Origin of the sequence: Huaxiibacter chinensis, assembly GCF_022171985.1 — a bacterium.
GTDB lineage: Bacteria > Pseudomonadota > Gammaproteobacteria > Enterobacterales > Enterobacteriaceae > Enterobacter > Enterobacter chinensis_A.
In genome coordinates, this window is the sequence record NZ_JAJVHF010000010.1 from 1 (window position 1) to 57671 (window position 57671).

Here is a 57671-nt window from a genome sequence, read left to right on the forward strand (position 1 = left end):
TCGCTTTTCTCTGCCGGCGTTCATCGCTGAACCCCGCTGACCCGGCGGCTTGTGTTCCGTTGTTCCGTGTCAGTGGAGGCGCATTATAGGGAGTTATTCTGAGTCTGCAACATTAAAGTGAAAAATATTTACCGACCGCTCAATTTCCAGGCAGATCGAGGGTTTTTCATCCATCAATGCCTGGTTTATAAACAAAAACGAGCTCCGGAGAGCTCGTTTTATGTTTTTGATGCTTACTGGACGGCCACGATATGGTCTTCGTTCACTTCCAGGCGTATCACTTTGCCCGGAATCAGCTCGCCAGAAAGAATCTGCTGCGCCAGCGGGTTTTCTATCTGTTGCTGAATAGCACGTTTCAATGGCCGCGCACCGTAGACCGGGTCGTAACCATTTGCGCTCAGCAGCTTCAGCGCATCGTCAGAGATGTGGATTTCATAACCACGATCTTCCAGACGTTTATAAAGACGCTGCAGCTGAATCTGCGCAATAGAGGCAATATGCTGTTCACCCAACGGATGGAACACCACAACTTCATCTATACGGTTAATGAACTCCGGACGGAAACTATGGCTCACCACGCCGAGAACCAAATCCTTCATGTGCCCGTAATCCAGTTCACCGAAACGTTCCTGAATCAAATCAGAACCCAGGTTCGAGGTCATGATAATAACCGTATTACGGAAGTCGACCGTTCTCCCCTGCCCATCCGTCAGACGACCATCATCCAGAACCTGCAACAGGATGTTGAAAACATCCGGGTGCGCCTTTTCCACTTCATCTAACAAGATGACAGAATAAGGACGACGGCGAACCGCTTCGGTCAGGTAACCGCCTTCTTCATAACCTACATATCCCGGAGGTGCCCCGACCAGTCGTGAGACGGAGTGTTTCTCCATAAACTCGGACATATCGATACGCACCATCGCGTCATCGCTATCGAACATAAAGTCCGCCAGCGCTTTACAAAGCTCCGTCTTACCGACCCCGGTAGGCCCCAGGAACAGGAACGAACCAATTGGGCGATTAGGATCGGCCAGGCCTGCGCGGCTACGACGAATAGCATTCGATACCGCTTCAACAGCCTCGTTCTGACCAATTACGCGCTGATGCAGATCGCTTTCCATACGCAAGAGTTTGTCGCGCTCACCTTCAAGCATGCGGGCGACAGGAATCCCCGTCCAGCGGGCCAGCACGTCGGCAATTTCTACATCTGTTACTTTATTACGCAACAGACGCATCGTTTTACCTTCCGACTGCGTGGCCATCTCCAGCTGTTTTTCCAGCTCAGGAATTTTGCCGTATTGCAGTTCCGACATGCGCGCCAAATCGCCTACGCGGCGGGCCTGCTCAATGGCAATCTTCGCCTGCTCAAGTTCAGCTTTAATCGTCTGGGTTCCGGAAAGCGACGCTTTCTCTGCCTTCCACTCTTCTTCTAACTCTGAGTACTGGCGTTCTTTATCATCCAGTTCCTCATTCAGCATCTCCAGGCGTTTCTTACTCGCTTCATCGGACTCTTTCTTCAGCGCCTGTTGTTCCAGCTTAAGCTGAATGATTCGCCTGTCGAGTCTGTCCAGCTCCTCAGGTTTCGAGTCAATCTGCATACGAATGCTGGATGCTGCTTCATCTATCAGATCGATGGCTTTGTCCGGAAGCTGTCTGTCGGCAATATAGCGATGGGACAGCGTAGCCGCCGCAACGATTGCCGGGTCAGTAATCTGCACATGGTGGTGCAGCTCATAGCGCTCTTTCAAACCACGCAGAATCGCAATGGTGTCTTCAACCGTTGGCTCAGCCACAAACACTTTCTGGAATCGACGTTCCAGAGCTGCGTCTTTTTCAATGTACTGGCGATATTCGTCAAGCGTTGTAGCACCCACACAGTGCAACTCACCACGCGCCAGCGCGGGTTTCAGCATGTTCCCCGCGTCCATTGCCCCGTCGGCTTTACCTGCGCCCACCATGGTGTGCAATTCATCAATAAACAGGATCACGTTCCCTTCCTGTTTCGATAGATCGTTCAGCACCCCTTTCAGGCGCTCTTCAAACTCACCACGGTATTTCGCCCCGGCCACCAGCGACCCCATATCCAGAGCCAGCACCCGACGCCCTTTCAAGCCTTCAGGCACTTCACCGTTGACGATTCGCTGGGCCAGGCCCTCGACAATAGCTGTTTTACCGACACCGGGCTCACCAATCAGGACCGGGTTATTTTTAGTGCGGCGTTGCAGGACCTGAATCGTTCGACGAATCTCTTCGTCACGGCCAATTACCGGGTCCAGCTTGCCCTGCTCGGCACGCTCGGTAAGATCAATAGTATATTTCTTCAAAGCCTGACGTTGGTCTTCGGCTCCCTGATCGTTCACGCTATCACCTCCACGCATTTGATCAATCGCCTGACTCACATTGGCAGTCGTGGCGCCGGCCGATTTCAACAGCTCGGTCAGGGTGCCGCGTGATTCAAGCGCTGCCAGAACGAAGAGTTCTGACGAAATAAAGTTATCCCCACGTTTTTGCGCCAGCTTGTCGCAAAGGTTAAGTACGCGCACTAAATCCTGCGACGGCTGAACGTCGCCGCCGGTGCCTTCCACCTGCGGCAAGCGGCTCAATGCCTGATCGATGGCGGTACGTAACTGGCCGGCATTGATGCCCGCGGACGTGAGTAAAGGACGTACCGAACCCCCTTCCTGATTCAGCAAGGCGCTCATTAAGTGAAGTGGTTCGATAAACTGGTTGTCGTGTCCCAGCGCGAGAGACTGGGCATCAGCGAGTGCAAGCTGGAATTTATTGGTAAGACGATCCAGACGCATAACTCCTCCCATAACAGGTCAAAATTGCTACTGGAGATTAAATGAGGTCATCCCTCAATTATTCAAGGTGAATGACCTGTTTTATGCGAAAAGAAAACGACACGTTCTGGATCGTCTTGATTACTTAGGTTATATCAGCCAAATGAAACTTGCCATACGCCCGGTGGTCTTGTCGCGTCGCCAGGAGAAAAAATCGTCTTTTTCAGTGACGGTACAGCGGTCACCGCCCGCAATCTGCGTAATACCGACCTTCATCAGGCGCTGACGGGCAAGCGTATAAATATCTGCAAGATACTTTTCACCTGTCGCGTGGAAGGCGCTTTCCGCCTGCGCATCTTTTGCAATAAAGGCTTCACGCACCTCTGGCCCAACCTCAAAGGCTTGTGGGCCAATGGCGGGCCCCAGCCAGGCGAGAATATTTTCAGGACGATCGGCAAAGCAGGCAGCGGTTTCTTCAAGCACACCTTCACACAATCCGCGCCATCCTGCGTGGGCTGCCGCCACCTCCGTACCCGCACGATTGCAGAACAGGACGGGCAGGCAATCCGCAGTCATCACTGCACAAACTGTTCCCGGAGTATTACTGTAAGAGGCATCCGCACGCTTCGAGGCATAAGGCCCCCCGGTCAGCTTCAGGACTTCCTTCCCGTGAACCTGTTCGAGCCAGACGGGATGGGAGGGAAAATTCCCCGCCGCAAAAACCCGCTGTCTATTCTCATCAACATGTTCAGGGTTATCACCGCAGTGGGCACCCAGATTAAGCGAATTCCACGCACCTTCGCTCACTCCCCCTACGCGCGTTGAACTACAGGCGGCCACACCTTCCGGTATAGCCCACTCCGGAACAATCAGTTTGGTCATAACCAGCTCACTTGATCCTTATGCTCTTCAAAGTCAGCGCGCATTGCCGCAATCAAATCCACCATGTCTTGAGGAATCGGTGCATGCCACTCCATCTCAATGCCGGTCACCGGGTGGTAAAGACGCAGCATGGTCGCGTGCAGCGCCTGGCGATCGAATTTACGCAGCTCCGTAATGAAAGCTTCAGAGGCGCCCTTCGGTGGACGCGGACGGCCACCATACACCTGATCTCCCACCAGCGGATGGGTAATGTGCGCCATATGAACACGGATCTGGTGGGTACGGCCTGTTTCCAGACGCAGACGCAAACGGGTGTGAATACGGAAATGCTCCATAATGCGATAGTGCGTCACGGCGGGTTTCCCCATCGGATGCACGGACATATGGGTACGTTTGGTAGGATGACGGCTGATAGGTTCATCCACCGTACCGCCTGAGGTCATATGACCGATGGCGACGGCTTCGTACTCGCGGGTAATCTCACGGCGCTGCAAAGAGTCCACCAGGTGGGTCTGTGCAGGAACGGTCTTGGCAACCACCATCAACCCCGTCGTGTCCTTATCCAGACGATGGACAATACCGGCACGCGGAACGTCAATGATCGGCGGATAGTAATGCAGCAGCGCATTCAAGACGGTGCCGTCAGGATTGCCTGCGCCAGGGTGGACAACCAGGCCACGAGGCTTGTTAATCACCAGGATATCGTCATCTTCATAGACAATATTCAGCGGGATGTCCTGAGGCTCAAAGCGGATTTCTTCATCTATTTCAGCATTGATGGCGACCGCTTCCCCGCCTAACACTTTCTCTTTTGGCTTATCCCATATTTTGCCGTTAACCAGCACGCGCTGGTCAAGGATCCATTCTTTTATGCGCGATCGTGAATAATCAGGGAACATTTCGGCCAAAGCTTGATCTAAGCGTTGACCGAGTTGATTTTCGGAGACTGTTGCGGTGAGTTCTACTCGTTGTGCCATAGACTGCTTCTTCGTTTAACGTTGGGTTTTACGGCTTTGCCGTATAATATAGTGTGCTATTGTAGCTGGTCTTAATCGGGAGCAGGAAAGAGATTCTCCCGGACAAACATTTGAGGAAAGTCAAAACGTCATGACGCGCATGAAATATCTGGTGGCAGCGGCCACGTTGAGCCTGGCTTTGGTGGGCTGCTCCGGTTCAAATGAACAGGTCCCTGACAATCCGCCGAATGAAATCTATGCGACTGCTCAGCAAAAACTGCAGGACGGTAACTGGAAACAGGCGATAACGCAACTGGAAGCACTGGATAATCGCTATCCATTCGGTCCGTACTCCCAGCAAGTACAGTTAGATCTGATCTACGCCTATTATAAAAATGCCGATCTGCCGCTGGCTCAGGCCACCATCGATCGCTTCATGCGTCTGAATCCAACTCATCCTAACATTGATTATGTCATGTACATGCGTGGCCTGACCAATATGGCGTTAGATGACAGTGCGCTGCAGGGCTTCTTTGGTGTCGATCGCTCTGACCGTGACCCGCAGCACGCCCGCGACGCGTTCAATGACTTCTCGAAGCTGGTGCGTGGCTACCCGAACAGTCAATACATTACCGATGCCACCAAACGACTGGTCTTCCTGAAAGATCGTCTGGCTAAATACGAATACTCCGTTGCCGAATATTATACCCGCCGTGGCGCATGGGTAGCGGTGGTAAACCGTGTTGAAGGCATGCTGCGCGATTACCCGGATACCCAGGCAACCCGCGATGGACTGAAACTGATGGAGAACGCTTACCGTCAGATGCAGATGAATGCCCAGGCTGAAAAAGTGGCGCAAATCATCGCTGCCAACAGCAGCAACACCTGACAGACCCGCAAAAGCAAAACGGCAGCCCTGGGGCTGCCGTTTTTTTATTCATTGTGATGCTTGTTTGAGGCGGTTTAACCGCAACACATCCTGTCAACTATGGCCGTTATTCACGGTTTCAACAAGGTAAATCTCACCTCTTCCTGTCTTGCCTCACAAAAAAGATTCCCTGACAAAAAGTGACAAAACATCGTGACTTAGATCACATATTTTGACATTAAGAACGGTATGCTGGGATCACCAAGACGGAAAGACAAGAGGTAACTTTTATGACAATGAACATTACCAGTAAACAAATGGAAATTACTCCGGCAATCCGCCAGCACGTCGCAGACCGTCTCGCTAAATTGGAAAAATGGCAAACCCATCTGATTAACCCGCATATCATTCTGTCTAAAGAACCACAGGGGTTTACCGCTGACGCAACTATCAATACTCCTAACGGCCATCTGGTCGCCAGCGCTAAACACGAAGACATGTATACGGCTATCAACGAATTGATCAACAAGCTGGAACGGCAGCTCAATAAAGTGCAGCACAAAGGTGAAGCCCGTCGCGCTGCAACATCGGTTAAAGACGCCAGCTTCGCGGAAGAAGTTGAAGAAGAGTAATCCTTTAAATTGAGTGTACTGCCAACGCGCCTTCGGGCGCGTTTTTTATTGACAGAACGAAAACAGTACGGGTACTTTAAGCTCTCAACCACAGGATGATTTCATGAAACACACACCGTTTTTCTTCGCATTCTTTTTTACCTTCCCCTGATTGGGAGGCGTTTCGTCGTGTGATAAAGAATGCGAAGACGAACAACAAGGCCTCCCAAAGCGGGAGGCCTTTTTTATTGATAACAAGAAAGAGAATAGGCAACGCTATGACACCGGAAAACCCGTTACTGGATCTGCGAGTAAAAATCAGCGCCCTGGATGAAAAGCTTCTGGCACTGCTGGCAGAACGCCGCACGCTCGCCGTTGAGGTGGGCAAAGCCAAACTGGACTCTCATCGTCCCGTACGCGATATCGATCGTGAGCGCGATCTGATGGAACGGCTGATTCAGCTTGGCAAAGCTCATCACCTTGACGCGCATTATATTACCCGCCTCTTTCAGCTCATCATCGAAGATTCAGTGCTGACGCAACAAGCGTTACTGCAACAACATCTGAACAAAACCAACCCGCATTCAGCCCGCATCGCCTTTCTGGGCCCGAAAGGTTCATACTCGCATCTGGCCGCACGTCAGTATGCAGCCCGCCATTTTGAAGAATTTATTGAGAGCGGCTGTGCCAAATTTGCGGATATTTTCAATCAGGTAGAAACCGGGCAGGCCGATTACGCCGTCGTCCCGATTGAGAACACCAGCTCAGGTGCTATTAACGACGTTTACGATCTGTTGCAACACACCACCCTCTCACTGGTAGGAGAACTGACCGTTCCAATCGATCACTGCGTGCTGGTTTCAGGCTCAACCGACCTCAGCAAAATCGAGACCGTCTACAGCCATCCGCAGCCTTTCCAGCAGTGCAGCCAGTTCCTGAATCGCTACCCTCACTGGAAAATCGAATATACCGAGAGCACGTCGGCCGCGATGGAGAAAGTCGCTCAAATGAACGCTCCAACCGTAGCTGCGCTGGGTAACGAAGCCGGCGGCACGCTCTACGGTTTGCAGGTGCTGGAGCGTAATCTTGCCAATCAGACGCAAAACATCACGCGCTTTATCGTCCTGGCGCGAAAAGCAATTAATGTCTCCGATCAAGTGCCTGCCAAAACCACACTGCTGATGGCGACGGGCCAACAGGCAGGTGCTCTGGTGGAAGCGCTGCTGGTCTTACGTAACCATAACCTGATCATGACAAAACTGGAGTCTCGTCCAATTCATGGGAATCCATGGGAAGAGATGTTTTATCTGGATATCCAGGCCAACCTGGAATCGGCTTCCATGCAGAACGCCCTGCGTGAACTGGGACAAATCACCCGTTCAATGAAAGTGCTGGGCTGCTATCCTGGCGAAAATGTGGTTCCGGTCGATCCGGTTTAACGTTCGATAAATGGCTTTTTCTTCATCCCTGCCACGTCCACCGGCAGGGTGAAGATAGCGCCAGACAACGGGTATTTCGCCACCTCTTCCGCATCCATATTCTCCCGGGTGGTGGTAATGAACAGCGTTTTCATCTCTTCACCGCCAAAACAGACCATCGTCGGACAGCGCACCGTTAATCGGTACTCTTCAAGTTGTTCGCCCTGCGGTGAGAATCGTGCGATGCGCCAGCCATCGAACATCGCGCTCCAGTAGCAGCCTTCTGTATCCATAGCGGCACCGTCAGGGATCCCTTCACCTTCCTCAAACTGACGGAAAATTTCACGTCCCCCGGGTTCTCCCTGGGCATCGAGCGGCGCACGATAAATCACCCCGTTCGGCGTATCGGACGTGAACATCCATTTGTCATCCGGACTAAAAGCCAGGCCATTATGTCCTTGTATATCGCACTGAATGACCTTCGGCGTCAGATCGTTGTTGATACGCATAAGCATGGCGCCGTTAAAATCACCAGGCCCCCAGAATGTCCCGGCATAGAAGCGACCAAGGCTGTCCGTCCCGCCGTCGTTAAAGCGTGCCAGCTGGGGATTCGACGGGTTATCGCAGACTTTATGCTGCAACAAACCGTGCCGATCGCTCAGCCAGATGGCATTCCGCATCGCCACTATAAAGCCGCCTTTTTCACGTAGCGCAAAGCACCCCACTTCTTCATGAAAAGACAGCACCGTATGTTCGCCGGTCTGCAGATGATAACGGTGGATCTCCCCTTCCAGAATATCGGCCCAGTAGAGCGCGCCTTCACTTTCACTCCAGGTCGGGCACTCCGGTAAGTGCCCCCGATAATCAAATAATACGTGCGGTTCAGCCATGACAAATCCCCAAAATGAAAAAAGCCAGCAATGCTGGCTTAAAGTATATACATCATCAGATTACTGGCGACTATCATTCGCCTGTCGCAGCAACGTGCGGCTTTCATTATGGAAACGTTTCGCATAATCGCCGAACCAGTGCTCCACTTTACGGAAGCTGTCGATAAAGGCATTTTTATCGCCCTGCTCCAGCAGAGCGATGGCCTCACCGAATCGCTGGTAATAACGTTTAATGAGCGCCAGATTATTCCCTGACGACATAATGATGTCAGCGTAAAGCTGCGGGTCCTGGGCAAACAGACGGCCGACCATCGCTAATTCCAGGCGATAAATCGGGGAAGAGAGCGCCAGCAGTTGTTCAAGCTGGACATTCTCCTCTGCCAGGTGCAGCCCGTAGGCGAAGGTCGCGAAGTGACGCAGCGCCTGAATGAACGCCATGTTCTGATCGTGTTCCACCGCACTGATGCGATGCAAACGCGCGCCCCAGACCTGAATCTGTTCCAGGAACCATTGATAGGCCTCCGGCTGGCGACCATCACAATACACCACCACCTGTTTCGCCAGGCTGCCGCTATCCGGGCCAAACATAGGATGCAACCCCAGCACGGGGCCGCTGTGCGCGGCCAGCATTGCCTGAAGTGGGCCATTTTTCACCGAGGCCAGATCCACCAGGATGCAATCATCCGGTAACGGAGGAAGCTTGCCGATAATCTGCTCCGTCACGTGGATCGGCACGCTGACGATCACCATTCCCGCATCGGCAACTAACTGTGGCGCCTGCGCCCAGTCCTCTTTTTCAAGTATCCGAACCTGGTATCCAGAAAGGGTCAGCATCTTCTCGAAGAGGCGTCCCATCTGCCCGCCGCCGCCCACGATAACGACGGGTCGCAGCGTCGGACATAAGGTTTTAAACCCTTTGTCATTCTCACTGGAATAAGATTCACGCATCACGCGACGCAGCACGTCTTCAATCAGATCGGGCGATACGCCCATCGATTGGGCCTCTTTTCGCCGTGACGCCAGCATAGAAGCTTCGCGCTCTGGCACATAAATGGGCAAACCATACTGACTTTTCACTTCGCCGACTTCGGCGACCAGCGCCATACGACGCGCCAGTAAATCCAGCAGTGCTTTGTCTACTTCGTCAATTTGATCGCGCAGTGCGGTCAATTCTGCAACCATAACAACCTCTTAAGCCAGACGCGCGGTAAGCTGGCCGTTTAAATCTTTATGAATCTCACGCAACAGCGCATCAGTGGACTCCCAACTGATGCAGGCATCCGTAACGGATACACCCTGCTTCATTGCGCTACGCGGCTGTTCCGACGATTGATTGCCTTCATGAATATTACTTTCAATCATCAGACCGATAATAGAACGATTGCCATCTTTAATTTGTGCGACAACGGATTCCGCTACCGCAGGCTGACGACGGTAATCTTTATTCGAATTACCATGGCTGCAATCTACCATCAGTGCCGGACGCAGTCCCGCCTGTTCCATCTCTTTTTCACACTGGGCGACGTCGGCCGGGCTGTAGTTCGGTGCTTTCCCCCCACGTAAAATCACATGGCCATCCGGGTTACCCTGCGTTTGCAGCAGGCATACCTGCCCTGCCTGGTTAATCCCGACAAAGCGGTGAGGCATCGCCGCAGCGCGCATCGCATTGATTGCGGTAGCCAGGCTGCCGTCGGTGCCATTTTTGAACCCCACCGGCATCGACAAACCGGACGCCATCTCACGGTGAGTTTGTGATTCGGTGGTTCGTGCGCCGATTGCCGACCAGCTAAACAGATCGCCCAGGTATTGCGGGCTGTTCGGATCCAGTGCCTCCGTTGCCAGCGGCAGACCCATGCTCACCAGTTCTACCAGCAAATGACGCGCAATCTTCAGACCGGCTTCCACATCAAACGAACCATCCATATGCGGATCGTTGATCAACCCTTTCCAGCCAACCGTGGTACGTGGCTTTTCAAAATAGACGCGCATGACCAGATAGAGGCTATCGCTGACCTCTTCAGCCAAGACTTTAAATCGACGAGCATATTCAATTGCCGCTTCAGGATCGTGAATAGAACACGGACCACAAACCACCAGCAGACGCGGATCGCGACCTGCAATAATATCGGAGATCGTCTGACGAGAGTGCTCAATTTGCGCTTCCTGCTCAGCGCTCAGCGGAAATGCCAGCTTCAATTGATCCGGGGTAATCAAAACCTGCTCGTCGGTGATATGTACGTTGTTCAGCGCGTCTTTTTGCATGATAGCGATCCTGTAATGCTCGTTTGCGATAGAAGTTTCCTCACTGAGGTCAGCTAACCATATCACAGGCAGTAAAGATTTCAATCCAAAATACGTAAACAATATTGTACAGATGGCGATTTATAGCAAAATAATGCGCTCATAACCGTAAATATTAAATTACACCCCTTTATTCCTGAACAGGCTATGCTGTAGAAAAAGGAGAAATATTTATGCGACTGATACCGCTTGCGATACTGGTGCTGATGTTGACCGGATGCCAGATAAATCCTTACACCTTTCAGCCGGACTGGACGGGCACAAACTGGTTTGATGCCGGTAAAGAAGATGCCATGAACGGCGCGTCGGTTAAAAGTAATGAAACGCTGGCCAGTAATTTTAACGATCCTGACGTCGATCGCAGCGACTATCTTCGCGGCTATGCCGAGGGGCAAAAAAGAATTTGTACGGAAGATTTTATTCATGCCTGGGGCCTGGCAGGTAAACTATTCCCGGCCAGTTGTGATACCGCTGAAAATGCAGACAAGTTACGTCGCGTCTGGCAAAAAGGAATGAATGAGGGCATGCAGGCTACCCGATTAAATTGAATGAATGGACTCGCGTCCGTCTCGCTTTTACTCATTAGATTTAACTTAAGTCAGGCTCAATCTAATTCTGGCTTAATGACGGGTAACGGAAAAAATGGTATTCTGCCTGCACTTTTCAGGGATTTATATTTCCAGTTGGTGTAACAAATGCTGGTGAGACACTCTTTCATCTTCTCTCTGTGTCAACTTTTACTGGCACTTGCCCTGTTCATCGCCAACTGGCCAGCCAGCGCCAGGACACTATCAGACACCGAGAAGTCAGTGCGTGCTATCGTCTCCGGCATAGTCAGTTATACCCGCTGGCCCGCGCTTTCCGATCAACCCAGGCTCTGTATCTTCCGCTCTTCCCGGTTTGTGTATGCGCTGAGCAACGACGCTCCGCCAGCGTTACCTTACACGCCTGTTATTGTTAATAATCAATCAGAAGCATTAAGCGCTACCTGCGATGCGATTTATTTTGGTGACGAATCCTCTGCGGCCCAACTTGAATTAATCGATAAATATCAGGGCCGCCCGCTTCTGTTAATTGCTGAACAAAATCCTGAATGTCTTATTGGCAGCGCTTTTTGCCTGATCATCAATGACCATTCCGTCAGATTCTCCGTCAATCTGGATGCACTTTCCCGAAGCGGTGTTAGGGTCAATCCGGATGTATTAATGCTCGCCCGGAATAAGAAGCATGAATAAGGAAATTTCGTCCTCACGCCGTCCGACGTTTAAAAGAACACTGCGCCGCATTAGCGTGATCAGCGTTATCATCACAATGACATTAATATGGCTTCTGCTGTGTATGGCATCGGTGGTGACATTAAAACAATATGCGCAAAAAAACCTCGAATTAACCGCCGCGACCATGAGCTACAGTCTGGAAGCCTCGCTGGTGTTCAACGACCCCGCTGCCGCCACTGAAACGCTGGCGACCCTGGGCAAACAAGGGCAGTTTTCCGCCGCTGAAGTCCTCGATAGCCGGAAAAAATGCTTTGCCTCGTGGTCATGGAACCCGGCTGACAACTCCGACACGCTGGGTACGCTGGTCAGCCGCTGGCTCTTCCCGGTTCCGGTTGCCCAGCCAATAATGCATAACGGCGCGCAGATTGGTGAAGTGCTGATTACCGCGCGTGACAGCCTGATAAGCCATTTTATCTGGATGTCTTTTGCCGTGCTCACCGGCTGTATTCTCTTCGCTTCGTTTATTGCCCTCGCGATCACGCGATCCCTGCATAACGGGGTCGTCACCGCACTGCAAAATATCACTGATGTGGTACACGACGTGCGGACAAACCGTAATTTCTCTCATCGGGTAACCGAAGAACGCATCGACGAATTTCACCGGTTTGGTCAGGATTTTAATAGTCTGCTGGATGAAATGGAGGAGTGGCAGCTTAAGCTGCAAGCCAAAAACGCCCAACTGCTGCGCACCGCCATGCACGATCCTTTAACGGGACTGGCGAATCGCGCCGCCTTCCGGAATAGCATTGCTGCGTTGATGAAAGATCCCTCAGCACACACTAATTCAGCACTGCTGTTTCTGGACGGAGATAACTTTAAAGCGGTCAACGACACCTGGGGCCATGCTGCCGGGGATTGTGTGCTGATTGAAGCTGCCAGCCGAATGGTTCAGTTTGGCGCAAAACGTCATCAGTCTTATCGGCTTGGCGGTGATGAGTTTGCCATGATCCTCTATGGCGTATACAGCGAGAGCGACGTTCAGCAGGTTTGCGCGGCACTGACACAGCAATTCATGCGACCGTTTGATCTGCACAATGGACACACGGCTGACCTGTCTTTCAGCATTGGCTTTGCATTGACCTGGAAAAACCTGTCGGTGGAATCCCTTCTTGAACAGGCCGATCGCAATATGTATCAGGTGAAAAACCAACGTTCAAAAACGATATCGTAAAAGGAACACGTTATGTTGAAGCGATATATCGCGCCAGTTTTGCTGGCATCAACACTTCTGGCAGGTTGCCAGTCCGCACCGCAGGGAAAGTTTACGCCAGAGCAGATCACCGCCATGAAATCTTATGGCTTCAATGAGCTGAATGGCGACTGGTCGCTGGGGCTTTCCGATAAGATCCTGTTCGGCAAAAACGAATCGCAGCTGCGCAGTGAAAGCGAGCAACAGATCGAGACAATGGCCGCGCGGCTTGCCAAAACAGGCTTAACGCATGCGCGTATGGATGGCCACACTGACAACTACGGCGAAGAGGGCTACAACGAGGCGCTTTCCCTGAAGCGCGCCAATGTTGTTGCGGATGCCTGGGCAAAAGGAGCCAGTATCCCGCGCAGTCATCTCACCACGCGCGGATTAGGTAAAAAATACCCAGTCTCCAGCAACAGTACTGCTCAAGGGCGCGCTGAAAACCGTCGGGTCGCCGTGGTCATCAGCACGCCATAGGCCTTTATTTCGCGACATTCTCCACGGGCAGCGCGGAACGTAAGCGCCAGCGCTGCCAGTCAATCAGCACAAACACCAGCAGGCTGGCACCTAATACCGGCATCGCTACCGCCAGCAGGCCGCTCACGACCAGCGACATCACTCGCCCGCTAAGGGGCAAGTCCAGCCAGCACTGGTACAATGTCTGGACAGGGTTAGCGGATGAGCGGGCTGGACGCCGCATCCACCAAAGACGATATCCCCATACAATCAGCACGCAAAGCGCCACGCCAAAGGCGATTAACACCAGCTGGTTTGCCAGACCGAACAAAATCCCCATATGAAAATCGACGCCCCAGCGGGTGAGCTTTGCCATAAGCGGAAAATCGTCGAAACGTACCCGATCCACCACCTGCATTGAGAGCGGGTCCACTGCAACCGCATCCACCTGAGTTGGCCACTGGCGGTCAATTTCAGTGACGGTCCAGGCTTGACTGACCCGTTTTGCCGGGCGGATCTCAAGCTTGTCAGCATCAATTCCGGCGCGTCTTGCTGCCTGTAAAACTGCGTCGAAGCGGGTGAGATCTTTCTCGCTGTCTGTCATCATCATTCCTGCATGATGGCTATGATGTTCGGCATGGGCATCCATTGCCGGCGCAGGCCCGTTAAGCGTCGCATTCACTTGTGGCGTCAGCCAGTTCATTTCTGCCCGCAGTTTGTCGACATTTGCTCCCGCCCACTGTGACCAGGTCAGCCCCGTGGCAGAAAAGAGCAACATCCCGGCCAGAAGCACCCAGCCGAGAGTAACGTGCAGGCGACGCCGGGATTGAAAACGATTCTGAATTCGACGTTTTGGACGAGAGTAAAACCACAGCGCAATCCCCCCCAGCGCCGCAATCCACATCCAGGATGCCGCCAGCTCGCTGTACAGCCTTCCGACATCACCCAGCATCAGCGAGCGGTGCAGGTAATCGATCTTCTGCCGTAACGGCAGAATGCCGCTGGTCCCATACACCGTATAATCGCCACGGACCGCAAGACTCACCGGATCGATAAAAATAGCGCGGCTTTCCGACGGTCCAAGCGTTGGATCGGCAAACATGACGCGTGTCGTTTCCCCCTGCGCCAAACCCGGCCGAATCGCCTGTACCGGCAGCGGCGTGCTGAGCGCCTTTTCCGCGACGGCAATTTGCTCTGCCAGCGGCTGCGGTTCGCCTGTTGTTTCTCCCTGCAGCGCGTCGCGATAAAGGTAGTGTTCAATTTGTGGCGTGGCGACATATAGCGTGCCGGTGAATGCCGCAATGAAGATGAACGGGCCAATAAACAACCCGATATAGAAATGGAGTCTGCGCAGCAGGTTGCCCCATGCCGCGCGTGGAGTGCAGGTAGTCATACTCTTCCTTTGATAAGGTAAAAAGTGATTATTTAATCTTCAGAAGGAGAAAGCAGACCAATGCGGCGGCGCGCGGGTATCAGGATATAACCAGGGAAAAAAGTGCCAGTGACTGACCGTCTGAGGTAACGGCCGGATGCGAAGACGTTGCAGCAGAACGCAGACGAGAGCAATCAGCGCCAGCATCACGCCTGGCACATGCGCCATAAGCACACAGTACCCGCACGCTTCAGCGTGATCGACAGGCAGTGAATGGGACATTTCGCCATGGTGCTCGTCCATCGACATCATGCTCATGTCGTGGTGCATGCCCGGCATACCCGTCATGGGATCTTTTTGCAGCGATACGGAGATAAGAGGAGCCACCACGATCAGCAGGATCGCAAACAAGGCGGTCAATGCCGCTGCGCGTTTCCAGACTGAATGATGGAATGGGTTGACCACTTATCCTCCGATAAAGAGGCGGATAGTGTAAATGATTTACAACCAGAACGTTAACAACCTGGAGCAGTTTCTATAAAAAAGGGCCAGCCTTGCGGCCAGCCCTTCTATCAGGATGTGTATTGCGCGAATCTTAGTTAAGACGCTCTTTGATACGAGCAGACTTACCAGTACGCTCACGCAGGTAGTACAGTTTAGCTTTACGTACAGCACCACGGCGTTTAACAGCAATGCTGTCAACTACTGGAGAGTGAGTCTGGAAGACACGCTCAACACCTTCGCCGTTGGAAATTTTACGAACAGTGAATGCAGAGTGCAGACCGCGGTTACGAATAGCGATAACCACGCCCTCGAATGCCTGCAGACGTTTTTTGGAACCTTCAACAACCCATACTTTCACTTCCACGGAATCACCCGGACGGAATGAAGGTACGTCCTGCTTCATCTGCTCTTGTTCAATTTGCTTAATAATGTTGCTCATAATTTAATCTCTTATCCTGGGTAAACTGATATTTGGGAGCGTATTACGCCATCCCATCATGTTCATGCTGCTGTAGCACGTGTTCTTTTTTGAACTCGGCCAGCAACTTTGCTTGCTCTTCAGTCAGAGCCAGGTTTTCCAGAAGTTCAGGTCTTCTAAGCCAGGTGCGGCCCAGCGACTGCTTCAAACGCCAGCGACGTATCTCGGCATGGTTGCCTGACAGTAACACTGCCGGGACTTCCATCCCTTCTAACACTTCAGGACGAGTATAGTGTGGGCAGTCCAGTAATCCTTCAGCAAAAGAGTCTTCTGTTGCTGAAGCTTCATGGCCCAGTACACCCGGAATGAACCGGGCAACGGAGTCAATCAGCGTCATTGCTGGTAACTCACCCCCGCTGAGAACGTAATCACCGATAGACCATTCTTCGTCAATCTCGGTTTTAATTACGCGCTCATCTATCCCTTCGTAGCGACCACAGACCAGAATCAATTTTTGATTCGTCGCCAGTTCGCTCACGCCCGCTTGATCAAGCTTGCGTCCCTGAGGTGACAGATAAATCACCTTCGCGCCTTCACCTGCCGCGGCTTTTGCTGTGTGAATAGCATCCCGTAAGGGTTGCACCATCATTAACATCCCCGGTCCGCCGCCGTAAGGACGTTCGTCCACGGTACGGTGCCGGTCATGAGCGAAATCACGAGGACTCCAGCTCTGGATGTTCAGCAGGCCTTTTTTTACTGCCCGGCCAGTTACCCCGTAATCAGTAATCGCGCGGAACATTTCAGGAAACAGGCTAATAATGCCAATCCACATAGCGCCGTCTTTTACCGTTTATCCGGAGAATTTAAAAACCAGGATCCCAATCTACTTCGATCGTGCGAGTAGTGAGATCGACTTTCTTGATAACCTGTCCATCGAGGAACGGAACCAGCCGCTCCTTGATGCCAAATGCATCCTTCAGGTTTGCCTTAATGACGAGAACGTCATTTGACCCGGTTTCCATCATATCAATGACTTTACCCAGGCCATAACCTTCAGTGGTCACTACCTGGCAACCCATAAGGTCTTTCCAGTAGTAGTCACCCTCTGCAAGCAAAGGCAACTGCGACGAATCCACGACAATTTCACAATTAGTCAGTGCATTCGCGGCATCACGATCGTCAACGCCTTTCAGCTTAATGACGATGTCCTGGTTGTGGTGACGCCAGCTTTCCAGCTCGACCGTTTCCCACTTACCGGCTTTCTGGATAAACCAGGGCTGGTAATCAAAAATGCTTTCAGCGTCTTCAGTGGAGGAAAACACTCTGAGCCAACCACGGATACCGTAGCAAGAACCCATTTTTCCCAATACGATCGGTTCAACAGGTGCTTTATTGCTCATCATGACCACCGTGACAGATTAAGCTGCTTTATTTGCTGCTTTGATCAGCGTAGCAACGCGATCGGAAACAGTAGCGCCCTGGCCAACCCAGTGAGCGATACGATCCAGATCCAGACGGGTTTCTTCTTCAGAACCGCTAGCCAGCGGGTTGAAGAAACCAACGCGCTCGATGAAGCGACCGTTGCGTGCATTACGGCTGTCAGTGACAACAACCTGGTAGAACGGACGCTTTTTTGCGCCGTGACGTGCTAAACGAATAGTTACCATAACATCCTCTTGTGTGAATAAAACACTGGGCCCCATCGAGGAACGGAGCCCAGTGTCATATTAAAAGCCCGAAAATTTTACTGATTTCTGGGGAAAATGCAATCAGCATATTGGCGCTGAGCGTCAAACAAGGGATATAAGGCGTATATCGGTGCAGCCAGTTTAGTTCCGGCGTGCGCGCAAAAAGCGGAGCGTACACGGAGTACGTGAGCATTTTGAGCACACCCCGGGACTAAAATGGCAAACAAGATAGCCTTATACCCTTGTTTTTAGCGGCCAGGGAATCCAGGGGGCATCATCCCCTTCATCCCGCGCATCATTTTCGCCATGCCGCCCTTCTTCATTTTCTTCATCATGCGCTGCATGTCGTCGAACTGCTTCAGAAGGCGGTTAACGTCCTGCACCTGCAGACCACAGCCTGCGGCGATACGGCGTTTACGTGAACCTTTGATGATTTCTGGCTTCGCACGTTCTTTCAGCGTCATGGAGTTAATGATCGCCTCCATGCGCACCAGCACTTTGTCATCCATCTGCGATTTTACGTTATCCGGAATCTGGCCCATGCCCGGCAGCTTGCCCATCAGGCTTGCCATGCCGCCCATGTTTTTCATCTGGCGCAGCTGCTCAAGGAAATCGGTCAGATCGAAACCGTCACCTTTTTTCAGCTTCGTCGCCAGCTTCTCGGCCTGCGCACGGTCGACCTTGCTCTCGATATCTTCGATCAGCGACAGTACGTCGCCCATGCCCAGGATACGGGAAGCAATACGATCCGGGTGGAACGGCTCCAGCGCGTCGGTTTTTTCGCCCACGCCGAGGAATTTGATCGGCTTGCCGGTGATATGACGAATAGAGAGTGCCGCACCGCCGCGGGCGTCGCCGTCCACTTTGGTCAGCACCACGCCGGTTAACGGCAGCGCTTCGTTAAACGCTTTCGCGGTATTCGCCGCATCCTGGCCGGTCATGGCGTCAACAACAAACAGCGTCTCTACCGGATTGATAGAGGCATGCACCTGTTTGATCTCATCCATCATCGCTTCGTCTACGTGCAGACGACCCGCGGTATCCACCAGCAGCACGTCGTAGAACTTAAGCTTCGCTTCTTTCAGCGCCGCGTTCACGATGTCGACAGGTTTCTGCGCAACGTCAGACGGGAAGAAGTCCACACCAACCTGCTCGGCCAGGGTTTCAAGTTGTTTAATCGCCGCTGGGCGATAAACGTCGGCCGAAACGACGAGGACTTTCTTTTTGTGCTTTTCGCGCAGGAATTTACCCAGCTTGCCGACGCTGGTGGTCTTACCCGCACCCTGCAGGCCCGCCATCAGTACGACAGCCGGTGGCTGCGCGGCCAGGTTCAGGACCTGGTTTTCTTCGCCCATTGCCGCAACCAGTTCGTTACGGACAATCTTGACGAACTCCTGACCTGGCGTCAGGCTTTTATTCACTTCATGACCTACCGCTTTCTCTTTTACGCGGTTGATAAAGTCACGTACGACGGGCAGCGCCACATCGGCTTCGAGCAACGCCATGCGCACTTCGCGCAGCGTCTCTTTCACATTTTCTTCAGTAAGGCGTCCGCGGCCGCTGATGTTGCGCAGCGTGCGCGACAAACGATCGGTTAAATTATCAAACATTGTCTCTCGCCTGAGGTAGAAACGTTGGGTCGCCATAGCGACACATACAGAGAATTTTGCCGGAGTATAACATGAAGGCGCCTTTGTTGTTATGCAACGGTTGGAGCAGGCGTCACGTAACGTTATACTGCTTCTCTTTCTTAATAAGACAACTGTCGACGCCTATATGCCTGTTTTCGCACTGATCGCCCTTGTTGCCTACTCTGTCAGTCTTGCGCTGATTATTCCTGGCCTGTTGCAAAAAAACAGCGGCTGGCGGCGCATGGCTATTTTGTCGGCGGTGATCGCACTGATAAGCCATGCGTTTGCGCTGGAGTCACGTATTCTTCCCGGAGACGGGAGCGTGCAAAACCTGAGCGTGCTGAACGTCGGCTCGCTGGTCAGCCTGATGATTTGTACGGTGATGACCATTGTCGCCTCGAAAAATCGCGGCTGGCTCCTGTTGCCGATTGTTTATGCTTTCGCGCTCATCAATCTGGCCCTCGCCACCTTCATGCCCAACGAGTTCATTACGCATCTGGAAACCACGCCGGGAATGCTGGTGCATATTGGCCTGTCGCTGTTCTCCTATGCGACCCTGATCATCGCGGCCCTGTACGCCATGCAGCTGGCCTGGATTGATTACCAGCTTAAAAATAAAAAGCTGGTGTTTAATCATGAAATGCCGCCATTGATGGTGATCGAGCGTAAGATGTTTCATATCACCCAGATTGGCGTTGTGCTGCTGACGCTGACGCTCTGTACTGGCCTGTTTTATATGCAGAACCTGTTCAGCGTGGAAAATATCGACAAAGCGATCCTCTCCATCATCGCGTGGTTTGTCTATATTGTCCTGTTGTGGGGCCACTATCAGAAAGGCTGGCGCGGTCGTCGCGTCGTCTGGTTCAACGTTGCGGGCGCGGGTATCCTGACCCTGGCTTATTTCGGTAGCCGCGTCGTCCAGCAGTTCATAAGCTAAGTCATAAAGGAGTTCCCCCTGGAACACATCTCTACCACCACGCTGATCGTCACGCTGGTCATTATGGTGGTTATCTCCGCCTATTTCTCTGGCTCGGAAACCGGCATGATGACGTTGAACCGTTATCGGTTACGTCATCGGGCCAAACAAGGTAACCGGGCTGCCCGTCGCGTTGAAAAGCTGCTTCGTAAGCCTGACCGTCTGATCAGTCTGGTGTTGATTGGCAACAACCTTGTCAATATTCTCGCCTCCGCGCTGGGCACGATTGTCGGGATGCGCCTCTACGGAAACGCGGGCGTGGCCATTGCGACCGGCGTCCTGACGTTTGTGGTGCTGGTTTTTGCCGAAGTGCTGCCAAAAACCATCGCCGCGCTCTATCCTGAAAAAGTCGCCTATCCAAGCAGCTTCTTACTCGGTCCGTTGTTGATCCTTATGCTGCCGCTGGTCTGGCTGCTCAATAAGGTCACGCGCGTGCTGATGCGCATGATGGGCATTAAGGCCGATGTCACCATAAGCAGCGCGCTCAGCAAAGATGAACTGCGCACCATTGTGAATGAATCCCGCTCGCAAATTTCCCGCCGTAATCAGGATATGCTGTTGTCCGTGCTGGATCTGGAAAAAGTCAGCGTCGACGACATCATGGTGCCACGCAATGAAATCGTCGGCATCGACATCAACGACGACTGGAAATCTATCGTCCGCCAGCTGACGCACTCGCCGCATGGACGTATTGTCCTCTATCGTGACTCGCTGGATGACACTATCAGCATGTTGCGCCTGCGTGAGGCGTATCGGCTGATGACCGAGAAAAAAGAGTTCACCAAAGAGGTGATGCTGCGCGCCGCGGATGAAATCTACTACATCCCGGAAGGCACGCCGCTGAGCACGCAGCTGGTCAAATTTCAGCGCAATAAGAAGAAAGTCGGTCTGGTAGTCAATGAGTATGGCGATATTCAGGGCCTGGTGACGGTGGAAGATATTCTGGAAGAGATTGTCGGTGATTTCACAACGTCCATGTCGCCTTCGTTGGCTGAAGAGGTCACGCCACAAAACGACGGAACGGTGCTGATTGACGGTAGCGCCAATATTCGTGAGCTTAACAAAGCCTTCAACTGGCAGCTGCCGGAAGACGAAGCGCGTACGATGAATGGAATGATTCTGGAAGCGCTGGAGGAGATCCCTGCGGCGGGCACGCGGGTACGTATCGGGCAATATGATATTGATATCCTGGACGTACAGGACAATATGATTAAGCAGGTGAAAATCCTGCCCATTAAACCCCTGCGTGAAAGCATCGCAGAGTAACAGCAGGCCGGGTAATGGCTTTCGCCACTACCCGGCATTATGCAGGACGAATCAGGCTTTGGCTTTCGCCACCGTCACCATCGCAGCACGGATAGTACGGCCGTTCAGGGTGTAACCTTTCTGCATCACAGCCAGTACGTTACCCGCTGCAACCTCTTCAGATTCCACCATAGCAATCGCCTGATGGACGTTCGGATCCAGGGCAACATTGGTCTGGGCAATGACTTCGACACCGAATTTGCTCACCACATCCAGCATGGATTTCAGCGTCAGTTCGATACCTTCTACCATTGGGGCCATATCCGGGTTAGCTTTATCAGCCACTTCCAGCGCACGATCCAGACTATCAATCACCGGCAGCAGTTCATTGACGAACTTCTCAAGGGCGAATTTACGCGCCTTATCCACGTCAAGTTCCGTGCGGCGACGCAGGTTATCCATCTCGGCCTTCACACGCAGAACGCTATCGCGCTCGCGATTTTCGGCTTCGGCTAACTGAGCTTCCAGATTCGCAATTTTTTCATCGCGCGGATCCACCTGCTCAGCAGAATCAACCGGCTCGACAGCCTCAATGTCTTCGTGCTGTTCCGTGATAATTTCTTCAGGGGCTTGCCCCTCAGGCGTTTTCTGTTCTTTACTACTCATGAATTTCTCCGCGTTTTTTCTGCATTCATCTCGCTAACTTCGCTTATTATGGGGATCAGTTTCCGGGATTCAAGGGAACAAAGCATAATGTCACCATCATTCGGCACAAGGACCTCCAGAAAATGAATAATCATTTCAAGTGTATTGGGATTGTCGGACATCCACGTCACCCAACGGCGCTGACGACACATGAAATGTTGTATCGCTGGCTGTGCACCAAAGGCTACGAGGTTATGGTTGAGCAGCAAATTGCCCAGGAGCTGCAGCTGCAGAACGTTAAGACGGGCACGCTGGCAGAAATTGGTCAGCAGGCCGATCTGGCGGTGGTGGTTGGCGGTGACGGAAATATGCTGGGTGCCGCACGCACGCTGGCCCGCTACGATATCAAGGTCATCGGCATTAACCGTGGCAATCTCGGTTTTTTGACCGACCTCGACCCGGACAACGCACATCAACAGCTCGCCGACGTGCTGGAAGGACATTACATCAGCGAGAAACGTTTCTTGCTGGAGGCGCAGGTCTGCCAGCAAAATTGCCAAACGCGCATCAGCACCGCCATTAACGAAGTGGTGCTGCATCCGGGCAAAGTTGCGCATATGATTGAATTTGAAGTCTATATCGACGAAGTGTTCGCCTTCTCTCAGCGCTCTGACGGGCTTATTATCTCTACGCCTACCGGCTCAACGGCCTATTCGCTCTCTGCCGGTGGCCCCATCCTGACGCCGTCTCTGGATGCAATCACGCTGGTGCCCATGTTCCCACACACCCTCTCTGCACGCCCGCTGGTGATAAACAGCAGCAGCACGATCCGGTTGCGCTTTTCCCATCGCCGTAGCGACCTTGAAATCAGCTGCGACAGCCAAATCGCCCTGCCCATCCAGGAAGGTGAAGATGTATTAATTCGCCGCTGCGATTACCATCTGAATCTTATCCATCCAAAAGACTACAGCTATTTCAACACATTAAGCTCGAAGCTAGGCTGGTCAAAAAAATTGTTCTAATTTTTCGCTCCAGTACTTTACTGTATAAAAAACCAGTTTATACTGTATGAAAATACAGTTATGGTTTTTCATACAGGAAAACGTTTATGCTGGCACAACTGACCATCAGCAACTTCGCCATTGTTCGTGAACTTGAGATTGATTTTCAGAGCGGAATGACGGCCATCACCGGGGAAACCGGTGCCGGTAAATCTATTGCCATCGATGCGCTCGGTTTGTGCCTTGGCAGCCGTGCAGAAGGCGATATGGTGCGTAACGGCGCAAGTCGCGCCGATCTCTGCGCGCGTTTCTCTTTAAAAGATACCCCCGCGGCCCTGCGCTGGCTTGAAGCGAACCAACTCGAAGATGGACGTGAGTGTTTACTTCGCCGTGTTATCAGCGTTGACGGTCGCTCGCGTGGCTTTATCAACGGCACTGCCGTCCCCCTTTCGCAACTGCGCGAACTGGGCCAGTTGCTGATCCAAATTCACGGTCAGCACGCGCATCAGCAGCTGGTTAAACCTGAACAGCAAAAAAGTCTCCTGGATGGCTATGCAGGTGAGTATGCGCTTACTCAACTGATGGCAGAACATTATCGTCAGTGGCATCAGAGCTGTCGCGAGCTGGCGCAACATCAGCAGCAAAGCCAGGAACGCGCCGCCCGCGCAGAACTGCTGGAATACCAGTTAAAAGAGCTTAATGAGTTCAACCCGCAGCCGGGCGAATTTGAGCAAATAGACGAAGAGTATAAGCGTCTTGCCAACAGCGGCCATCTTCTCTCGACCAGCCAGCAGGCGTTAACTCTGCTTGCCGACGGTGAAGACCTCAACCTGCAAAGTCAGCTCTACACCGTGCGTCAGCAGGTAGCCGAGCTGGCGGGGCTCGACAGCAAACTTTCTGGCGTGTTGGACATGCTGGAAGAAGCCGCTATCCAGATATCCGAAGCGGGCGATGAACTGCGTCACTACTGTGAACGTCTGGATCTCGATCCCAATCGACTGTTTGAGCTGGAGCAGCGCATTTCCCGGCAGATCTCTCTGGCGCGTAAGCATCACATCGCACCGGAAGAAGTACCGGCGTTCCATCAGTCCCTGCTCGACGAACAGCAACAGCTGGACGATCAAGCTGATTCCCAGGAAACGCTATCGCTGGCAGTACAGGTACATCACCAGCAGGCGATGGAAACCGCTAAACAGCTGCATGAAATCCGCCAGCATTACGCCGATGAGCTAAGCCAGCTCATCACCAACAGCATGCACGCGCTGTCTATGCCGCACGGGATTTTCTCTATCGACGTGAAATTTGAAGATAACCATCTCACGGCCGAGGGTGCAGACAAAATCGAATTCCGCGTGACCACCAACCCTGGTCAGCCATTACAGGCGATTTCTAAAGTGGCGTCCGGCGGTGAACTGTCGCGTATTGCCCTGGCTATTCAGGTCATTACGGCCCGTAAAATGGAAACTCCGGCACTGATTTTCGATGAAGTGGATGTGGGCATCAGCGGTCCAACGGCGGCTGTGGTCGGCAAATTGTTGCGCCAGCTGGGCGAATCGACACAGGTTATGTGCGTCACCCATCTTCCTCAAGTGGCGGGTTGCGGGCATCACCATTTCTTCGTCAGTAAAGAAACTGACGGCGAAATGACGGAAACCCATATGCAGACGTTAGACAAGAAAGCCCGTTTGCAGGAGCTGGCGCGCCTGCTGGGCGGTAGTGAAGTCACTCGCAATACCCTGGCTAACGCCAAAGAATTGCTGGCAGCATAAACTTTTCCGGGATCTCAGAGTCATACAGAACAACAAAAATGCCGTTAGGCCTGACCAGAGGTTTCAAAGTGGGGCAAGGTCTATTATCATCGGCATATTACATATGAGCCGCGTTCTGCTCGGGCCCGAAAAGGAATCAAATCATTATGCGCTGTAAAATGCTGACCGCTGCCGCAGCGGTTCTTCTGATGTTGACTGCAGGCTGCTCCACTTTCCAGAAAGTGGTTTACCGTCCTGATATCAACCAGGGGAACTACCTTACTGCTAACGACGTGTCTAAAATCCGTGTCGGTATGACTCAACAGCAGGTTGCCTATGCACTGGGAACCCCGATGATGTCCGATCCATTCGGCACGAATACCTGGTTCTATGTATTCCGCCAGCAGCCGGGCCATGAAAACGTCACCCAGCAGACGCTGACGCTGACCTTTAACAGCAGCGGTGTGTTAACCAATATCGATAACAAACCTGCGCTCACGAAAGAGTAAGGTTTGAGAAATGCGAAAAGGTGCTCAATGAGCACCTTTTTTGTTGGCCATTTCACCCGTTAAGCAGGTCAGTGCGCCATTATTTGGCCGCTTTCTCTGCACGCTGGCGTCGCAGTTCCTTTGGATCGGCAATGAGAGGGCGGTAAATCTCAACGCGATCGCCCTCTTTGACTTGATCGGACAGCTTTACCGGGCGGCTATAAATGCCCACTTTGTTCTTCTGCAGATCAATCTCGCTGCGTAGTTCCAGCAAACCAGAAGCGCGAATAGCCTCTTCGACCGTTGAACCCTCTTCCAGCTTCACTCGCTGCAGATACTGTTTTTCCGGCAGCGCGTACGCCACCTCGACAACGATCTCAGGCAGCACTGTAAACCTCTTTGGCGCGGGTCGTGAACGCCTGCACCATGTTAGAGGCCAGCTCTTTGAAGATGCGGCCAAACGCCAGTTCAATCAGTTTATTCGTGAACTCGAAATCGAGATGAAATTCAATGCGGCACGCATCCGCACTCAGCGGGGTAAATTTCCAGCCGCCCATCAACTTTTTGAACGGGCCATCCACCAGATGCATCAAAATACTTTGATTACTGGTCAACGTATTTCGGGTGGTAAACGTTTTGCTGATCCCCGCTTTAGAGACATCTACAGCAGCAGTCATCTGATTTGGCCCCGCCTCCAGCACCCGGCTACCGGTGCATCCCGGAATAAACTCCGGATAGGCGTTGACGTCATTCACTAACTGATACATTTGTTCCGCGCTGTAGGGGACAAGCGCAGTACGACTAATCTGAGGCATAACATTTCCCATGTTCACACAACCAACAAATACTAACATTTATCCCTTGTTAAAAAAACGCTAAGCCTCATCTCGTGCTAAGATAGCGCGTTAGACCTCACGGGACGCAATCGCAATGAGGTTACTTTTTGAAATCAGATTACCTATGGCTTTACGACACTTATGACGAAGAAAAAAGTACATAAACCTGGCTCGGCAACCATTGCGCTGAACAAGCGTGCCCGCCATGAATATTTCATTGAAGAAGAATTCGAAGCCGGTCTTACGCTACAAGGCTGGGAAGTTAAATCGCTGCGTGCAGGCAAGGCCAACATCAGTGACAGCTACGTGATCCTGATTGACGGCGAAGCCTTCCTCTTCGGCGCAAACTTTACGCCGCTGACCGTTGCCTCATCGCACTACGTCTGCGACCCAACGCGCACGCGTAAATTGCTGCTGAACAAGCGCGAACTCGATTCGTTGTATGGTCGCATCAATCGCGAAGGGTATACCGTTGTGGCACTGTCGCTGTACTGGAAGAACGCCTGGTGTAAAGTCAAAATCGGCGTCGCAAAAGGTAAAAAGCAGCATGATAAACGCTCCGACCTGAAAGATCGTGAATGGCAGCTTGATAAAGCGCGTATCATGAAGCACGCAGGACGTTAATCACTGTTCATCTTTTCAACAAAAGACGCTGATTTAAGAACTTACTGCGACGGACTGGCATCTACACGGGCAGTTCTGGTATACTGAGTTCAACACATTGGGGCTGATTCTGGATTCGACGGGATTTGCGAAACCCAAGGTGCATGCCGAGGGGCGGTTGGCCTCGTAAAAAGCCGCAAAAAAATAGTCGCAAACGACGAAAACTACGCTTTAGCAGCTTAATAACCTGCTAAGAGCCCTCTCTCCCTAGCCTCCGCTCTTAGGACGGGGATCAAGAGAGGTCAAACCCAAAAGAGATCGCGTGGACGTCCTGCCTGGGGCCGAAGCGTTAAAACTAATCAGGCTAGTTCGTTAGTGGCGTGTCTGTCCGCAGCTGGCGTGCGAATGTAAAGACCAGACTAAGCATGTAGTACCGAGGATGTAGGAATTTCGGACGCGGGTTCAACTCCCGCCAGCTCCACCAAAATTCTTGGTTGATGGTCACCAGAGCCTGATACGAAGTCCTGAAAGCCCGCACGGCGCAAGCCCTGCGGGCTTTTTTGTGCTCTCAATTTATCCCGCTAAACCTGAAACTCACTCATCAAATTCAGGCCCTACCGTTCCGTCGATCCTTCTTTTTCGCTTCAGCTGCAAGAAGGTGTTATGTAAACGTGCCGGCTGCACAATTTCCGGGACGACTCATATTACCCTGTCCCCCAATAACTCAACCTACAACAGCCAATCATGGTATGTGTGTTGATTACCCCGGCCTCAGTGAGGCCCTACCTGCTTTAAGGAAAATAACGCTTCGTAATCAGGCTAATGGACAATTCAGGGCCGTAGAGAACAGCTAAAGGCAGGATGGAGAAAACTAACAGAAAATAAACCTGAGTTCGTGAAACAACCGAACCCAGGTTAAAAGCCGCACGTGGTGAACTGGTCCGCTAAAAGCGTCCAGTCACGGACAGGGGCTTAAAGAGCGACAAGTACGTCAGTGAGGGTCATATTCCGTGCCATTACTGCAGGTGCGTTTTCAGTTCATCAGAAGCTTGCTGCAAGGCGGTGCGCACGGTCGGTTCCTGGCTCAACGCATTCAGAAGGCCATAATCGTGGATCATGCCATTGTAACGGGTAACGGTAACCGGAACGCCGGCGGCATCCAGCTTACGGCCAAATGCTTCACCTTCATCGCGAAGGACGTCCAGTTCAGCAGTCTGGATCAGCGTAGGAGGCAAACCTTTCAACTGAGCAGTAGTGGCACGTAATGGCGAAGCCAGAATATTGTTGCGATCCTGTTCGGATGTGGTGTAGCTATCCCAGAACCATTTCATCATGTTTTTAGTCAGGAAATGATTTTCCGCAAACTGATTGTAAGATGCATTAGTAAAGTGTGCATCGGTAACCGGCCACAGCATAACGTTGTAACGAATCGCGGGAGTATGGTTACGTAACGCCTGCAGCGCCACGGATACAACCATATTCCCCCCCACGCTATTACCTGCCAGCGCCAGGCGCTTACCGTCCACACCAATCTCATCACCATGTTCAGCAACCCACTTCGTTGCTTCATAGGCCTGAGTAATGGCTACCGGGAAGTGCGCCTCCGGAGAAGGGGTGTAGTTCACAAACACCGCCGCGGCACCAGATTCATTTACCAGGTCGCGCACCAGACGTTCGTGCGTCTGGAAATCACCTAATACCCAGCCGCCGCCGTGGAAAAACATGAATACTGGCAAGGTTCCGCTCTGCTTTTCAGGTTTTACGATAGTCAGCGTCAGAGGTTTGCCGAGCACGGTAATCACTTTTTCAGAAACCGTGGCTGGGGGTAATTTTGCGCCTTTCTGCGCGCCGATAAGGACGTTACGTGCATCAGTTACAGAGAGCTGCTCGATTGGTTTTCCGCCGCCGCTATTCAGCACCTGCAAAAATGCGTCCACGCCTTTTGTTGGCGCTGGCGTATTCTCAGTTGTCCCTGCAAATGCTGTGCTCATCTGAGCGGCAAGTATTACCGCCACGGCGCTAATTTTAAAGTTCATATCTTTCCCCTGTAATAAAACTGTTCATTCGTCACCCTTTTATTGGGTGTGTTATCCCGTAGATAAAACACAATGCGGTTTCATTACTACAAGCTGGCACTGGGCATGATGCTTAACGCTTTACGCCCAAAAACAGGATGCGGTGCATCTTTATTTGCAAATCAATAATTCAAGTGCGTTCATTAACCATCGATCATTCAGTGAGAAATTTTGTCTAATATAACCCGGCGTATAGTTTGTAAATGTTCTGATGGTCCGGGTGAATGAGACCTGACAGTTAAATCCATTTTCAATGGCAATATCCAGTAAAGGCTTTTCACTGTGAATTAAAGCGTACACAACGTTAATTACTCTTCGGGTACGAATAAACTCATAGACGCTAAAGCCCGTCATTTGATTAAACGTGCGTTGTAGATGCCATGTTGAATATCCACTCTTTCGTGAAATATCCTGTACACACAAAGAAGATCCAAGGTGACACTCAATCCAGACAATCATCTCCTGAATGACGGCAAACATTCTGCCACTACGCACGCCTAACCGGGCAGAGGAACGCGTCCTGAGCACCACCTCAGTACCTATTGCTTCGTTGAGTGGAACATATAATTGCAGCATTATACGTTCGTCATTCTTACTCATCCTCAACTGCGGTAAGTGCGCCATTTTCTTCGCAGAGACCTTTTTGCGGCCTGTCGGAACAGAATAATGAGCGATTTGCGACATGTTTAATCCTTCACAATGATTCAGCTACGTACGCACAGATGCCGCTATCCTTACCTGTCGGGTGAGCCTGACCTGATGTTTCGCCCTACTGGCCTCTTTCAGCCACAGCGTTCAGCAGACAAGCTGATGGCAACAGTGTGGGGCTAGAAAGCGTGACGGTGTTTTATCAAACACTACGGCCCACGTTTTATTATCGTGTAATATCCGCCACGCGAGCGATACCTTCCCGTGTATGTTTGCTAAACACGCTGAAATATGCCGTTTGGCCAGAAGTTGTCTGGGTCATAGCCCTGACCATGAAAAACAATATTTTTTCGCGAGATTTTAGAAACACATTAACGATGTTTGTATGCCCATAATTATCAAGAAAAACCGTAGGAAAATGAAGTATACAAAAGGATAGTTATACCAGGGGATAGTTATACAAAAATATAATTGAAATTCTTCAACGCACGTATACCGATGCCAGGATACTGCAGTAATATTTAATTTTAGATAAGCATTTCATATTTCCGTTAATGTAAGAATAACGAATTTTTATCGATTTATAAGCTTAATAACCCCCCCCTTTTTCGCATGACCTGCATATCCCGAAATTCTCTATACACCTGTATTTAACAAGGATAATATCAAAGCCCTGATGATTATCCACATAAAACGTGCGCTTAATAAGGGTGTTTATCGACCAAAATCTCATCACTTTCATTTAATCGAAAGAAAATACGTTTCTCTTCTGCTGGATACTCTGCACGCTGCTTTTCTTACCTGAAACTATATTTCAAACAAGGGTCTGATAGGTTATATTGAGGTGCCTGTATAAGTAAAACTCGCACGGTCATAATGGGTCAATATGAATAAAAAAGTTTATATCGTGGATGATGATCAATCCGTTATTTCTGCACTAAAAAATCTTCTCAGCTCAGAAGACTATCTTATAGAAGCGTTCACATCGCCCGCTGAGTTTATGAACTTACAGAGTTACAGTTTGCCCAGTTGCCTGATCGTTGACCTGAACATGCCGGGTTTTAACGGATTTGAAGTGGCGTCGGCACTCAATGAGCGCGGCTATTCCATCCCCACTATCTTTTTGACAGGGCATGGCACGATCCCGGTCTCTGTGAAAGCCATGAAAGCCGGCGCTTTTGAGTTCCTCACGAAACCCGTTCTTCCTGACGACCTGATGAATAGCGTATCTGACGCACTCAGCGTTTCTGAAAAGAACGCCGTACAGTCTCAAGAAAAACAAACGCTTACCACGAGAATGCACTCATTGACGCCGCGGGAAAAGGAGCTTATGCACCTTATTATCCGTGGGTTACTGAACAAGCAGATCGCCTCTGAGATGGAAATCAGTGAGATCACGGCAAAAGTGCACAAGCGTCGCGTACTGGACAAAATGAAAGTACGGTCGGTGCCAGAACTCATCAGAGCCGCGGAAAAACTCGGCATCCTGCACGAAAATTAACGTCCCTGTCTGGCGCCAGGCGCAACCAGACAGAGCGGTTCCCCTCTCGTTCATACCCTACTGCGGGCGTGTGGCGTCACGTTTGAGATTCACGCATTACCGGAAGCGTAAACCAGAACAGACTTCCCCCTTCTGGCCGGTTCTCTGCGCTTAACAGCCCGCCATGCCGTTTGATAATTGCATGGCTTATCGTGAGTCCCATCCCCATACCCTCAGCCTTGGTCGTATAGAATGAGTCGAAGATTTTATCGATAACCTCTTCTGAAAGCCCGGTCCCGCTGTCCGCAACGTCGATTCTGATGAGATCGCTCGAAGGGTTATATGATGATATTTTCAATATCCTGGGCCCTGTATTGTCCCCCATCGCCTCAATCGCGTTAATCGCCAGGTTCAGCAAGACCTGCTGAATTTGCACATTCTGACCCAGGATTGTCTCATTCTGGGCCGCCAGATTAAGCTCAAGAGACACCGCCCGACGTTCCAGTTCCAGCCGCGACAGCGTGATAATTTCACGTGTGATCGTATGAAGACTTGCAGGGACGAACTCGGATGTTTGATTGCGCGTAAGCGCCTGCAGGCCGCGTATAATTTCGCCAGCGCGACGCCCTTCGTGGATGATCTCATCAAGGCTCTTCACCACCTGCTCCAGGTGAACAGGATCGCGTTTCAACCAGCGCTGACTTGCACCAGCATTCGCAACAATTGACATCAGCGGCTGGTTTATTTCATGCGCAATCGAGGAGGACAGCTGACCAACGGTAATCGCTCGTGAAACCCGCGCGAGCTCTAACTGGGCAATCCGGACGGCATCTTCAGCGTGGCGCTGCGTGGTAATATCGGTAAGCGTACCGAAGTATTCAGCCACTTCTGGCCAGTTCTCATTAGGCTCGCCAATGCCTTTGATATAACGGCATTCACCGTCATCCCGAATGATACGGAACTCGGCCTGCATAACCCCCCCTCGACTCACGCTGGTGTTAATTAATTCACGCAGAGAGTGAATATCATCCGGGTGGACGCGTCGCTGGAATTCGGCCATCGAGGTGGTGGTCTGCTCTTCTGGCAGACCCATAATACGTTTATATTCGTCCGTGATGTACTGGATATCAGGCTCGACATGCCAGTGCCAGGTGCCCGTATTGCTGATTTTTTCTCCCAGAATAAGAGAAGTCTGGCTGGCACGAAGCTGCTTTTCAATTTTTCTTCGCTGGTTGTTTTCATCTACCAGTTCAGCATACAGGCGGGCAGTTTCGAGTGAGACCGCAGCCTGGGCTCCGAGCATTGAAACAATTCTGGAGTGATCGGCGGTAAAGACATCAGGCATCAGCCGGTTTTCCAGGTACAGCACGCCTACCATCTCCGCCTGCCTGAACATGGGAACGCACATCACGGCCGCTCCTGAAGCCACCAGATAATTATCCTGGCTGAAAGGGCTGAATGCTTCTGGTTTGCCGGTACGAATTTCTTTACCTGTTCTGATGACGGCCGACAGAATCGAAAGCGGAAGATCGGATGCCGTTGGCACTTCCTTCACGATCCTCACCTTTACGCCATCAATCGTTGTCGACGCCTTTGCCTGAATCTCAGGAACGACGCCATCAATCAACCGGATTAACATGCAGTGTTGCGCGCCCGCACGCTCCACGAGCATCATCATCAGGATATGGATGAGTCGATCGAGGTTAATTTCTTCGGTGAGGGCACGCATGACCGTCACCATGCTTTGCAGATCGCTTATCACTGCGCTCTGTTCAAAGGAGACGGTATTCAGTGCTGTTTGCGGTGAATGGCTCGCCAGCGCCGGATACTGAATCTCCAGTTGCAGTACTCTGGCGCCCGCCCCCCAGCGATCCCAGGCTGCAATCGCCCCTTTGATATAGCCTTCAGAGGCAAAGGGCATATTTCTGGAGAGAGCCATGCGCGCAGCCAGCTCACAGGCAAGGGCGTTGATATGATGGAACTGGCCCTCACGGGATAACATAATGGCCCTTTCATAACATTCTGACGCCTGGGCCGTGTCCCCCTCCAGACGCAAAAGCTCCGCACGCAACAACGCCTCTTTGTCAGCGAAGGTTTTGGCATTCTCAGTGGACCAGATGGCTATTTTGTCGAGATGCCCCTTCAGCTGCTGGCGCAGCGATTCGGTCATGGTTCCGCTACCTAGCGGCACCGTGCGGGAAAGCGCGCTATAAAGATGGAAATCGAGCATATGCACGTGCCCCGGGATAAACCGGGTAAAGGGTTCAGCCTCCGTGAACCAACGTTCAGCTGCAGCATATTCGTTCGCAAAGAAGTGGGCCATCCCCTTATAAAGCCGTGCCCAGAACTGCATCAGATTCATCGGCTCTACCGCTTTGTCGGGCTTAACGATCTCGATGGCCGATGGGAGGAAATGGTCTCCGGAAAACGACGCACCGCGGCTTTTGCGTAAAAAGGAGACAAATTCCTGCTGAATACTCAGGATAATCTCAACGTCACGGTACTGCGCTTTTCGTACAAACTGCATACCGCGAGTGATGGCAGTGTGTACGGCTTCCAGGTGGTCTCCCCTGGCAAGATAGTTCATGATGATATGCCGCAGAGCCAGGCAGGCCGAGGTCCGATCCCCCGTTTCAACAGCAACATCAAACGTGGTTTTCGCCCGCTCAATGGCATAGGTCAGCGGCATCGTCCAGACGCTAACCTGATCCAGTGGCATGAGCGTGCGGGCCTTAAAGCTGACAAAATCATGCTTATACACTAACTCGCGTGCCAGCAGTGCACTGGCGAAGCCGCGGCTGTATTCATCATATTGATCGCCACAAACCACTCCATACCATGACAACGCCAGCGTCGAAGCCCCGCTCATCCCGTGCGCCATGGTCAGATGCAGCAGCTTACACAGAATCATGAAATGGAGACGAGGGTTTATAAATGCAGCGAAGGTGCTGGCACTGGCCAGCAAATTCATGATGGCCGCCGTTTTTTTACAGGTCACCAGTGGCAGCGATCTGAAGCGGGTATAGGGATTTTTACCGACAGCTTCTTTCAGCGCGATCCGTGCTTCATCGCACTCTGCCTGGACAGGATTGAGGCTCAGCTTTATATCAAAGACAGCCAACCAGCCCAGGGCCGTTTCCAGTGCCAGATAACTATCAGACTGGCGCAGATGAATTTCGGCGATCAGGCATGCAGCCTCAGCTTTATCCGTCATCTCGCCAGGTAAAGCATGAATTCTGTTACTCAACTCAAGCGCAGCGGGCAGATTACCGTTGAGAAACTCGCACTCGGCTTCTTCCTGCAGGAACTCAAGGCTTTCTTCATACCCCGCGTTGCGGTGGATTGACCGGGCGACCGTCAGATAACGCAGCGCCGACACGTAATCGCCGGTGATTTTCGCCCGCTGGGCTGTTTTCAGCATGAGTTGACACATTTCATGCGCATCGTGCGTCAGACATGACAGATCTTTCAGCGAGAGCAGATGATGTGCAGCCCTGAAAAGCAGCGCATTGGTGCTCTCCAGGCGGGACTGACGCCTGTAATACTGAAGCGCCGCATAGTGGAAGTTGTCCCAATCTTTATCGTCCAAAAGACTCAGCGCAGCCTCATGCATACTGTCATGCATGAACGTATATTCTGTTCCATTCAGCGTGACCATTCTGGCTGTCAAAGCGGGCAGAAGCGTAAGCTCAATCTCGTTCAGGGGCATACTGAGGATGCTGCCCACGGTATCCAGCTCTCCCCGGCTCCCGTGAGACGCTAATTTGCCCAGGAGTTTCCGTGTAGGGAGCGGCAACGTGGATAAATGGTGTAACACACTTGCAGCCACATTTTCCGTGTAGTGTCGTTTTTTAAGGGCGTGCGAATCATACGTGCATTTAAAAGGGGTATTGTGCGTAATCAGACCGTCGCGAACGGCCTGTCTGAAAAACTCATGGGTCGCGCGCGGATTGCCATCGGTTTTTTCATGGATGATTTCGGCCATTTCCGCCGCTTCCTGGTGGCGACTATGCAAAAGCCCCGCAAGCCAGTCCGCAATATTTTTTACAGAGAGAGGTTCAGGCGTTATATCCGTAATGCGCATAGCACATGCGCGAATCTGATTAATGTTGGCATCAATCATTGGACAGGGTAACGACTCGCTGTCCCGGTGTGTGATCACAAGTAAGAGCGGAATGTCTTCGCTTACGGTGAGCAAATTTTGCAGCAGAAGCAAGGTGGCCCGATCGGCCCAGTGGACATCATCGATCAAAATCACCAGGGGGCGGCCCGGCGCCGTAAAGGCTTTCACCAGGCTGCATGCCACCAGATTGAGTCGATCGCGCGCATCCAGGGAGTGCGAGTGGGTCTGTACTGACGCCTTTTGACCCAGCAATACGCCAAGCTCCGGCACCAGGTTCACCGCCAGCCCAACGTATTCTCCGAGCAGGTTGGTGATATGCGCTTTCCAGCGCATCATCTCTTCTGCTGGCAAGCCCAGCACGTGCAGGGTCAGCGTTCTGAACGCAGCGGTAAAGACGGCGTACGGGAGAACAGGCGCGTACTGATCCGCTTTCACGACCGTAATTAACGCATTCTTATTAATAATCAGCTTTAAGGAGGACGCGATAAGGGAGGATTTACCCGAGCCCGGTGAACCGCTTATCGCCACCAGACTGTGCTTGCCGCTGAGGCTGACATCATCCAACGCCGACAGGATATCCCGGGCCTGAGGATGCTCGGTAAAAAGGATATCGGGTGAGAAGGCGGAAGGTTGCGAATCCTGCTGCCCAAGTGCAAAGGGCTCAATCAGCCCGTCCGACCCCAGCGTTGAAGCACAACGATAAAGATCCGCCAGCAAACCCTCGACGGTTTGATAGCGATACTCCGGTGATTTTGCTAGCAGCCGCAAAATAATCGACGATAAAATAAGCGGCACATCCTGGCGAATCATATGCGGAGGTAAGGCTTCGGACGCTATATGGTGATGCACCCATTCCGCGTGCCCTCCCTCGACGCAGCCATAAGGTAAGCGCCCCGTTAACAATTCATAAAGCACAATACCCAGGCTATATAAATCACTGACTTTATCAACCGGATGGGTAGAGCGATAAGTATGTTCCGGGGACATATAAGCCAGTGTCCCCCCGGAAACCGGAAGGCTGGGCTGCTGCAGGAGATCGTTTTGAACAAAAGAGAGCCCAAATCCCCCAAGGCGAACGTTTCCCTCATCGCTAAAAAAGAAATTTGCAGGCTTGATGTCACCGTGCACCAGACCATTCTGGTGCACCATGCTTAAGGTTCCGCAGAGTTTTGCTGCACAACTGAGAAATTCGGAAAGGGTACCGGGAGGCATGCACAGCACATCGGCCAGAGTACGGTACGTAAAGGGCCGGTAAACCAGCGCATAACGCCCCTGATAATAGGTATAGCGTTGAGGCGGTATGGACCAGTTCTCGGAGAGTTTCGCCCGGTGGCTAAATTCGTTTTTGAGTAGTCTGGTCACATGAAATATCGACTCTTCATTGCCGGCAGTCGCCAGCACAAAGGTTTCACCGGTCGTGCCATGATGACAAAAAAACCAGTCGATACTGCCCTCCTGCGCCAGAAGGTTGAAGCTAATTTCCTCTGACAGGTCGATCTGCGCATTCTCAGTTGTGTTCAAAACTTCCGGAATCGTACTCATTAAGGGGCAGCCTTTGAGGAAAACTCATCGCGAATATATTCAAATAATGTGTCAATTTCGATGGGCTTCGGCATAAAAGCAATGGCACCCAGATCAAGAGCCTGTTGCAACATCCCCTCCTCTCCGTCGCCGGAAATAATAATACCCGGCGGATTTTCAAGCCGCCGGGTAAGATTGACGAAAAGCTCAAAACCATTCATGCCTTTTAACTGCACATCAATGATAAAAAGCGCGGCTTTTGCCATCGCTGCTTCATCACACAGAAGAGATTCCGCCGACTCAAAAGCGTCGGTCAGATAGCCTTCAGACTGGAGCAGGTTGGTTAGACCATTGCGGACAGAACGTTCATCATCGACGACGACAATGCGCTGCGTCAGCTGCATGCTATTTTCCTTAAATTTTCAAAATCTTATATAAGGCGCTGACTCAGGAGGTTTTGTCACCGGAGGGCGGCGGGGTGTCCCCGATGTTATGTTTATACTCATGACGGAACCAGTGAAGATTAACAGGCTCGCGTTTAATGATTTTTTTAATCAGGGGGATAGCGTGCTCACCCATCTGCATTCCAGCCAGACCCACTAAAGCAACGATCGGGGGGGCGGGCGAGTTAACGTCAAGGAGCGCATAGATAAGCCCAGCCAGAATACCGACAAAGAGCGAAACAGAATAGGTTTTTAACATATTCAACCCGCCTGTTCTGGGGTAGAGGGGGTTGATAGCGCGCGCGTTTTTACCGCAACCTGCGTGTGTACGTTGTCTTGTATCCAGGCCGTCGACTCGCTGTGGAATAATTTTCCGCCCAACGCACTGCCAATAACCATGCCCAGCAGGCCGATGAGGGCTACCGCTGGTGGAGCCGGAGACTGAACTTTTAGCAGTGCATACACCACGCCAATCAGTGCACCCGCGCCAAGAGAAATCATTAAAGGACTCACAGGTCCTCCTTATCGAATTGGCTGGCCCGTTGAGGGCCAGCCAGTCTCACGTATTAGCGAACCGGAGCAGGAACCGGTGCCAGAGTTTTGTGCTCGCTCTTCTGGCGAGAAGGTGCTTTGTGAACCATGGTGTAGGCATAGTCAACGCCGATGCCATAAGCACCTGAGTGCTCTTTAGCGATGTTCATTACGGCGTCGTAGGTATCACGGTGAGCCCAGTCACGCTGCCACTCCAGCATAACCTGCTGCCAGGTTACCGGGATCACGCCCGCCTGGATCATACGCTGCATGGCATAGTCATGCGCTTCTTTGGTCGTGCCGCCAGAGGCATCAGCAACCATGTAGATTTCGTAATCGCCTTCCAGCATGGCGCACAGGGCAAAGGTGTTGTTACACACTTCGGTCCACAGCCCGGAAACCACCACTTTTTTCTTACCGTTCGCTTTCAGGGCATCACGCACTTTCTGATCGTCCCATGAGTTCATGGAAGTACGTTCCAGGATATCCTGGCCCGGGAAGACATCCAGCAGTTCCGGGAAGGTGTTACCGGAGAAGCTTTCAGTCTCAACGGTGGTCAGTACGGTTGGAATGTTGAACACTTTCGCCGCTTTAGCCAGTGCGACCACGTTGTTTTTCAGCACCTGGCGGTCAATTGACTGTACGCCAAAAGCCATTTGCGGCTGCTGGTCGATGAAGATGATCTGGCAGTTATGCGGCGTTAATACTTCAAGTTTGCTATTGGTCATGAATGTGCCCATTGAGGTAAAAGTGACGGAACTCCGCGAATTTAACGACGCAGGCTGACAGCGCCTCTTTTGGCTATGAGACGTGACGGCTTACCCCGCAATTGCGGTGAGTGACTGTGTTGGGCTCAGTGTAGGAAGCTTTCTTTTTTCGGAATAGTATCTTTAGGTATACTATACGATGGTATACCTATCCCTTTGTATAACTGGATCTTTCCCAGTCCTGCCGATCATAATCCCGTCATCCCAATATCCTGTCAGTACGGCAGTCATTTCTCAGTCCGCGGTTCCTGTTCCCGCTTCGGACAACTCATTTCAGGAGCTTTTATGGTTACCCTCGGTAAAGCCGATATCATTCTTATTAATGGGCAATTTCATACCGTCGATCGCGAAAACCCTGTAGCCGCCGCCGTCGCCATTCGCGACGGTAAATTCCTTGAAGTCGGCACGCAGGCAGAAGTGATGGAACATCACTGCGAAGGAACGAAAGTGATTGACCTGAAAGGTCATACAGCGGTGCCCGGCCTCAACGATTCTCACCTGCATTTAATCCGCGGCGGTCTGAACTACAACCTGGAATTACGCTGGGAAGGCGTCCCCTCCGTTGCCGATGCGCTGCGTATGCTAAAAGAACAGGCGCTTCGCACGCCAAACCCACAGTGGGTACGCGTGGTTGGCGGCTGGACCGAGTTCCAGTTTGCCGAACGCCGTATGCCTACGCTGGATGAGATCAACGAAGCGGCACCGGATACGCCAGTCTTTGTTCTTCACCTGTATGACCGCGCCCTGCTCAACCGTGCGGCGCTGAAGGTGGTCGGCTACACCAAAGATACCCCTAACCCACCGGGCGGCGAGATTCAGCGTGATGCTAACGGCAACCCAACCGGTATGCTGATTGCTCGTCCGAATGCCATGATTCTGTACGCCACGCTGGCGAAAGGCCCGACATTACCGCTTGAGCAGCAGGTTAACTCCACGCGTCAGTTCATGCGTGAACTCAATCGCCTGGGCCTGACCAGCGCCATTGATGCAGGCGGCGGTTTCCAGAACTACCCGGAAGATTATGAGGTCATCGCGGAGCTGCATCAGAAGGAGCAGATGACGGTTCGTATTGCCTACAACCTCTTCACCCAGCGCCCGGGCCATGAGCTGGAAGATTTTGAGAAATGGACCGATATGCTTGTTCCGGGCCAGGGCAGCGATTACTTCCGTCACAACGGCGCGGGCGAAATGCTGGTCTTCTCCGCAGCCGATTTTGAAGACTTCCTTGAGCCACGTCCGGATCTGGCGCCAGGTATGGAGGATGAACTCGAGCGTGTCGTTCGTCATCTCGTTGAATGGCGCTGGCCGTTCCGCCTGCACGCCACTTATGACGAGTCGATCAGCCGTATGCTGGACGTCTTCGAGAAGGTCAACCGCGATATACCGTTTAACGGCCTGCACTGGTTCTTCGATCACGCAGAAACCATTACCCAGCGTAACATCGACCGTATTAAGGAACTGGGCGGCGGTATTGCGGTGCAGCACCGTATGGCCTTCCAGGGCGAATACTTTGCCGAGCGTTACGGTATTGAAGCCACTCGTCATACCCCACCCGTTGCTCGCATGCTGGAAACGGGCGTCCCGGTCGGTCTGGGCACCGATGCAACCCGCGTGGCCAGCTATAACCCCTGGACAGCACTCTACTGGCTGGTCTCCGGCCGTACCGTTGGCGGTATGCAGATGTATGACGTCAACGCACGTCTGGACCGTGAAACTGCACTGATGCTTTGGACGCAAGGAAGTGCCTGGTTCTCAAGCGAGCAAGGTAAAAAAGGCCAGATCAAAGTGGGCCAGCTCGCGGATATGGCCGTGCTGAGTAAGGATTATTTCCGCGTTCCGGAAGAGGAAATCAAAGGCATTGAGTCAGTGTTGACCGTCGTGGACGGGAAAATTGTTTATGCCGCCGGATCGTTCAGCAGCGAAGCGCCCCCTTCCATTCCCGTTCTGCCTGAATGGTCACCGGTGGTCAAGGTTCCTGGACACTACCGTAGCGCACCGCCCAGCGCAGCGACCCGCACAGGCATGAAGCAGATGCCACATCAGTGTAGCGGCCCTTGCGGCGTACACAGCCATTCGCATGACATTGCGCGCGGCGCCAATCTCCCCGTATCCGAGGAGAACGCCTTCTGGGGCGCACTCGGCTGCAGCTGCTTCGCGTTTTGATAATCATGAAGCCTTTATTCTCTCAGCCGCCTCGCATTAATGCGGGGCTGTTCTTCCTGCGCCTGACGGGCTGCCTGTTACTGCTACACGTACACGGCCTCCCTAAGGTGTTTCATTTCAGCGAAGAACTGACGCGTATCGAAGATCCCTTCGGCCTTGGACCCTGGATGAGCCTCCTTCCGGCTATATTCGCCGAAGTCATCTGCCCGATTTTCATCCTGGCGGGCATCTTCACGCGCCTTGCCTGTCTGCCCATCGTTGGCGTGCTGCTCGTTGCCATGGTGTTTGTCCATCCTGACTGGAGTATTGCAGAAGGCCAATTTGGCTGGCTGCTGCTGATAATCTTTACCACACTGGCGCTTACCGGTCCGGGCGAGTGGCGCATCCACCTCCGTAACAGTAAAGAGGAACCTCATGGGGCAGATTAACGACGCACATACTGTGACGGAGAAAGAGGCGGCCGCCCTGTCAGCGCCAACCGCGACATCGCCGTGGCAGCCGCTGAGTCAACCCGTGTTCCGCATGCTCTGGATCGCAACGGTAGTGTCGAATATCGGCACCTGGATGAACGACGTGGGGGTCAACTGGACCATGCTAACGCTCAGCGCCGATCCGCTGAACGTTGCGCTGGTTCAGGCTGCAAGCAGCCTACCGATGTTCCTGTTTGCCCTGCCCTCCGGCGTACTGGCTGATATCATTGACCGGCGTAAATACCTGCTCTTTTCGCAGCTCTGGGTATTTATCGCCGCTTCCGGGTTAACGCTGCTCTCCTTTACGGGGCATCTCACGCCAGCCGTGCTTCTTATTGCAGCCTTCCTGATGAGCGCGGGAGCCGCGATGAGTTCGCCGCCTTTCCAGGCGATTGTTCCCGACCTGGTAAGCAAAGAAGAGCTGGGTCCGGCTATTGCGCTGAACTCGTTAGGCATCAACATCAGTCGGGCTATTGGCCCGGCGCTGGGCGGTTTGATCCTGTCGTTTGCAGGCCCCTGGATGGTGTTTATGCTGAATGCGCTGTCGGTTCTGGGCGTGGTCTGGGTACTGTATCGCTGGAAAGAGGCCCCCACTTTACAGCGCCTGCCGCCGGAGCACTTCTTTGCGGCCGTTCGTGCCGGTCTGCGCTACGTTCACGCCGCACCGGTGCTGCGTAACGTATTAGTTCGCACCGTCGCGTTCTTTGTCTTTGGTAGCGCCGGCTGGGCCTTGTTGCCGCTTGTCGCGCGGCGTGAGCTCGGTTTAGGACCCGGCGGTTATGGCATCATGCTGGCCTGCATTGGCATGGGCGCAATCTGCGGCGCGGTATTGCTACCGCGTCTGCGTAAGCGCTTAAATGCCGATCGGTTGATGGTGCTGGCCAGCCTGATGTTTGCGCTCACCCTGCTGGCACTGGCCTTTGTTCGACACTTCTGGCTGCTCAACGCATTTGAGTTTTTCACCGGCTTTGCCTGGATTGCGGTGCTGTCTACGCTCAATCTTGGCGCGCAACGCAGTGCGGCCAGATGGGTCAAAGCGCGTGCTCTGGCGGTCTATCTGACGGTGTTCTTTGGCTCAATGACCGTTGGCAGTGCGATTTGGGGACAGCTGGCCTCTCATTTCGGCATCGCGGTGTCTCTCTGTGTCGCCACGCTTGGCATGGTGCTCGGCAGTGTCACCGTACTGCGCTGGCGTCTTGACCAGGATCCGGATCTCAATCTGGATCTCAGTGACGTCACTGAGCCGATACCGGCGCTGGATATTCATCATGATCGTGGTCCGGTTCGCGTCAGTTATGAGTATCGTATTCAGCAGTCGGATGCCCGGGCTTTTATGATCTGTATGCAGGATATGCGACGCGTCCGCCGCCGGGGCGGAGGCAGCAGCTGGGCGGTGTATGAAGATATCCTCCAACCGGGTATTTTTGTTGAGACTTTCGTCGTGGGTTCATGGATGGAGCATTTGCGTCAGCTGGAGCGCTACACCATGAATGACAGAAAGATCCAGACGCGCGTGCAAGCCTTTCATCAGGCTGAACAAATGCCAATAGCCCGTTATCTTGTCGCGCCAGAATGAGCCTGGTTAACGTTTCTGTCTGAGCTGCGGCATTTCGCCGCCATCTCTCAACGGCACATTTTTATTCTGAGAAACAAACTTGACCGGCTTCATCGCCGGTCTTTTTTTGCCATAAATACAGAGCCATTATTCCTCTTATTCGCCGCATGTACGGGTACTTCTCGATTTACGCCCTGGTCAATCCGCCACACCGCGAATTCTTCTGTACAGCAGAAGAAAACCTGCAACTGCTTGTCTCATCATGCCCGGGAAATATCCTTCAAATTATTTGATTTGCTTGAGCAATGAGATGGGATTTTCTCCATTCTTAAAGCGCCGTATCATTCATTCCATCGAGACAGAATCTGAAATAACATTGAATACACTCTGAGGAATTGACCATGAAAACCATCAAAACTTTTGTTGCAGTTGCACTTTTCGCCCTGTTCTCTTCCACCAGCTACGCGCAGATTGTAACGGCCACAGCCTCCACTCTTGACGCAGCGGAAGCCCAGATTGCGAGCCAGGCAAAAATGTCTGGTGCAGACTACACCATTACAGAAGCGTACAACGGTAACCAGGTCCACATGACGGCACGTTTAACGCACTAAGCCATTGAACATAATCAATAAGAAGGGCTGCCTGTTGGCAGCCCTTTTTCTTTTACGTACAGAGTAAATACAAGGCTGATTTTCCGCTCTGTCAGTCGCCCCACGCCGTAAAGGTCGGTAGCAGGCGTTTGCCGATCTCTTTCTCAATTGCTTTTGCTGCATATATAACCGCGTAATCGTCTCCCGGCGCGCCATATACCGTCACCCCAAAGGGCAGCCCGTCAGCATCTGCACCGGCGGGAATGGCAACGACCGGCACTCCCGCTTTGCCGGTGCATTTGGCCGCCACGGTCATAGGAGACATTAAAATATCCGCATTACCTGCTGCCAGCGCGGCAAGAACACCCCGGTGCAGGCTCAACGCCACATCCTGTCGGCGATCGTTAAGATACTGCGGGGAGCGAATCCCGGGTGCGCGCGCAGCCGCCTCGAGCAGAGACTGACCATAGGGGATCGCCTCCGGGTGTGAATGATTCCACGCAATAATGTCGCGCATGGAGGCCATACCGCACGGTTTGAGCCTGCCGAGGAAGGTATTAAGACTTTCATGGAATTCGGCGCGGAATACGCATGAGCGCACGGCGTGCAGTTCCTCAGCGGCTGGCATCTCACAGCGATCGACAATGATTGCCCCTGCCCGGGACAGCAAAGCCAGCAGATCGTTGAATTTCGCCTTATGATCGTCGTTGATCAGATTGTCGGCCATAAAGCGGCGGGGAATGCCAATGCGCAATCCTTGCAGCGCTTTTTTACTGCCCGTTTCAGCAGGAAAATGAGCCAGCGTCGCGGTGTCATTCATATCCGGCCCGGCTATGGCCTGGAAGATAAGCAGAGCATCATCAACCGTACGCGTTATCGGGCCGGGAGAATCCTGGCCTGGAACAAGCGGAATGAGCCCATAGCGACTCACCTGACCCACAGTAGGCTTAAAGCCGACAACAGAGGTGTAAACGGCGGGGGCCTGAATTGAATTTTGCGTTTCAGACCCTATCGCGAAAGCACAAAAACCCGCGGCAACGGCGGCAGCGGAACCAATGCTGGACCCCTGCCCCCGCCCATATTCTTGCCCTAACGGGTTTCGCACCACGCCCCCCGCGCCGCTGAACTCAGAAGGCATGGTGTCCGACACAAAATCAGCGAATTCCGTCAGGTTCGTTTTGCCCAGTAAGATTGCGCCAGCGTCGCGCAGGCGCGAAACCAGTGTTGCTTCATAGGGAGGAAGAAACTCAGCCAACGCGCTTGCGCCAGCAGAGGCAAAGCTGCCGTCTGTGGTAAAGACATTATCTTTGACCAGATAGGGAACACCATGAAGGGGGCCGCGTGAACGACCTGCGGCGAGTTCGGCATCGGCTTTTTTTGCTTCTTCACGCGCGTGCAGGGAAACGCTTCTGACGCAGTTAAGACCCTTCGCCCCCTCTTTATCCTGCTGGATGCGATCTAAATACCAGTCAGTCGCGGTAAGCGCCGACAGTGCTCCGGACGCAATGGCTTCGCCAATCGTACGGGCCGAGCCTGTGGTCAGAAGGACGGAGATATCTTTCATGTTCCGGGTTCCGTAATGCGTAAACTGAACCCTAAAATACGCGAAGCCTGTGCACCGACTTATACAAATTGGCGCATTTAACGCAGGATGAGTAACGTTATTTTCTGAGCGTCGCGTTAGCGTATGTCGTGTGTCGCAAACTTTTGCAGCGCCGGCCCGTCAAGGCGATAGCGAACCCACTCATTCAGGGGAAGCGCATTGATACTTGAATAAAAATCTTTGGCAGATTTATCCCACTCCAGGACGTTCCATTCAATCCGGTTGCAATTGCGGCTTACTGCGAGTTGCGCAATATAGTGAAGCATAATTTTACCAGCCCCCAGCCCCCGAAAGTCAGGCATGAAATAGAGGTCTTCCATATTCAGACTGGCGCGGCCTAACCATGTCGAGTAGCTCATGGATATCACAGAGTACCCAGCCATATTGCCATCGATTTCGCAGATATAAGCTTCTGCGGTTGTCTCGGGGGAGAACAGAGAAGAGCGAATGTCTTCCACATCCGGAATCGCGTCGTGTGGCGCTTCTCTGTAAACCGACAGTCCGTTGATCATGTTATAGATGGCATCGGCATCCTGCGGGCATGCCTGTCTGATCGTGACACTCATATACATCTGTTCCGCGCTGGCGTTTGTTTGTCGTAAGAATAAACGGTATTGTTGAGTGCATTAAGTGCAATAAAATCAATTACAGGTGAATTCTGTGCATCATGTTCTCAGACGTCTGGATCTCAATCTGCTGCCAATATTTGATGCCGTTTTCCGCCATCGTTCTGTCAAACTGGCGGCCGATGAGCTGTCGATGAGCACTTCCGCACTCAGCCATGCGCTCACGCGACTACGGGAGTTTCTGAAGGACCCCCTGTTTTACCGCGAAGGACATAAGATGTGCCCCAGCGTGTATGCTTTTCAACTGGCGCCTTATATTTCAGAGGCGCTGCATGCTCTTAACCTACATCTGAGCCCGGTGAAACCCTTTGATCCCCTGACAAGTCAGGAGTGCTTTCGTATTGCCGTCACGGATTACACCGCTTTCTGCGTGTTTCCCGGACTCATGAAAGCGATCCATATCGCTGCGCCGGAGATAAATTTTGAGCTTTGCCATTTACCCCATAATCCGGCACTGAATGAACTGCTGGCCGGTGAAGTCGACTTAGCCTTAAGTTTCAGCGAGCCTGACGAGGCTAAACATCCAGACCTGGATGAAATCGACCTGTTCCAGGACGAGTTCGTGGTGATAAGCAATAGCCGCCGTAAAACACTCTCGCTGGAGGAGTACCTTTCAGCTGGCCATCTGGTGGTCACCCCCTGGAATGAAAAAAAGGGATTACTGGATACCCATCTTGAACGCCTGGGCCTTGAAAGACGGATCGCGCTGAAAACACCGTCAATGCTCAGCTCGCCTTACGTCGTTGCCGAAAGTGAGTTACTGATGGCGATTCCGTCGTATGTTGCTGACCACCTTAATGAGGTCAAAGAGGTGAAGACCTTCAAACTGCCCTTCAGCGCCCCGCCGTTTACGGTCAAAATCTATTCGCATAAACGCAGTGGTAAAAAGAAATCTACAGACTGGCTTAAAGGCTATATTTTGAAAAGCATCAGTAAATCAGCCCTCGCCAGCAAAATTAGCGCCTGAGCCGCCCGGCGAAAAAGCCCCTCTTCAGAGATAATCGTTATGCGTTTAGGGATACGAAAAGCGCAAAAAATAAGGTATAAAGTCGCATGAAAATCCCAAACCGAATCCAACCGCTGGTTGATGATGGCCTGATCGACACTGTCCTTCAGCGACTGAAGAGCGGCAAAGAAGCTGACGTTTACACTGTCTTGTGTGGTGACAAGATCCAGTGCGCGAAAGTCTATAAAGAAGCGTCTCAGCGCAGCTTTAAGCAAGCCGTTCAGTATCAGGAAGGGCGTAAGGTTCGTAACTCCCGTCATAACCGTGCGATGCAGAAAGGGTCCAGATTTGGCCGTAAGCAGCAGGAAGAGTCCTGGCATACGGCTGAAGTGGATGCTTTGTTCCGTCTGGCCGGCGCCGGCGTCCGCGTTCCGCAACCTTATCTTTGCATTGACGGCGTGCTGCTGATGGAACTGGTCACCGACGCGGACGGAGCCGTCGCACCGCGCCTGAGTGACGTAACCTTGTCCGAAGAGAACGCACTGGCGGATTTCGAAACCATGATCCGCAATATCGTGCGCATGCTATGTGCCGGGATTGTACACGGTGACCTGTCGGAGTTTAACGTCCTGCTGGATGCTCAGGGCCCGGTGATTATTGATTTACCGCAGGCGGTTGATGCCGCAGCGAATAATCATGCGGAATCCATGTTTGAGCGTGATGTGAACAATATTACGGCCTACTACGGGCAGTTCGCGCCGCAGCTTTTGCAGACCCGCTATGCAAAAGAGATCTGGTTGCTGTATGAAGAAGGCAAGTTAACGCCAGAAACCCCGCTCACCGGTAAATTTGTCGAAGCCGCACACACTGTCGATATGGACTCCCTGATGGACGAAATTATCACGGCTGAAGATGAGCACTATGAGCGTTTGCGGGCGGCCAGAGAGCGTGACGAACAGTAATCTTCGCGAGTGGTTATTTCGGCACTTGAGCCTGCCTGCACAGCAGGCTTAATGCAACGCATCAGAACAGTCCTAACAAAGCCTTTGATCCAAATACAGTTTTTTCCTAAAGCCGTACCGCTTCGCTCGTGTCATCCTTAATCACGCTCACAACCTAAACGTTAGATGAGGATAATATGAAAAAAACAATTATTGCACTGTCTGCCATTCTGATGGCTTCTCCGGTACTTGCCGCGACCACACACGCTACTGACGATACCGTTGCCGCCGCGAAGGCAAATGCGAATGACGCGAAGCAAAAGCTGCATGAAGAGCAGAATAAGGGCAAAGAGCTGAAGCTTAAACAGGAGCACGCTGCGGAAGGGAAAAGCGACAGCGTAGGCAGCAAGGTCAGCGAGAACTCGCAAAAAGCCTGGCACAGTACCAAAGAAGGCACTGAGAAAGGGTGGGACGCCACAAAAGAAGGCGCAGAGAAAGGCTGGAATAAAACCAAATCCGGCGCCTCTGAGCTTGAGAAAAAAGTGACGGAATAAGCCTGCTTATTCTTTAAAAAAAAGCCGCGCATGCGGCTTTTTTTATGTCTGGTGTCAGAAAATATATTCTTGATTCAACCTTTAAAATCATACTTATTTCGCATCGTGCCACTGAAAGAAAATCGTTATTTTTATCCTGGCAGGCAAGATAACCAGGCCTTTTATTTCCGCTAGCAGAGCATGGAGCGAATGCCAGAATCTTTTCTAATATTGGTTGCAAACATAATATATCATAGATGAATCAATTCACCGTTACTTAACTTAAACTTAAGCAGTGTTAAACCAATCCACCCTCCGTATTTTTATTTCATAAATAAACCAAAACTCTTTTCTTTACCCTCCCAGCCCGCGATGGACAAGGCCTACACGCATCACACCAGACGCCACGGGGCTTTGCATGAACAAGCAATTGTTAATTCTCGGCTTTAATTAACGAGGGTGAATAATAAACCCCTAATGTTAATTGCCGCTTAATTTGCATATTTCTTTATTCATAGCTATATCATTTTCATACCTGAGTTAATTAATATCTCTATAAATCACAGGGTTTTAACTACACAAAAAAACGCAAACATTGATTATTCACATTCAACCATTCGATTAGCCCAGATGTTGCCGCTCTGAAAGCTGGCGGATATTGGTCGCGCTAAAAAAAAGTAACGGTGAGGGCTTAAATAAACTACCCCCTCTGCCGGGGGCGCACTTTACCCACAGAAATGAGATGGCTCCGTCTTGCAGACCTTTTAAAACAACTTCTGCTGGAGTAATAACAATATGAGCCAAATCTCTGTCATCTCGAAACTGACTGGCGTGGAAACCACCACGGAGGGCACGCAGGTTACCCTGAGCCATTCCTCTATCGTTAAGCTTCACGTGGAACGAGCCGACATTTCGCAGTATGCCCGCAACGGCAACGATCTGATCGTTACCCTGAATTCAGGCGAAGTGATTACGCTTAAAAACTTCTATGTGGGCGATGCGCAGGGCGCCAGCCAACTGGTCCTCGAAGAGAGCAACGGAGCACTGTGGTGGATTGAAGATCCCGCTGCCGTTGAACAGTATGAATCTATCGCATCGACGGATGCCTTGCTGGCCTCCTCTGGATCTGATGCCGGCGGGGCAGCTATATGGCCATGGGCCCTGGGCGGGCTTGCCGTTGCAGGCGGGATAGCCGTTGCAGCCAGCGGCGGTGGTGGTGGTGGCGGGGATGACGATGATGACGCCACGCCCGGTAATCCAGGAAACCCCGGTAATCCTGGCGATCCCGATACCACTGCGCCAGGCGCCCCCTCAAATCTACAGTTTTCGTCAAATGGCAGCACCGTAACGGGTACGGCTGAACCCGGCAGTACCATCACGCTCAAAGATGCTAACGGCAATCTTGTCGGAACAGGCCAAACCGGCAGCGACGGCAAATTTACCATTGAGCTGGGGACGCCGCTGACCAACGGCGAGCCGATCACCGCGACGGCAACTGACCCTGCAGGCAATGTCAGCCAGGAAGTCATCGTCACCGCGCCCGATCTCACGGTGCCGGACGCGCCGGATATTGTTATCGTGAATGATGATGTCGGCGCCGAGACCGGTCCTCTTTCCGACGGTCAGCGTACGGACGATGCGCGCCCTACCCTCAGCGGCATCGGCGAAGCCGGCTCTACCATCACCGTCTATGACAACGGCACGCAGATTGGCACAACCACCGTCGACGCTGGCGGTAACTGGAGTTTTACGCCGTCAAACGATCTGAGCAACGGTAATCACACCCTTACCACCACGGCCACGGACGCCGCCGGCAACACCAGCGCACCGTCTGCCGCCGTGAACTTCATCGTGGATACGATTGCCCCAGCGGCGCCGGCAATTACCGGTGTCACCGATGCTGTTGCCCCTGTGACAGGGGCCATCAGCAATGGCGGCAGCACCAACGATCAGCGTCCGCAACTTACCGGTACGGCCGAAGCGGGTTCGACCGTCACTCTTTACGATAACGGTATTGCCATCGGCACCGTGACGGCAGATGCCAACGGCAGCTGGAGCCTCGCCCCGGCAACCAATCTGAGTGAAGGGAACCATCAGCTGACCGTTATCGCCACTGATGTCGCGGGTAACGCCAGCGTGGCCTCCCCTGTCTTTACGGTGGTGATTGATATCACCGCGCCAGCCACACCGAGTGCCTTTATCGTCAACGATGAAACCGGGTCAATTCGCGGCGTCATTTCTGCCGGACAAACTACCGACGCCAGCCAGCCGCGTTTAACCGGCCAGGGCGATCCGGGCAGCACCATTATTATTTATGACAAAGAGGTGGAAGTCGGCAGAGTGATTGTCGCGGAAGATGGAACCTGGAGCGTCTCGCCTGGCAGCCCATTAACGGATGGGGCACACTCTATTACCGTGCGTGAAATTGATGCCGCGGGCAACCAGAGCGGCATCTCGCAGCCCATTAACTTTGTTGTCGATACCCTTGCCCCCGCACAGCCGGTCATTACGCTGAACCCTGCTGGTACGCAGGTAACGGGTACTGCAGAACCCAACAGCACCATTACCATCACCAACGGAAGCGGTGCGCCTGTTGGTACTGGCACAGCCGACGGTAACGGCAATTTCACCATAGATTTAACCCAGCCGCAGACTAATGGTCAGACGGTCTCCGTTGTTGCGACAGACGCCGCCGGTAACGCCAGCACTCCGGCCACCGCGACGGCGCCAGATATTACCGCGCCGAATCCTCCCACCAATCTTACTGTCTCGGCTGATGGGGCAAGCGTCAGCGGTAACGCTGAGCCGAACAGCACCGTTACCGTGAAGGCACCCAATGGCGATGTGATTGGAGAGGCAAAGGCAGATGCAAACGGGGCCTTTACGGTGCCCATCGCGCCGCCACAAACCAACGCTGAAGTCTTGCAGGTTGTGGCCACCGATGCCGCCAGTAACACCGGGCAGCCGGGCCTGGCGGATGCGCCAGACACCACCGACCCGTTAGCGCCGGGGAATCTGAACGTCTCTGAAGATGGAACCACGGTCACCGGTACTGCCGAACCGGGCAGCACGGTAAGCATCAAAGGCCCGGATGGCGTTGAAATTGGCTCTGGCCTTGTTGACGATCAGGGTAATTTCACCATTCCTGTTTCACCGGCACAGCTGAACGGTGAAACGCTGACCGCAGATGCCACGGACAAAGCGCAAAATACCGGACCAACGGCCTCGGTCGACGCGCCTGACGCCACCCCTGCACAAACGCCGGTTATCACCGCCGTCGAGGATAATGTTCAGAACACGGTCGGCCCAATCGCGAACAACGGCACCACCAATGACGGTACGCCAACGCTGACGGGCACGGGCGAAGCCGGCACACGCGTCTTTATTTTCGATGGTAGCGCGCAAATCGGCACGCTGATTGTCCCGGATTCGGGGGTCTGGACCTTTACGCCGTCAGCGAATTTGCCTGCCGGGGGGCACGTCTTCACCGCCACCGCCATTGATGAAGCGGGCAATCCAAGCGGCACCTCGAATAGCTGGAGCGTCACTATCGACTTGACCGCGCCTGCCGCGCCGGTGATCGGTCAGGTCGTGGATGATGTAGAGGGCACGACCGGCGTGCTGGCCCCGAACGCCATCACGAACGACAACCGCCCTACGCTTAATGGATCCGGGGAACCGGGTGCAACCATCAGTATTCTGTTGGATGGCAACCAAATCGGTACGACGGTGGTTAGCCCGGAAGGCGCATGGACCTTCACCCCAACGCTGGTGATTCCTGACGGTTCCCACACGCTGACCGCAACAGCGACCGATAATGCCGGCAACGTCGGCCAGCCATCAGGTGGCTTTGCCTTCACCGTTGATACCTCCATACCGGCCCTTCCCACCATTGGCTCCGTCACCGATAACGCCGGTGATGTTACGGGCCCGGTGACCAGCGGTTCTCCAACGGATGAAACGCTGCCGTTGCTCCAGGGCACCGTCCCTGAAGGAACCACCGTTACCGTTTACGATGGCGCCACCCTGCTGGGAACGGCAACGCTTGACGGCAACGGCGGCTGGAGCTTTACGCCGACCACTCCGCTGACCAACGGCACCCACGTCCTCACCGTGGTCGCCACCAATGAAGCCGGGACCTCGTCGACGTCACTGCCGTTTAACCTGGTGGTCGATACCCTTGCGCCCGCCACGCCGGACGCGCCGGACGTCACCGTTAATCCGGACAACGATCCAACCGGCACCCCACTGAATCCAGGCGAGCCTACTCGTGACACCACGCCAGTGCTGAGCGGAACAGGCACCCCTGGCGATACCGTGGCTATCTATATCGACGGGGTAAAACAGCCCGACGAAGTGACTGTCGACGGTAACGGCGAGTGGACCTGGACGCCGGTTCCGCCGCTGACCAACGGCAGTTATGACATCTCTTTAACCGTCACCAATAAAGACGGCGCGGGTAACGAAAGCGCACCGTCCCAGCCGGTGACGGTCGTGATCGATACCGTCGCCCCGGATACGCCATCTACGCCAGTCGTCACCGATAACGTCACCCAAATCACCGGTCCGGTGGCCGAAGGCGGCGCCACTAACGATGGACGCCCTGTCCTGAGCGGAACCGGAACCGCCAACGACGTCATCATTATTTATGACAGTCTGAATGGGGGAACCACACAACAGGAAGTGGGACGCGTCACGGTTGGCGCGGATGGCAACTGGAGCTGGAGACCAGATACTGGGCTCGATCAAGGCCCGCATCAATTTACGACCACCGCCACGGATGAAGCCGGGAACGTGTCGGCCCCTTCCGTGCCGATCAACATTACGGTGGATACCGTCGCCCCAGTCACGCCTGTCATTAGCGCCGTCGGTGGCGAAGAGACCGGTGGCGTCACAGGCGACAACACCCCCACCATTGGAGGCACAGGCACCACAGGTGATACGGTCATTATTTATAATAATGGCGTGGAAGTCGTGCGGGTTCCTGTCGTCAATGGCGAGTGGTCCTACACCCCGGGCACAACATTTGCGGACGGCCCGCTGAATATCACCGTGGCTGCCGTTGACCAGGCAGGCAACCTGAGCCCGCTCAGCCCGGCCTTTACGGTCACCGTTGATACGCTGCCGCCAACGGTGCCGCAGGTGGATAGCATATCTGACAGCACCCTGAGCAATGGCGTGCTTTACACCAATGACAATACCCCAGTCCTGACGGGCAAGGGCGAGGCGGGCGCCACAATTATCGTCACCGTGGATGGCGTAGCGTCTACCGTTCCGGTTACGGTGCAACCGGATGGCAGCTGGACCTGGACGCCGGATGTGGTGCTTTCGGATGCGGCACACACCATAGTCGTCACGTCAACCGACCCGGCGGGCAATACGTCGGGCAGTTCTACCGTTGCGGTGACCGTGGATACGGGCACTCCTGACGCGCCTGCGAATATGGTTCTGGCCGTCGAGGGTACGCCGCTGACCGGGACCGCGGAAGCGGGAACAATTATTACCGTACGGGACGCCAACAACAATATTATTGGCACCGGCGTGGCCACGGGCGGAAACTTCTCCATTGCGCTCAGTCCGGCGCAGCTTATTGCAGGCCAACTGACCGTCACCGCCACCGATGCGGCGGGCAACGAAAGTCTTCCCGCGCCGTATGACGTCGTCACAGGGCCCGATAATCTGCCGGATGTGCCGGTTATCACGACGCTTATCGATAATGTCGGTGATGTCATTGGCGACGTTAACGGCAAAACCTCTGACGACCCCACGCCAACGATTAATGGCACCGCGGAAGCAGGGTCGACAATTACGATTTACCTGGACGGTAGCCTGACGCCACTGACGACGGTAATTGCCGACGCGATAACGGGTGCGTGGAGTTATACCCTGACCGGCGATCTGGCGGAAGGCCCACACACCTTCGAGGCCACCGCCACGCTGGACGGTTTGACCAGCGGGCGCTCTCCGGCCGCGTCCGTGACCATCGACCTGACCGTTCCTGATACGCCGCAAATTGGCTCCGTGACGGATGACGTCGGCCCGGGCACGGGTCCCCTGACCAGCGGCCAGGCGACTAACGACGATCGTCCAACCCTGGGCGGCAGCGCAACGGCTGGCGATACCATTACCATTTACGATAATGGAACGCCGATCGGCAGCGCGCTGGTCGGCTCTACCGGGACCTGGAGCTTTACGCCTCCTGGCCCACTCAGCAATGGCCCTCACGCGCTGACCATTACCGCGACAGACCCTGCGGGCAATGTCAGTGGCGCATCGCCGGCATTTAACGTGGTGGTCGATAACATCTCCACTACGCCTGTGATCGGCAGTGCAACGGATAACGCGGGTACGGTGACCGGTCCTGTCCTTACCGGCGGCACAACGGACGACACCACGCCTACGCTTTCCGGTACCGCGGAAGCCAACAGCAACGTGGCGATTTTTGAAGGCAGTACGCAGGTGGGTACCGCCATCGCTGACGCAAGCGGTAACTGGACGTTCACGCCGTTGACCGCACTGAGCGAAGGTCCGCATACCTTTAACGTAATCGCCACCGACCCGCTGGGAAATGTCAGTGCCAGCTCTAACACCTATACCGTGATTGTTGACCTTACCCCGCCAGCCGTACCGTCGATCACATCGGTCAACGATAACGTACCGGGCGGCGCAACGGGTGACCTGACCTCGGGCCAGGTCACCAACGATCCGACACCCACGATCACCGGTGCCGGCGTGGCTGGCAGCACCGTGCATATCCTTAACAACGGCGTCGAAATCGATACCGTGCTTGTTGATGGCAACGGCGTGTGGACCTACACCCCTTCGGCGCTGACGGACGGCACTTACAATATTCGCGTCAATGCCACCGATGCCGCAGGCAACGTCTCGGCGAACTCGCCTCTCTTCTCCTTTACGGTCGATACCGCCGCGCCAACGGCTCCGGCTATCACCACCGTACTGGATGATGTCGGGCCCGTCACCGGGGCTCTGACGTCTGGCGGCACCACCAACGACAGCCGCCCAACCTTTAACGGCACAGGCGAAATCGGGGCTACCATCACGGTTCTTAGCGACGGACAGCCGCTGGGTACCGCCGTGGTGAATGCCCAGGGTAACTGGACCTTCACCCCCACCGATCCACTGCCGGAGGGGCCGCATACCCTGACGTTTAGCGCCACCGATGCCGCAGGGAATGTCAGCCCAACGGCAACCACCTTTGACCTGACCGTAGACACCCTCGCGCCACCAGCGCCAGCGATTGTCAACGCGACGGACAATGTCGGCACGCAGTTGACCCCGGTCACCTCGGGACAATCCACCGACGACACCACCCCAACGCTGAACGGCACCGCGGCGGCGAACGCGACCATCACCCTTTATGAAAATGGATCGCCGGTGGGTACCGCCGTCGCAGATATTAACGGTAACTGGAGCTTCACGCCGCCTGCTCTCAGCAACGGCAGCCATAGCTGGACGGCAACGGCCACCGATGCGGCAGGCAACGTGAGTCCGGCATCCCCTGCCTTTACGGTGATCGTAGATAACATCGCGCCATTGCCACCGGTGATAGTGCAGGCTGTCGACAATGAAGGCAGCGTAACCGGGCCACTGAGCAGCGGTCAGACAACGGACGACAGGCTGCCCCGCTTCACCGGCACCAGCGAGCCGAACGCCACCGTACGCATCTTTGAAGGCGCCACCCAGGTGGGTATCGCCACGGCGGACGGTTCCGGCAACTGGGACGTTACGCTAACCCAACTCCTCGACACCGGTCCGCATACCTTCTACGCTCAGGCGACAGATGCCGCAGGCAATGTCAGCGCATCATCGCCCACCTTTACCCTGACGATTGACATTACGCCTCCGACGGTTCCGGTTCTGCTGGCCGTTACGGACGATGTCGGGGGAACGGTGGCACTGACCAATGGTCAACTGACCAACGATGCCCTGCCAACGCTGAACGGCACCGCCGAAATCGGCTCGACGGTTAAAATCTTCGACAACGGCGTGCAGATTGGCAGCGTCGTCGCCACGAACGGGACCTGGAGTTTTACCCCTACCACCGCCCTGGCCGATGGCCCGCACTCGCTGACGCTGACCGCGACCGATCCGACAGGCAACGTCAGTACGCCGACGACAGGCTTCAACATTACCGTTGATGCCACCGCCCCTAACGCGCCGGTCATTTCCAGCGTGGTGGATGATGTGGGCACCGTCACCGGTGCCGTCACGGGCGGTAACCCCACTAACGACACCCGCCCAACGCTGAACGGCACCGCCGAACCCAACGCCACCATCAATATTTATGATGGCAACGTGCTGGTCGGCACCGTCACTGCGGACGGCAGCGGCAACTGGACCTTGCCGCAAACCACGACCACGCTGACGGAAGGCCAGCATAACTTCACCGCCACGGCCACCGATGCGGCGGGTAACGTAAGCGCCCCATCGTCCATCACCTCCATCACCGTGGATACCACCGCGCCGTTGGTGCCAACTAACCTGGCCGTGATCACCAACGGGACGCACGTGACGGGTAGCGCCGAAGCGGGCAGTACCGTCACCATCACCACCAGCACGGGAACCGTATTGGGTACCGCTACGGCCGACGGCACGGGCAGCTTTAACGTCACTATCTCACCGGCGCAAACCAACAATGAAACATTGCTGGCCTTTGCAACCGATAAGGCCGGGAATGCGGGACTGACGTCCAGCGTCGTCGCGCCGATTACCGCCCTGCCTAACGCGCCGGTGATCGCCACCATTAACGATAATGTGGGCACCGTTCTGGGGAATGTGACCAACGGTAAGAGCACCGATGATACGACCCCAACCCTGAGCGGTACGGCGCAGCCGAACTCCACGGTTACGCTGTATAACAACGGCGTGGCGATGGGTACCGTTACGGCGGACGGCACAGGGAACTGGACCTTCACCACGCCGGTGTTAAGCGAAGGGTCGCATGCCTTCACCGCTTCTGCGGCAAATGGCACCGGCAGCGGGCCGGTCTCCATGCCAACCACCGTCATTGTCGATACCGTGGCGCCCGTTGCGCCTAACGGGACCTTCAATGCCGATGGCAGCGTCCTGACCGGTACCGCTGAGGCAGGCAGCACCGTCACCATTTCCCTGGGGAATAACACGACCGTTACCACCATCGCAAACAGTAACGGGACTTACAGTTACACCTTCCAGAATAAACAAACGGAAGGCCAGACACTGCAAATCACCGCGACCGATGCCGCAGGGAATACCTCACTGCCTGGCTCAGTACTTGCGCCAGTGGTGCCGTTGTCCGCCAGCAATAACCTTGAAGAGCTGGCTCTGACCACCACGGCGACGGTCACTAACGCTCAGTACAGCGATTACGGGTTCCTGCTGGTGGGTGCCGTCGGCAATGTGCTGACGCTACTGGGTAATGACACCGCGCAGGTCGGCTTTACGGTGGGTAGCGGCGGCAGCGCGGATATCTCGGTCAATGCCAACGCGACCGGTGCGGTTCTTTCGCTGCTGAATACCCTGGAACTGGTGGTGCAACGCTGGGATGCCGTCAATAACACCTGGACCACCGTGGTCGATACCGGGCAGCCGCAGTTTGCTGACCTGTTGACCCTGGGGGCAACCGGCGTGTCTCTGAACCTGAACGGGCTTGCCAACGGTCAGTACCGCGTCCTGAGCTATAACACCAATCTGCTGGCGACCGGGTCCTATACCAGCGTTGATGTGGATGTGAAAGAGACCAGCGCGGGAACCGTCACCGGCACCACCAGCCAGGCGGGGAACGTTATCCTTGATAGCGATCAGACAGCGGGTAGCGACAACGCGCCGGCAGGTACCACCGTCACGGCGGTCACCAACGCACAA

The 57671-nt window shown here is 53.5% G+C and carries 48 protein-coding genes, 1 other RNA gene and 1 other annotated feature (1 of these 50 running past the window's edge); of the genes, 24 read left to right on the top strand and 25 right to left on the bottom strand.

Features of this window, described 5'->3' with window-relative positions:
• Positions 1-233: 233 nt before the first annotated feature.
• From clpB to rluD, 3 genes are all read right to left on the bottom strand, one after another.
• A complete protein-coding gene (clpB, locus tag LZP96_RS18410; RefSeq protein WP_064327044.1) occupies positions 234-2807 on the bottom strand; it encodes an ATP-dependent chaperone ClpB in 2574 nt (857 codons plus the stop codon).
• 129 nt (positions 2808-2936) lie between these two features.
• Positions 2937-3668, bottom strand: a complete 732-nt coding sequence (yfiH, locus tag LZP96_RS18415) for a purine nucleoside phosphorylase YfiH (RefSeq protein WP_064327045.1) — start codon at positions 3666-3668, stop codon at positions 2937-2939.
• Positions 3665-4645, bottom strand: a complete 981-nt coding sequence (gene rluD, locus LZP96_RS18420) for a 23S rRNA pseudouridine(1911/1915/1917) synthase RluD (protein WP_064327046.1) — start codon at positions 4643-4645, stop codon at positions 3665-3667. The genes yfiH and rluD overlap by 4 nt, the downstream gene beginning before the upstream one ends.
• Positions 4646-4775: 130 nt before the next feature.
• On the opposite strand from rluD, the gene bamD reads away from it, so the two are divergent.
• The 4 genes from bamD (at position 4776) to pheA (ending at position 7542) form a co-directional block, all read left to right on the top strand.
• Positions 4776-5513, top strand: coding sequence for an outer membrane protein assembly factor BamD (gene bamD, locus LZP96_RS18425; protein WP_064327047.1), 738 nt, complete (start codon positions 4776-4778; stop codon positions 5511-5513).
• 269 nt (positions 5514-5782) lie between these two features.
• The gene (gene raiA / locus LZP96_RS18430) at positions 5783-6124 is read left to right on the top strand and encodes a ribosome-associated translation inhibitor RaiA (protein ID WP_064327048.1); all 342 of its coding nucleotides are present in this window, start codon (positions 5783-5785) and stop codon (positions 6122-6124) included.
• 102 nt (positions 6125-6226) lie between these two features.
• Positions 6227-6352: a sequence feature (Phe leader region), on the top strand.
• Positions 6228-6275, top strand: coding sequence for a pheA operon leader peptide PheL (pheL, locus tag LZP96_RS18435; protein WP_001386991.1), 48 nt, complete (start codon positions 6228-6230; stop codon positions 6273-6275). Its footprint overlaps the feature before it by 48 nt.
• Before the next feature lie 29 nt (positions 6353-6381).
• The gene (gene pheA, locus LZP96_RS18440) at positions 6382-7542 is read left to right on the top strand and encodes a bifunctional chorismate mutase/prephenate dehydratase (RefSeq protein ID WP_064327049.1); all 1161 of its coding nucleotides are present in this window, start codon (positions 6382-6384) and stop codon (positions 7540-7542) included.
• Here pheA and LZP96_RS18445 read toward each other — a convergent pair.
• From LZP96_RS18445 to aroF, 3 genes are read right to left on the bottom strand one after another with little or no spacing between them, the layout of a single operon-like run.
• Complete coding sequence (locus LZP96_RS18445) at positions 7539-8411, bottom strand: SMP-30/gluconolactonase/LRE family protein (RefSeq protein ID WP_064327050.1); 873 nt, start codon at positions 8409-8411, stop codon at positions 7539-7541. The genes pheA and LZP96_RS18445 overlap by 4 nt on opposite strands.
• A gap of 60 nt (positions 8412-8471) precedes the next feature.
• Positions 8472-9593 (bottom strand): bifunctional chorismate mutase/prephenate dehydrogenase, encoded by a 1122-nt coding sequence (tyrA, locus tag LZP96_RS18450; RefSeq protein WP_064327051.1) that lies wholly within the window; start codon positions 9591-9593, stop codon positions 8472-8474.
• A gap of 9 nt (positions 9594-9602) precedes the next feature.
• A complete protein-coding gene (aroF, locus tag LZP96_RS18455) occupies positions 9603-10673 on the bottom strand; it encodes a 3-deoxy-7-phosphoheptulonate synthase AroF (protein WP_064327052.1) in 1071 nt (356 codons plus the stop codon).
• Positions 10674-10885: 212 nt separating this feature from the next.
• Here aroF and LZP96_RS18460 point away from each other — a divergent pair, with 212 nt between their 5' ends.
• From LZP96_RS18460 to LZP96_RS18475, 4 genes are all read left to right on the top strand, one after another.
• A complete protein-coding gene (locus tag LZP96_RS18460; RefSeq protein ID WP_064327053.1) occupies positions 10886-11260 on the top strand; it encodes a DUF2799 domain-containing protein in 375 nt (124 codons plus the stop codon).
• A 147-nt stretch (positions 11261-11407) separates the two neighbouring features.
• The gene (gene yfiR / locus LZP96_RS18465; RefSeq protein WP_064327054.1) at positions 11408-11947 is read left to right on the top strand and encodes a regulatory sequestration protein YfiR; all 540 of its coding nucleotides are present in this window, start codon (positions 11408-11410) and stop codon (positions 11945-11947) included.
• Positions 11940-13160: a diguanylate cyclase DgcN/YfiN gene (gene dgcN / locus LZP96_RS18470; protein WP_064327055.1), complete on the top strand. Its 1221-nt coding sequence runs from the start codon at positions 11940-11942 to the stop codon at positions 13158-13160. The genes yfiR and dgcN overlap by 8 nt, the downstream gene beginning before the upstream one ends.
• A gap of 12 nt (positions 13161-13172) precedes the next feature.
• Positions 13173-13658 carry an OmpA family protein gene (locus LZP96_RS18475; RefSeq protein WP_064327056.1) on the top strand — a complete coding sequence of 162 codons (486 nt, stop codon included), beginning with the start codon at positions 13173-13175 and terminating at the stop codon, positions 13656-13658.
• 4 nt (positions 13659-13662) lie between these two features.
• Here the strand turns inward: LZP96_RS18475 and LZP96_RS18480 are convergent, their stop codons facing one another.
• From LZP96_RS18480 to ffh, 7 genes are all read right to left on the bottom strand, one after another.
• Positions 13663-15030: a PepSY-associated TM helix domain-containing protein gene (locus LZP96_RS18480; protein ID WP_064327057.1), complete on the bottom strand. Its 1368-nt coding sequence runs from the start codon at positions 15028-15030 to the stop codon at positions 13663-13665.
• Positions 15031-15069: 39 nt separating this feature from the next.
• The gene (locus LZP96_RS18485; protein WP_064327058.1) at positions 15070-15474 is read right to left on the bottom strand and encodes a DUF2946 domain-containing protein; all 405 of its coding nucleotides are present in this window, start codon (positions 15472-15474) and stop codon (positions 15070-15072) included.
• A gap of 130 nt (positions 15475-15604) precedes the next feature.
• Positions 15605-15952, bottom strand: coding sequence for a 50S ribosomal protein L19 (gene rplS, locus LZP96_RS18490; RefSeq protein ID WP_041146788.1), 348 nt, complete (start codon positions 15950-15952; stop codon positions 15605-15607).
• Between the two features lie 43 nt (positions 15953-15995).
• Positions 15996-16763 (bottom strand): tRNA (guanosine(37)-N1)-methyltransferase TrmD, encoded by a 768-nt coding sequence (gene trmD, locus LZP96_RS18495; RefSeq protein WP_064327059.1) that lies wholly within the window; start codon positions 16761-16763, stop codon positions 15996-15998.
• A 31-nt stretch (positions 16764-16794) separates the two neighbouring features.
• Positions 16795-17334: a ribosome maturation factor RimM gene (rimM, locus tag LZP96_RS18500; protein ID WP_064327060.1), complete on the bottom strand. Its 540-nt coding sequence runs from the start codon at positions 17332-17334 to the stop codon at positions 16795-16797.
• A gap of 15 nt (positions 17335-17349) precedes the next feature.
• Positions 17350-17598 (bottom strand): 30S ribosomal protein S16, encoded by a 249-nt coding sequence (gene rpsP, locus LZP96_RS18505; protein ID WP_064327061.1) that lies wholly within the window; start codon positions 17596-17598, stop codon positions 17350-17352.
• Positions 17599-17867: 269 nt separating this feature from the next.
• Complete coding sequence (gene ffh, locus LZP96_RS18510; RefSeq protein ID WP_064327062.1) at positions 17868-19229, bottom strand: signal recognition particle protein; 1362 nt, start codon at positions 19227-19229, stop codon at positions 17868-17870.
• 166 nt (positions 19230-19395) lie between these two features.
• On the opposite strand from ffh, the gene LZP96_RS18515 reads away from it, so the two are divergent.
• Both LZP96_RS18515 and LZP96_RS18520 read left to right on the top strand, forming a co-directional pair.
• Entirely contained in the window at positions 19396-20187 is a 792-nt protein-coding gene (locus tag LZP96_RS18515; RefSeq protein WP_064328173.1) for a cytochrome C assembly family protein, read from the top strand.
• Between the two features lie 18 nt (positions 20188-20205).
• Positions 20206-21492, top strand: a complete 1287-nt coding sequence (locus tag LZP96_RS18520; protein ID WP_064327063.1) for an HlyC/CorC family transporter — start codon at positions 20206-20208, stop codon at positions 21490-21492.
• Between the two features lie 51 nt (positions 21493-21543).
• Here LZP96_RS18520 and grpE read toward each other — a convergent pair whose 3' ends face one another.
• A complete protein-coding gene (gene grpE / locus LZP96_RS18525; protein ID WP_064327064.1) occupies positions 21544-22137 on the bottom strand; it encodes a nucleotide exchange factor GrpE in 594 nt (197 codons plus the stop codon).
• 122 nt (positions 22138-22259) lie between these two features.
• On the opposite strand from grpE, the gene nadK reads away from it, so the two are divergent.
• From nadK to bamE, 3 genes are all read left to right on the top strand, one after another.
• Positions 22260-23138, top strand: coding sequence for an NAD(+) kinase (gene nadK, locus LZP96_RS18530; protein WP_064327065.1), 879 nt, complete (start codon positions 22260-22262; stop codon positions 23136-23138).
• A gap of 86 nt (positions 23139-23224) precedes the next feature.
• Entirely contained in the window at positions 23225-24886 is a 1662-nt protein-coding gene (recN, locus tag LZP96_RS18535) for a DNA repair protein RecN (RefSeq protein WP_064327066.1), read from the top strand.
• 146 nt (positions 24887-25032) lie between these two features.
• On the top strand, positions 25033-25374 hold the full coding sequence (gene bamE, locus LZP96_RS18540) for an outer membrane protein assembly factor BamE (protein WP_064327067.1): 342 nt from the start codon (positions 25033-25035) through the stop codon (positions 25372-25374).
• 79 nt (positions 25375-25453) lie between these two features.
• Here the strand turns inward: bamE and LZP96_RS18545 are convergent, their stop codons facing one another.
• Both LZP96_RS18545 and LZP96_RS18550 read right to left on the bottom strand, forming a co-directional pair.
• Positions 25454-25741 (bottom strand): RnfH family protein, encoded by a 288-nt coding sequence (locus LZP96_RS18545; RefSeq protein ID WP_064327068.1) that lies wholly within the window; start codon positions 25739-25741, stop codon positions 25454-25456.
• The gene (locus tag LZP96_RS18550) at positions 25731-26168 is read right to left on the bottom strand and encodes a type II toxin-antitoxin system RatA family toxin (protein WP_258926218.1); all 438 of its coding nucleotides are present in this window, start codon (positions 26166-26168) and stop codon (positions 25731-25733) included. Before LZP96_RS18550 ends, LZP96_RS18545 begins: the two co-directional genes overlap by 11 nt.
• Positions 26169-26330: 162 nt before the next feature.
• On the opposite strand from LZP96_RS18550, the gene smpB reads away from it, so the two are divergent.
• Entirely contained in the window at positions 26331-26813 is a 483-nt protein-coding gene (smpB, locus tag LZP96_RS18555) for an SsrA-binding protein SmpB (protein WP_064327070.1), read from the top strand.
• A 99-nt stretch (positions 26814-26912) separates the two neighbouring features.
• Positions 26913-27276, top strand: a transfer-messenger RNA (tmRNA) gene (gene ssrA / locus LZP96_RS18560).
• A gap of 532 nt (positions 27277-27808) precedes the next feature.
• Here ssrA and LZP96_RS18565 read toward each other — a convergent pair.
• Positions 27809-28828, bottom strand: coding sequence for an alpha/beta hydrolase (locus LZP96_RS18565; RefSeq protein WP_258926219.1), 1020 nt, complete (start codon positions 28826-28828; stop codon positions 27809-27811).
• A 150-nt stretch (positions 28829-28978) separates the two neighbouring features.
• On the bottom strand, positions 28979-29551 hold the full coding sequence (locus tag LZP96_RS18570) for a helix-turn-helix domain-containing protein (protein ID WP_082904943.1): 573 nt from the start codon (positions 29549-29551) through the stop codon (positions 28979-28981).
• 850 nt (positions 29552-30401) lie between these two features.
• Here LZP96_RS18570 and LZP96_RS18575 point away from each other — a divergent pair.
• Complete coding sequence (locus LZP96_RS18575; RefSeq protein ID WP_064327072.1) at positions 30402-31016, top strand: response regulator transcription factor; 615 nt, start codon at positions 30402-30404, stop codon at positions 31014-31016.
• Between the two features lie 76 nt (positions 31017-31092).
• Here LZP96_RS18575 and LZP96_RS18580 read toward each other — a convergent pair whose 3' ends face one another.
• Genes LZP96_RS18580 through LZP96_RS18600 form a run of 5 tightly spaced genes read right to left on the bottom strand, consistent with a single transcriptional unit; the run spans position 31093 to position 38341 of the window.
• A complete protein-coding gene (locus LZP96_RS18580) occupies positions 31093-36660 on the bottom strand; it encodes a trifunctional serine/threonine-protein kinase/ATP-binding protein/sensor histidine kinase (protein ID WP_258926220.1) in 5568 nt (1855 codons plus the stop codon).
• On the bottom strand, positions 36660-37043 hold the full coding sequence (locus LZP96_RS18585) for a response regulator (RefSeq protein WP_064327074.1): 384 nt from the start codon (positions 37041-37043) through the stop codon (positions 36660-36662). Before LZP96_RS18585 ends, LZP96_RS18580 begins: the two co-directional genes overlap by 1 nt.
• A gap of 43 nt (positions 37044-37086) precedes the next feature.
• A complete protein-coding gene (locus LZP96_RS18590; protein ID WP_064327075.1) occupies positions 37087-37341 on the bottom strand; it encodes a DUF1427 family protein in 255 nt (84 codons plus the stop codon).
• A 2-nt stretch (positions 37342-37343) separates the two neighbouring features.
• Positions 37344-37595 carry a DUF1427 family protein gene (locus LZP96_RS18595; RefSeq protein WP_064327076.1) on the bottom strand — a complete coding sequence of 84 codons (252 nt, stop codon included), beginning with the start codon at positions 37593-37595 and terminating at the stop codon, positions 37344-37346.
• 53 nt (positions 37596-37648) lie between these two features.
• Entirely contained in the window at positions 37649-38341 is a 693-nt protein-coding gene (locus LZP96_RS18600; protein ID WP_064327077.1) for a hydrolase, read from the bottom strand.
• A 324-nt stretch (positions 38342-38665) separates the two neighbouring features.
• Here LZP96_RS18600 and LZP96_RS18605 point away from each other — a divergent pair, with 324 nt between their 5' ends.
• The 4 genes from LZP96_RS18605 to LZP96_RS18620 all read left to right on the top strand — a co-directional run bounded on the left by LZP96_RS18605 (position 38666) and on the right by LZP96_RS18620 (position 43179).
• On the top strand, positions 38666-40543 hold the full coding sequence (locus LZP96_RS18605; protein WP_064327078.1) for an amidohydrolase: 1878 nt from the start codon (positions 38666-38668) through the stop codon (positions 40541-40543).
• Positions 40544-40548: 5 nt separating this feature from the next.
• Complete coding sequence (locus LZP96_RS18610; protein ID WP_064327079.1) at positions 40549-40971, top strand: DoxX family protein; 423 nt, start codon at positions 40549-40551, stop codon at positions 40969-40971.
• Entirely contained in the window at positions 40958-42589 is a 1632-nt protein-coding gene (locus tag LZP96_RS18615) for an MFS transporter (RefSeq protein WP_064327080.1), read from the top strand. Before LZP96_RS18610 ends, LZP96_RS18615 begins: the two co-directional genes overlap by 14 nt.
• A 380-nt stretch (positions 42590-42969) precedes the next feature.
• Positions 42970-43179, top strand: coding sequence for a DUF1471 domain-containing protein (locus tag LZP96_RS18620; protein WP_064327081.1), 210 nt, complete (start codon positions 42970-42972; stop codon positions 43177-43179).
• Between the two features lie 91 nt (positions 43180-43270).
• Here the strand turns inward: LZP96_RS18620 and LZP96_RS18625 are convergent, their stop codons facing one another.
• Entirely contained in the window at positions 43271-44722 is a 1452-nt protein-coding gene (locus LZP96_RS18625) for an amidase family protein (protein ID WP_064327082.1), read from the bottom strand.
• A 116-nt stretch (positions 44723-44838) separates the two neighbouring features.
• Positions 44839-45327, bottom strand: a complete 489-nt coding sequence (locus LZP96_RS18630; protein WP_064328175.1) for a GNAT family N-acetyltransferase — start codon at positions 45325-45327, stop codon at positions 44839-44841.
• A 94-nt stretch (positions 45328-45421) separates the two neighbouring features.
• Here LZP96_RS18630 and LZP96_RS18635 point away from each other — a divergent pair, with 94 nt between their 5' ends.
• From LZP96_RS18635 to LZP96_RS18650, 4 genes are all read left to right on the top strand, one after another.
• On the top strand, positions 45422-46354 hold the full coding sequence (locus LZP96_RS18635; protein WP_082904944.1) for a LysR family transcriptional regulator: 933 nt from the start codon (positions 45422-45424) through the stop codon (positions 46352-46354).
• Positions 46355-46440: 86 nt separating this feature from the next.
• On the top strand, positions 46441-47295 hold the full coding sequence (locus LZP96_RS18640; protein ID WP_064327084.1) for a PA4780 family RIO1-like protein kinase: 855 nt from the start codon (positions 46441-46443) through the stop codon (positions 47293-47295).
• Between the two features lie 176 nt (positions 47296-47471).
• Positions 47472-47828, top strand: coding sequence for a KPN_00521 family repetitive protein (locus LZP96_RS18645; protein ID WP_064327085.1), 357 nt, complete (start codon positions 47472-47474; stop codon positions 47826-47828).
• A gap of 774 nt (positions 47829-48602) precedes the next feature.
• Positions 48603-57671, top strand: the 5' portion of a protein-coding gene (locus tag LZP96_RS18650) for a BapA/Bap/LapF family large adhesin (protein ID WP_064327086.1). Its footprint extends 2112 nt past the window's final position; only the first 9069 of its 11181 coding nucleotides appear in the window; its start codon is at positions 48603-48605; its stop codon lies beyond the right edge, outside the window.

Coding starts and splice junctions, on each gene's coding strand:
- LZP96_RS18460 (WP_064327053.1), top strand. CDS start 10,886: ATGCGACTGATACCGCTTGCGATACTGGTGCTGATGTTGACCGGATGC.
- smpB (WP_064327070.1), top strand. CDS start 26,331: ATGACGAAGAAAAAAGTACATAAACCTGGCTCGGCAACCATTGCGCTG.
- LZP96_RS18565 (WP_258926219.1), bottom strand. CDS start 28,828: ATGAACTTTAAAATTAGCGCCGTGGCGGTAATACTTGCCGCTCAGATG.
- LZP96_RS18620 (WP_064327081.1), top strand. CDS start 42,970: ATGAAAACCATCAAAACTTTTGTTGCAGTTGCACTTTTCGCCCTGTTC.
- LZP96_RS18515 (WP_064328173.1), top strand. CDS start 19,396: ATGCCTGTTTTCGCACTGATCGCCCTTGTTGCCTACTCTGTCAGTCTT.
- recN (WP_064327066.1), top strand. CDS start 23,225: ATGCTGGCACAACTGACCATCAGCAACTTCGCCATTGTTCGTGAACTT.
- LZP96_RS18610 (WP_064327079.1), top strand. CDS start 40,549: ATGAAGCCTTTATTCTCTCAGCCGCCTCGCATTAATGCGGGGCTGTTC.
- rpsP (WP_064327061.1), bottom strand. CDS start 17,598: ATGGTAACTATTCGTTTAGCACGTCACGGCGCAAAAAAGCGTCCGTTC.
- grpE (WP_064327064.1), bottom strand. CDS start 22,137: ATGAGTAGTAAAGAACAGAAAACGCCTGAGGGGCAAGCCCCTGAAGAA.
- LZP96_RS18575 (WP_064327072.1), top strand. CDS start 30,402: ATGAATAAAAAAGTTTATATCGTGGATGATGATCAATCCGTTATTTCT.
- LZP96_RS18580 (WP_258926220.1), bottom strand. CDS start 36,660: ATGAGTACGATTCCGGAAGTTTTGAACACAACTGAGAATGCGCAGATC.
- nadK (WP_064327065.1), top strand. CDS start 22,260: ATGAATAATCATTTCAAGTGTATTGGGATTGTCGGACATCCACGTCAC.
- LZP96_RS18570 (WP_082904943.1), bottom strand. CDS start 29,551: ATGTCGCAAATCGCTCATTATTCTGTTCCGACAGGCCGCAAAAAGGTC.
- LZP96_RS18585 (WP_064327074.1), bottom strand. CDS start 37,043: ATGCAGCTGACGCAGCGCATTGTCGTCGTCGATGATGAACGTTCTGTC.
- LZP96_RS18550 (WP_258926218.1), bottom strand. CDS start 26,168: ATGCCTCAGATTAGTCGTACTGCGCTTGTCCCCTACAGCGCGGAACAA.
- bamE (WP_064327067.1), top strand. CDS start 25,033: ATGCGCTGTAAAATGCTGACCGCTGCCGCAGCGGTTCTTCTGATGTTG.
- LZP96_RS18600 (WP_064327077.1), bottom strand. CDS start 38,341: ATGACCAATAGCAAACTTGAAGTATTAACGCCGCATAACTGCCAGATC.
- LZP96_RS18640 (WP_064327084.1), top strand. CDS start 46,441: ATGAAAATCCCAAACCGAATCCAACCGCTGGTTGATGATGGCCTGATC.
- tyrA (WP_064327051.1), bottom strand. CDS start 9,593: ATGGTTGCAGAATTGACCGCACTGCGCGATCAAATTGACGAAGTAGAC.
- LZP96_RS18630 (WP_064328175.1), bottom strand. CDS start 45,327: ATGAGTGTCACGATCAGACAGGCATGCCCGCAGGATGCCGATGCCATC.
- bamD (WP_064327047.1), top strand. CDS start 4,776: ATGACGCGCATGAAATATCTGGTGGCAGCGGCCACGTTGAGCCTGGCT.
- rplS (WP_041146788.1), bottom strand. CDS start 15,952: ATGAGCAACATTATTAAGCAAATTGAACAAGAGCAGATGAAGCAGGAC.
- rimM (WP_064327060.1), bottom strand. CDS start 17,334: ATGATGAGCAATAAAGCACCTGTTGAACCGATCGTATTGGGAAAAATG.
- LZP96_RS18475 (WP_064327056.1), top strand. CDS start 13,173: ATGTTGAAGCGATATATCGCGCCAGTTTTGCTGGCATCAACACTTCTG.
- LZP96_RS18625 (WP_064327082.1), bottom strand. CDS start 44,722: ATGAAAGATATCTCCGTCCTTCTGACCACAGGCTCGGCCCGTACGATT.
- LZP96_RS18615 (WP_064327080.1), top strand. CDS start 40,958: ATGGGGCAGATTAACGACGCACATACTGTGACGGAGAAAGAGGCGGCC.
- yfiH (WP_064327045.1), bottom strand. CDS start 3,668: ATGACCAAACTGATTGTTCCGGAGTGGGCTATACCGGAAGGTGTGGCC.
- LZP96_RS18480 (WP_064327057.1), bottom strand. CDS start 15,030: ATGACTACCTGCACTCCACGCGCGGCATGGGGCAACCTGCTGCGCAGA.
- LZP96_RS18445 (WP_064327050.1), bottom strand. CDS start 8,411: ATGGCTGAACCGCACGTATTATTTGATTATCGGGGGCACTTACCGGAG.
- ffh (WP_064327062.1), bottom strand. CDS start 19,229: ATGTTTGATAATTTAACCGATCGTTTGTCGCGCACGCTGCGCAACATC.
- LZP96_RS18605 (WP_064327078.1), top strand. CDS start 38,666: ATGGTTACCCTCGGTAAAGCCGATATCATTCTTATTAATGGGCAATTT.
- clpB (WP_064327044.1), bottom strand. CDS start 2,807: ATGCGTCTGGATCGTCTTACCAATAAATTCCAGCTTGCACTCGCTGAT.
- rluD (WP_064327046.1), bottom strand. CDS start 4,645: ATGGCACAACGAGTAGAACTCACCGCAACAGTCTCCGAAAATCAACTC.
- dgcN (WP_064327055.1), top strand. CDS start 11,940: ATGAATAAGGAAATTTCGTCCTCACGCCGTCCGACGTTTAAAAGAACA.
- LZP96_RS18645 (WP_064327085.1), top strand. CDS start 47,472: ATGAAAAAAACAATTATTGCACTGTCTGCCATTCTGATGGCTTCTCCG.
- aroF (WP_064327052.1), bottom strand. CDS start 10,673: ATGCAAAAAGACGCGCTGAACAACGTACATATCACCGACGAGCAGGTT.
- yfiR (WP_064327054.1), top strand. CDS start 11,408: ATGCTGGTGAGACACTCTTTCATCTTCTCTCTGTGTCAACTTTTACTG.
- pheA (WP_064327049.1), top strand. CDS start 6,382: ATGACACCGGAAAACCCGTTACTGGATCTGCGAGTAAAAATCAGCGCC.
- LZP96_RS18590 (WP_064327075.1), bottom strand. CDS start 37,341: ATGTTAAAAACCTATTCTGTTTCGCTCTTTGTCGGTATTCTGGCTGGG.
- raiA (WP_064327048.1), top strand. CDS start 5,783: ATGACAATGAACATTACCAGTAAACAAATGGAAATTACTCCGGCAATC.
- trmD (WP_064327059.1), bottom strand. CDS start 16,763: ATGTGGATTGGCATTATTAGCCTGTTTCCTGAAATGTTCCGCGCGATT.